The following is a 54,474-nucleotide window of genomic DNA, read 5'->3' on the forward strand; positions in this document are numbered from 1 at the left end:
CGGGGGGGGCCCCCGCGCCCCCCCGGGGCCCCCCCCCCCCCGCGGGGGGGGGGGCGGCGGGCCCGGGGGGGGGGGGGGGGGCTCTTTCGGGTGCGGTGCGGTGCGGTGCGGGTGTGGGTGCGGGTGCGGGTTCGGTGCCGGTGCCGGTGCCGGTGCCGGTGCCGGTGCGTGGGCGGGTGCGGGTGCGTTTCGGGGGCGCCTGGTGGCGGTGGGTGGGTCGGGGTCGTGGCGGTGCGGCGAGCCCGTCGCGTGTTGGGCGTACGGCTGCCTGCTGCCATGGCTGGACTTGGCTGTGACGGGCTAAGCGACGGGCTCCTGCCGCACCGCCACGACCCACTCCCGTGCGATGGCGGCTGCGGGTGCGTCGTGGCTGTGCCGCAGCGGCCACCACTCGCTCACATAGGAGGGCGGCTGCGGGAGCGTCGGGGCTGTGGCGTCCCGGTCACGGCTCACTCTCGCCGGAGGGCGACTGCGGGTGCGTGGGGCTGCGCTGCACCGTCGGCACGTACGGCCTTCAGCCGGTGGGCCTGGCCCCCGTCGCCGCGACCGCCTGATGCCACGGCCCGGTGCTGTGGGGCCGGTGGCGCTGGTGGCCACGACGGTGATTCGGCTGTTCCAGCGTGACGTACGGATGTTCGCGTCATCATGACGGGTATGCCGTGCCCGCAGCCGTACGGGATACCCCGAGCCCGCAAGCCGTACGGGAAACGCCGTGCCGGACACGCCACTACGGACACGCCCTGACGGGGCACGTCCGCCGTCGCCGAGAGACCCCGAGAGGGACACCCCATGACCACCATCGCGGTGACCGGCCACACCGACCTCACCGAGGACAGCGTTCCCCTGATCCGCGCCGCCCTCGACGACCTCCTCGCCCGGTACGTCTCCGACGGCGACCTCGTCGGCGTCTCCTGCCTCGCCGCCGGCGCCGACTGTCTCTTCGCCGAGGCCGTACTCGCCGCCGGCGGCCGTCTCGTCGCCGTCATCCCCTCGCGCGACTACCGCCGTGCCAAGGTCGCACCCGCCCACGCCCCTGTCTTCGACCACCTCGTCGACTCCGCCGCCGAGGTCCTCGTCCTCCCCCGCGACAAGGCCGACCACCAGGCCTACGAGGCCGCCAACGCCGTGCTCGTCGAACGTGCCGACCGCCTTGTCGCCGTCTGGAACGGCGGGCCGCCGAGCGGCCGGGGCGGCGGCACGGCCGACGCCGTGCTGGACGCGCGGGCGGCGGGCGTGCCGGTGGAGGTGGTGTGGCCGACGGGGGCCGGGAGGGTGAGCGGGGCTCGGGGGCTGTGACGTCGTCGCCCCGCCCCGCCGTCACCCGCTCAGGGTGACGACGCGGCGGGCCGCGGGACGAAGGCTGGGAGGACAGTGGCTGTCCCAGGCAGCCCGAGAGGCACGAAGGAACGGAGATCCTCCATGGCCACCACCACACGTCACCAGCGGGCCGAGGGCGCCCGTGCCGCCGCCACCGGCCTGACGCTGTTCGCCGCTGTGATGCTGCTCGTCGCCGGTGTCCTCGACCTCTTCCGGGGCATCATGGCGATCGCCCAGGACGACGTCTTCGTGACCACGCCCAACTACGTCTTCAAGTTCGACCTGACGAGCTGGGGCTGGATCCACCTGTTCCTCGGCCTCGCCGCGATCATCGTGGGCCTCGGTCTGTTCACGGTGGCCACCTGGGCCCGGGTGGCAGGTGTGGGCATCGCGGCGCTGCTGATCATCGCCAACTTCCTGTCCATCCCGTACTACCCGGTGTGGTCGCTCACGCTGATCGCCCTGTACGGGTTCACCATCTGGGCGCTGTGCGTCGTCCAGCGGGACAACCGGATCGGATGACTCCCGCACGCACCGGACGACTCCCCGCTCGGGGCGACTCCCCGCACGGGAGGACTCCCGCACCGGACGACTCCCGCTCGGAATGACTCCCGCACCGGAAGACCCCGTCCCCTCCGTGGACATCGACCGGGCCGTGCGCGGCCCGGTCGTGCCGCACGGGGCCGACGCGTCACGGGGGGCATCGCGATCGTGATCCGCGATCCCCGATCACCCGCCACGGGTGATCCCCTACGCGTCCGACGCGGCGCCGCCCGCGCCGCCGTGGCGGAACGTGTCACCGCCCCGCGGAGCCACCCGCGCCGGGTGATCCCCGGCGCCCCGCCCCGGCGCATCGTGGACCGCGTCAAGGACCACCGCCCGCCACGGAAGTCCGGCGGCGGGCCGGCGACCTGGAGGTCATCGTGTCCGACTATCCGCTGCTCAACGGATTCCTCACCATGCTGTGGTTCTTCCTGTGGATCATGTGGTTGATGCTCCTGTTCCGGGTCATCGCCGACATCTTCCGGGACGACGCCCTCAGCGGCTGGGCCAAGGCGGGCTGGACGCTGTTCGTGTGCGTGCTGCCCTTCCTGGGTGTCTTCGTCTATCTGATCGCCCGGGGCCGGGGCATGGGCGAGCGCGCGGTACAGCAGGCCCAGACCCGGGAGCAGGCCTTCCGCTCCTACGTGCGGGAAGCGGCCGCCGAAACACCGGCAGCCGGGGCCTCCCGGGCGGACGAGCTCACCAAGCTCGCCGGTCTGCACGACCACGGTCACATCACCGACACCGAGTACGAGCAGGCGAAGGCCAAGGTGCTCGCCGCGTGAGGCGTCGCCTGCGAGCCCCCGCCCGACCGCGAGAGAAGTGCGCGCATGCAGTACGAGATCCGCATCGACGGGCTGATGCCGGAGACACTGGCCCAGGCCTTTCCGGAGCTGCGCCGCTTCGTCGTACCGGACCAGACCGTCCTGGTCGGTCAGGTCACCGACGAGGCTCATCTGTACGGTCTGCTGACGCGCTGCCAGTCGCTGGGGCTGCACGTCGTGGAGTTCCGGCGCCTGGCCGAGTGACGGGCGAGTCGCCGCACCTGCCGCAGGGCCCTTACGGCGCAGGGCCCTGCGCCGTAAGGGCCCTGCGGCAGGTGCGGCGCCCTACAGCTCCTACAGCAGGCGCAGTGCGCGGGCCCGGCGGACCGCCTCGCTGCGCCGGGTCGCGGCGAGCTTGCGGTAGATGTTCTTCAGATGGGTCTTGACCGTGTTGACCGACAGATGGAGGTCGGCGGCGATCTCCTCCGTGGACAGCATCTGCGCCAGCCGGCCCAGGACCTCGAGTTCGCGCTCGCTGAGCGGTTCCGTGACGAGAGGTTCGGTGAGGGGGGCGGGGGTCTGATCGTGGCGGGCGGTCACCGCCGTGTGTCCCGTCACCGAGGCCGGGAGCCAGCCGTGTCCCTGGGCCAGGACGGGCCGTCGGCGCAGCAGTCGTCGCAGCCAGGGGCCGGCCTCCGGGAAGGGCCGTCGCAGCCGCTCGGGCCGGGCGAGTGTGAGGGCTCGCGCGGTCAGGCGCTGGGCCGTGGCGTCGTCGCCGAGCGCGTCGGCGGCCTGCGCCCGCACCAGCAGCGCCCGTACGGCGAGCGCGGGTCCCTCGCCCGGTCCGGCGGGCAGCTCGTCGAGGAGCCGTAGCGCCTTCTCGTGCTCACCGACGGCGATCGTGGCCCTGGCCGCTGCCACCACGCTGTGCGGCCCGGCCGAGCCGTCGCCGAAGACCTCCAGCGCGGCCTGCGGGCGGCCCGCGGCCAGATGCGCGGCGGACGTGGTGAGGGCGATCCTGTCGGCCACCCACGGCGAGGGCCGGACCGCGGTGGACGCGTGTGCCAGGCCGTCGAGGGCGTGCAGGGCGGCCTGGGGGTCGCCTTCGGCCAGCCGGAGACGTGACCGCAGCAGCGCCGGCTCCGTGGTCACGACGGGATCGGGCGGGGCGGCGGAGGAGGCGGCGGCCCGGTCGAGGTGGGCGCGGGCGGCGGCGAGGTCGTCCCGGTCGACGGCGACGGCGGCCAGGACGAGCTCGGCGACCCCGGTACGGGCGGCGGGCGGCAGTCCGGCGCGCTCGGCCTCGGCGATCGCCTCCCGGGCGTGCGTCTCGGCGCGGGCCGGCCAGCCGCGCAGGACGTCGATCAGGGCGAGCCGGCTGAGGCACTCGTGCCGGGGGAACGCGGTCGACGGCCCGGCGTCGAGGTGGGCGGCGGCCGACAGCGACGCCCGGGCGGCGTCGAAGCGTCCCGCCCACAGCTGCGCCGAGCCCAGATCCGTCAGCATCAGCGCCCTGAGTTCCGGATGCTGCGCCAGACGCTCCGGGGGGACGTCCCGTTCCGCGGCCTCCACCTCCTGCGCGGCGGCCTCCGCGAGATCGGCCGAGCCGGTCATCCGGGCGGCGAGCACCCGCAGCAGGGCGCAGCTGAGCCGCTGCGCCCCGGAGCCGTCGGCGCCGTCCTCCCCCAGGTGCTCCTGGACGCGGCGCAGACGCTCAAGCCCCTGATCGACGTTGTGGTGGGCCAGCTCAAGGGCGGCGCGCACCAGGTCCGCGGCGGGTCCGGGGGTGTCCGGGGCCATCCGGGAGAACAGCGCGTCGAGCCGCTGGGCGTCCAGTCCGGTCCGCAGCCGCCCGATCGCCAGCTCGTCGACGAACCGGGTCGCGGCCGGCTCCCAGTCACCCGCGTGCGCGGCGTGCGGCAGCGCCTCGGTGAGCAGCCCCGCCCCGCTCAGCCACCGTGCCGCCCGCCGGTGCAGTTCCGGTTCCAGTCCGGGCCGGCGGACGCGGAGGTGGACCCGGAGGATCTCGGCGAACAGCGGGTGGAGCCGGTACCAGGAGTGACCGACGGCCTCGACGAAGGCGTTCGCCCGCTGCAGTCCGGCGAGGATGGGCTCCCCGTCGTCCCTGCCGGTGAGGGCGTCGGCCAGCTCGGGGTGGATGCGTTCGAGGACGCTGCAGCGCAGGAGAAGGTCCTGGGTCTCGGCGGGCTGGGCGTCGAGCACCTCGGCGAGCAGGAAGTCCGCGAGGGTGCTCCGGCCCGCCTCGAAGTTCTTCAGGAAGGACTCGGGGTCGTCGGCCTGTTGCGCCGCCAGGATGCACAGCCGTAGTCCGGCGGCCCAGCCACCGGTCCGCTCGGCGACGGCCCGCACGCCGTCGTCCGACAGGTGCATGCCGTGCCGGCTCAGCAGCGCGGCGGTCTCCTCCGGCAGGAAGGCCAGGTCGGCGTCGCGGATGTCGGTGATCTCGTCGGCGGCGCGGTAGCGGTGCAGCGGCAGCAGCGGCTCCGTACGGCTGATGATCACCAGGCGGAGCCCGCCGGCCGCGTGCCGGAGCACGAACTGCAACGCGTCCGCGACCTGTGCCGAGGAGACGACCCGGTCGAAGTCGTCCAGTACGAGGACCACGGGTTCGGTGCGCCGGCTCAGCCGGGCCGCGAGTCGGGCGAGCAGCGAGTGGTCCACCTCGCCCGGGCGGGCCGGGCCGCTGACACCGTCGACCTCGTCGGGCGGGTCGGGACGCTGGCGGCGCAGTGCCTCCAGCACGTAGGTCCAGAACACGCCGGGGGCGTTGTCCTCGGGCTCCACCGTCAGCCACGCCACCCGGCCGGGCGCGGTCCCGGTACGGGCCCAGTCGGCGACCAGCAGGGTCTTGCCCGCCCCCGCCGGCCCGTTCACCAGCGTCAGCGGCCCCTGCACCCCCCGTGCGAGCCGCTCGGTCAGCCGGGGCCTGCGCAGGAACACCCCGGGCAGCACCGGAACGCTGAACCGGGCGGACAGAAGAGGATCACCGGTCGGTGTCACGGGCTCGGCCGAGGGGCCCTCGCGCCCATCGGACGCCGACCCGGCGAGGCCGCTCACCGCGGCGCCTCAGCGCTCGCGCCGAAACAATCACCCACACCTCGATCCTCACCCGAAGCCCGGGCACCCGCCAACGGAGAACGCCCGCCCCGCCCCGACCTGCGGGTCAATACACCTAGCGGCGGGTGAGGCGGGTGAGGGTGACGCCGTTGGGGAAGGCGGTGCGTTCGGCGACGTCGAAGACGGTGGGGTCGAAGGCGCCGTCGAAGGCGGGGATGCCCGCGCCGGCGACCACCGGGTAGCTCTTGACGACCAGCTCGTCGATCTCGGGCAGGAGGGCGCCCGCGAGCCTGCCGCCGCCGCAGAGCCAGATGTCCAGGCCGGAGTCCTCCTCCCGCTTGAGCTCGCGGACGAGGGCGAGCGGGTCGCCCGGGACGACGGTGACGGCCGGGTCGATGTCGGGCTTGAGGGTGCTGGAGACCACGTACTGGCGCAGATGCGCGTACGGGCTGGTGACGCCGGCGTCGAGGGCGGGGCGGAAGGCGCCGAGGCCCATCACGATGGTGTCGAAGCGCCGGTTGGGCGCGTCGGTGAGGCCCACGGCGGCGCGGAAGGCGGTCGGGACGGTCTCGGGGTACAGCGTGTTGGTCCAGGCGGAGTAGGCCGCGGCCTGCTTCTCGTCGCCCTGGGGGAAGAAGTCGAACTCGCCGCCGGGGCCGGCGATGCGGCCGTCGAGCGTCACGGCGATGTAGTACACGAGCTTTCGCATCCATGACTCCGAACTTCGAACGTAGTACTCTGACTGAAGTGGTTCGAACGTAGTACTACACATGGAGTGGTGTCAATGGTGAGACGGAACGACCAGCGGCGCGCGGCGCTCGTCGACGCCGCGATCGAGGTGCTGGCCAGGGAAGGCGCGCGCGGACTGACGTTCCGCGCGGTGGACGGTGAGGCCGCCGTGCCCAACGGCACCGCGTCCAACTACTTCGCCAGCCGCGACGATCTGCTCACCCAGGCCGGCGCCCGCGTCTACGAGCGGCTCCAGCCCGACGAGGCGACCATCGCCCGCCAGCGGTCGGCGGACCGGGACCGGGAGACGTACACGGAGCTGATGCGCGAACTCGTCGGCCGGGTCGCGTCCTTCCGCACCGGCTACCTGGCGCTGCTCGAACTCCGCCTGGAGGCCACCCGCCGCCCCGAACTGCGCAAGGTCCTCACCGAACGCGTCCGCGCCGACGTCGACGCGAACGTCGCCTACCACGAGGCGTCCGGCCTGCCCGGCGACGCGACGGCCGTCAAGCTGCTGATGCTGACGCTGAACTGGCTGATCGTCGAACAGCTCACCCTGCCGGACGTCTTCACGGAGGCGGAGCGGGACGCGCTGGTGACGGCCGCGGTGCGGCGCATCGTGCGGGCGGAGTAGGAGGGCGGGCCGGGGGTGCGAAACCACCCCCGGCCCGCCGGTGCGTCGGCCGCGTCCGAGCGCGGCGGGTGTCAGTGATGGGCGTGGACGACGGCGTGACCCTTGCCGCGGCCGATCATCCACTTGTTCACGGGCGTGGTGATCAGGAAGGCGACGGCGAAGCCGCCCAGGAGGGCCGACCAGAACAGACCGTCCGACAGCCCGGCCTCCATGGCGCCCGGGGTGAGCGCGACGATGGCGTTGTCGACCAGTTCCATCACGGCGATCGAGACGGTGTCGGCGGCCAGGGCCACCTTGACGGCGGCCCTGAGGTCCAGGCCGGCCCGGCGTACCGCGAACAGGGTGAAGGAGTAGCCGAACAGGAACGCCAGGACGATCGCGACGACCATGGTCGGCACGTTGCCCCAGCCGAGGGCGGTACCGATGACCATGCCGAGGATCTCGCCGATGGCGCACCCGGTGAGGCAGTGCAGCGTCGCCTTCCCCGCCATCGCCCAGGAGGCACCTCCGTGCCCCGCGTGGGAGGCATGACCGTGGTGGTGGCCACGGTGGGCGTCGTGGGCGCCCTGGCCACCATGGGCTCCTTGCGCGCCCTGGGCGTCCTGGGCGTGTGGGATGCCGGTGGGGTGATCGCTGTGGTTCATGACGTCATCTCCGTTCCCGCGGTCGACGGGTGTCGGGTTGTCTCGAGGGTGACTCATCGGGCGGCCTTGAAACCGCGCAGGCGCAGGGAGTTGGCGACGACGAAGACCGACGAGAAGGCCATGGCCGCCCCGGCGATCATCGGGTTGAGCAGGCCGGCCGCGGCGAGCGGCAGCGCGGCCACGTTGTAGGCGAAGGCCCAGAAGAGGTTGGAGCGGATGGTGCCGAGGGTGCGGCGGGCGAGACGGATCGCGTCGGCCGCCGCGCGCAGGTCGCCTCGTACGAGGGTCAGGTCGCCGGCCTCGATGGCGGCGTCCGTGCCCGTGCCCATGGCCAGCCCCAGGTCGGCCTGGGCGAGGGCGGCGGCGTCGTTGACACCGTCGCCGACCATCGCGACCGAGCGTCCCTCGTCCTGGAGCCGCCTGACGACGTCGGCCTTGTCCTGCGGCAGCACCTCGGCGACGACGTCCCCGGGGGCGATGCCGACCTCACGGGCGACGGACTCGGCCACGGTCCTGTTGTCGCCGGTCAGCAGCATCGGCCGCAGGCCCAGGGCGCGCAGCCGGGTGATCGCCTCGGCGCTGGTCTCCTTCACCGCGTCGGCGATCTCCAGGACCGCCCGGGCCTCTCCGTCCCAGGCCACGGTGATCGCGGTGCGCCCCGCGGCCTCGGCCTCGGTCCTCGCCCGCACCAGCTCCTCGGGCGGTTCGATGGCCCAGTCGGCGATCAGCCGCTCCCGGCCGACCAGGACCGCGTGGCCGTCGACGACGCCCTGCACGCCGAGCCCGGGAACGTTCGCGAAGTCCTCGGGGGTGGGCAGCGGGCCCAGCTTCTCCCGTGCCCCGTCGGCGACGGCGCGGGCGATCGGGTGCTCGGAGGAGTGTTCCAGCGCGCCGGCCAGCCGCAGGACCTCGCCCTCGTCGGCGCCGTCGGCGGTGTGCACGGCGAGCAGGGTCATCCGGCCCGTGGTGACGGTGCCGGTCTTGTCGAGGACGACGGTGTCGACCGCGCGCGTGGACTCCAGGACCTCCGGACCCTTGATGAGGATGCCGAGCTGTGCGCCGCGTCCCGTACCGACCAGCAGGGCGGTCGGCGTGGCCAGGCCGAGGGCGCACGGGCAGGCGATGATCAGCACGGCGACGGCGGCGGTGAAGGCGGCCGTCAGCCCCGCGCCGTTGCCCAGCCAGAAACCCAGGGTGCCGAGCGCCAGGGCGATCACGATCGGCACGAAGACGGCGGAGATCCGGTCCGCGAGCCGCTGTGCCGCGGCCTTGCCGTTCTGCGCGTCCTCCACCAGCTTGGCCATCCGGGCCAGTTGGGTGTCGGCGCCGACGCGGGTGGCCTCGACGACGAGGCGGCCGCCCGCGTTGACCGTGGCACCCGTGACCGAGTCGCCGACGCCCACCTCCACCGGTACGGACTCGCCGGTGAGCATGGACGCGTCCACGGCGGAGGAACCCTCGACGACCGTCCCGTCGGTGGCGATCTTCTCGCCCGGGCGGACGAGGAAACGGTCGCCGACCTTCAACTCCCCGGCCGGCACGGTCTGTTCGCCGCCGTCCGGACGCAGCACGGTGACGTCCTTCGCGCCCAGTTCCAGCAGCGCCTTCAGGGCGGCCCCCGCCTTGCGCTTGGACCGCGCCTCGAAGTACCGGCCCGCCAGGATGAAGGCGGTCACGCCGGCGGCGGCCTCCAGGTAGATGTTCCCGGCGCCGTCGCCGCGGGCGATGGTCAGCTCGAAGGGGTGGGTCATGCCGGGCGTGCCCGCGCTCCCGAGGAACAGCGCCCACAGCGACCACAGGAACGCGGCCGACGTGCCGACCGAGATCAGCGTGTCCATGGTGGCCGCGCCGTGCCGCGCGTTGGTGAGCGCCGCCTTGTGGAAGGGCCAGCCGGCGTAGGTCACCACGGGGGCCGCAAGCGTCAGGGACAGCCACTGCCAGTACTCGAACTGCAGCGCCGGGATCATCGCCATCGCGACGACCGGGATCGCCAGCACCACCGCGGTGACCAACCGCTCCCGCAGCGGCCGCAGTTCGTCGTCCGTCTCCTCCGTCTCCTCGCCGCCCCCGGCCCGGGTGCGCACGGGAACGGTCTCCCGCGCGGTGTACCCGGTCGCCTCGACGGTGGCGATCAGGTCCCGGACGGAGACGTCACCGCCGTAGCTGACCTTCGCCTTCTCGGTGGCGTAGTTGACGGTGGCGGTGACGCCGTCCATCCGGTTGAGCTTCTTCTCGATCCGGGCGGCGCACGAGGCGCAGGTCATGCCCCCGATGACGAGCTCTGCCTCGGCGCCGGTCGTGGTGGTGGTCATGGAGTGCTCCTCGTGCGGGTGGGCGGCCGGGGCACGGTCCCGGCCGTTCGGGGAGTGCGGGTCAGGCCCGGCCGGTCAGCTCGTAGCCGGCCTCGTCGACGACCTCGGCGATCACCGCGTCGTCCGGCTCGGCGGCGCTGCTGACGGTGACCCGGCCGGTCGCGAGGTCGACGTCGACACCGGTCACGCCGTCCAGCTCGCCGATGACCTTGGTCAGCGTGGCCTCGCAGTGGCCGCAGGTCATGCCGGAGACGGCGTACGTCGTGGTGACACCGTCCGTGGCCGCGGCCCGGTCGACGGTGCCGGTCGAGCAGGTGCCGTCGGTGGAGCAGCAGGTCGAGGGCATTGGGTTTCCTCCTGGTCGGTCTGATCACAGTGTGGCTCGGATACGGGGGAGGGGTATTGCTCGCCTCGGAATCCTGTATACCCCCATGGGGTACCGAGAGCAAGCGGTGCAGCGCTTGACTTTATACCCCCTGGGGGTACCTTGAAGTGCATCGAGGCCCCCACTCACGTCCCGAGGGCCTCCTCGTCTCCGGGAGGCATCCATGAAGGCCGGACTGAAGATCACCGCGTTCGCCGCCGCGCTCGCCGCGACCTTCGGCACCGCCTACGGCGTGGGCAGGGGCGTCGACCCCGTCGTCGCCGACGAGGCGCCCGCACGTCATGACGGCCACAGCGAGGAATCACCGACGCCGGAGGGAGGCGGCGGCCACGCCGGGCACGCGTCGACTCCGGCGGCCGGCGGACTGCAGATCTCCGAGGGCGGCTACACCCTCGACCTCAGGACCCCGAGGCTCGCGGCAGGACAGCCCACCGATCTGCGCTTCACCATCCGGGACGGGGACGGCCGAGCCGTCACCGCCTACCGGCGCGAGCACGACAAGGAACTGCACCTCATCCTGGCCTCACGCGACCTGGTCACCTACCGCCACCTGCACCCCACCCGCGCCGCCGACGGAACCTGGAGCATCCCCGTCAACCTGCCCCGGGCGGGCGGCTACCGGGTCTTCGCCGACTTCACGCCGGAGGCCGAGGGCGCCGAGAACCTCACCCTCGGCGCGGATCTCGCGGCTTCGGGCCCGTACGAGCCGAAGGACCTGCCCGCGCCCGGCGCCACGGCCCGGACCGACGGCTACGAGGTCGAACTGGACGGAACGCTGCGCCCGGGCACGGCCGGCGAACTGAAGCTGACGGTCTCCCGCGACGGCAGGCCGGTCACCGACCTCCAGCCCTACCTCGGTGCCTACGGCCACCTCGTCGCCCTGCGCTCCGGCGACCTCGCCTACCTCCACGTCCACCCGGGCGGGGAACCCGGCGACGGCGTGACCAGGCCCGGCCCGGGCATCTCGTTCACGGCCACGGCACCCAGCAGCGGCACCTACCGCCTCTTCCTCGACTTCAAGCACGAGGGAAGCGTCCACACGGCGGCGTTCACGGTCCGCTCCGGTGGGCCGGCGGGCACGGAGGAGTCCGCCGACGGACATCGGCACTGAGGCCGCGACGCGAGCGGGGGGAGGGACCGGTGTCCGCACCGGTCCCTCCCCTTCGGGCTGCTCCGGCTTGTCAGCTCTTGCCGAGGAGCTTGTTCATCTCGGTGATCTCGGCGGTCTGCGCGGTGACGATGTCGCCGGCCATGGCCGTGGCGGGACCGTACTCGCCCTTGTCCTTCTCGGTGGTGGCCATGTCCACGGCGCCCTGGTGGTGCTCGATCATCATCGTCAGGAACATGGTGTCGAAGTCCGTGCCGGACGCCTTCTCCAGCTTGGCCATGTCCGAGCCGTCCATCATCCCGGGCATCCCGGGCATCCCGGACCCACCCGAGTGGTCCATGCCGGGCATGGACTCCGCGGCGCTGCCGGACGGCGCCGGGACGTCCTCGCCCCAGGCCGTCAGCCAGCCGCTCATGGTCTTGATCTCCGGGTCCTGAGCCTTCTCGATGCGCGCGGCGAGGTCCTTGACCTGGGGAGAGGAGGCCCGGTCGGCGGCCAACTCCGCCATCTCCAGGGCCTGCCGGTGGTGGGGGATCATGCCCTGCGCGAAGGACACGTCCTGGGTGTTGTGCGCCCCGGCCGTGGCGTCGGCGCTCGCCGACGACGACGCGGAGCTGTGACCGCCCGCGTGTCCGGTGCCGCTGTCGTCGCTGTCGTTGCCGCAGGCGGCGAGGACGAGCGCGGCGGTGACGGACGCGGCCACCACGGCGGCGCGGCGGGTCAGGGTACGGGTGTTGCGCATGCTGGAACTCCTGCTGTGCTGGGTGAAAGGGATCCGGACGTGCCGAGGCGCACCACGTGGCCGTGCTGAGGACGTGGTGCCGCGTGGTGTCTAGATCCGCAGGAGCTGGAGTTCCGCCAGTGAGGGTGGCGCCCGAGCGCTGTCGGGGGCTTCGGCCGCGGAGGAGCAGGCGGCGTCGGCGCGTACGGGCGCGGCCACCGGATCGGGGACGAGGGCGGGCAGAACCGGTGCACCGCTCACCGCGGCCGCCGCGCAGGTGGCGTCGGCGTGATGCAGGTGCCTTCCGCCGCAGTCCCCGCCGTCTCCGGCGCAGTCGTCATGAGCGCTGACCTCGGCGGCCGCCATGTGCCGCGGTGCGGCGTGCTCATGGACGCTGCCCCCGGGGGCCAGGGCGTGCATGCCCAGCAACCCGGCCAGCAGCCCGAGCACGAGCAGCACCCGCCACCGCCGCACGGGCGGTGCCTCGGGGTCCTGCTCGCGGTTCTTCATCGGGATGATCCTAGGTGAAGCCCGTGCAGCGGGCTCCTCGACGGTGTCCCTTCGGGGTACGGCTGCGCCGGCCCCCGTGTTCACCGTGCCCGGCCGACGACCGGGGCGCCGCAGACGTCGGCGCCGCCTCCCGTCAGCCGCCCCGCGGAGGGTCCCCCAGGTCGGTTGCTCCGTATCGGCCCCCCGTCGGCTCCGGGAGGCCGCTGGTCACCGCGTCCGGCGCAGTCCCGCGACGAGGAGGCCGACCAGCCGGCGCGCGTCGTAGCGGGGATCGCTGTCCGCGCCGATGCAGAGGTTCCCGACGCCGCGCATGAGCTCGTAGGCCTCCAGGTCGGACCGGATCTCGCCGGAAGCGGCCGCGGCCTCGAGCAGCTGGGTGCACACGGGCACGAGCCGGTCGAGGAAGTAGGCGTGCAGGGTGTCGGAGCCGGCGTCGTCGGAGTGCAGCGCGGTGGCGAGTCCGTGCTTGGTGACCAGGAAATCGACGAAGTGGTTGATCCACTGCGCCAGTGCGGCGTGCGGAGTCGCGCTGCTCGCCAGCAGGGCGGGCCCGGCCTCGGCGCAGGCGTCGACCTGATGCCGGTAGACGGCGATGATGAGATCCGCTCGCGTCGGGAAGTGGCGGTAGATCGTGCCCAGCCCGACACCGGCCTCGGCCGCGATGGCGCGCACCGGCGCGTCCACGCCCGACCTGACGAACACCGCGGCGGCCGCGTCGAGCAGCGTCTCCTTGTTGCGCCGGGCGTCCGCCCGCTTGGACCGGGCCGCCGCGCGCCCCGCGCCGCCCTCGTCGCCGTCGTTCACCGCGCAGCTCCCTGCCAAAAACCGACCTTGCAAAGCGGAACAGTGTTCCGTATCGTTCCGGAACGTGGTTCCGCTTTGCTCATGATGCCAGAGCGGAGGCCGCCGACCAAGCCATGCCTCACCACCCATCGCCACCACGCTTCATCCGCAACGGAGGAACACGCTCATGCAGTACCGCACCTTGGGCCGCACCGGTGTGCAGGTCAGCTCCCTCGCGCTCGGCGCGATGAACTTCGGCGCCATCGGGCGCACCAGCCAGGACGAGGCCACCGCCATCGTCGACGCCGCACTCGAGGGCGGGATCAACCTCATCGACACCGCCGACATGTACAGCGGCGGCGAGTCGGAGGAGATGGTCGGCAAGGCCATCGCAGGCCGCCGAGACGACATCGTGCTGGCCACGAAGGCGAACATGCCGATGAGTGACGAGCGCAACCACCAGGGCAGTTCGCGCCGTTGGCTGATCACCGCGCTGGACGACAGCCTGCGCCGTCTCGGTGTCGACCACGTCGACCTCTACCAGATCCACCGATGGGACCCGCGCACCAGCGACGAGGAGACCCTGTCGGCGCTCACCGACCTGCAACGCGCGGGGAAGATCCGCTACTTCGGCTCCTCGACCTTCCCGGCCTACCGCGTCGTGCAGGCCCAGTGGGCCGCCCGCGAGCACCACCTGAGCCGCTACGTCACCGAACAGCCCAGCTACTCGGTCCTGCAGCGCGGCATCGAGACCGACGTACTGCCCGTGGCCGAGGAGTACGGGCTCGGCGTCCTGGTGTGGAGCCCGCTGGCCTCGGGCTGGCTGTCGGGCGCGATCCGTGCGGGCCGGGACGTCACCACCAGCCGCTCGACGTTCATGCCGGAACGCTTCGACACCGCCCTCCCCGCCAACCGGGCCCGGCTCGACGCCGTCGAACAGCTGGCCGAGGTCGCCGACCAGGCCGGCCTGACCATGATCCAGCTGGCGCTCGGATTCGTGACCGCGCATCCCGCCGTGACCAGCGCGCTCATCGGCCCCCGCACCCTGGACCACCTGCACGCGCAACTCGCCGCCGCCGACACCGTGCTCTCCGCCGACGTCCTCGACGCGATCGACGCCGTCGTCGCCCCCGGCACCGACCTGGCGCCGCACGAGAAATACGACACTCCGCCCGCGCTGCTCGACCCGTCACTGCGGCGCCGCTGACCGCCGAAGGGAACTACGCCTGGCGCCGGACCCCCAGGACGTCGAGCATCGCGCGGGTGGCCGGGCTCGGGTTGAACACATGCTCGTCGTGATCGAGTACGACGGTTTCCACACCGGAGGGCCGTTCGCCCTCCGGCAGACCGAGGAAGGCGATGTCCAGCGCACCGTCCCGGATCGCCGCCGCCATCTCGTCGCTGCGTCCGGACCGCAGAGCGACCCGGACGTCCGGGCGCCGGGCCCGGTACCGCTGCAGCAACTCGGGTACGTCAACGGCTGCCGCGGTCACGATCACGCCGACGGCGCCCAGATCCCCGCCGCACACCGATGCGCACCCCGGCCGCTCAGCCCCGTCAGCGGGAGCACATGACCGTGACGAGGGTGAACGACGCATAGAAAGGGCCCTCGGAGAGGCTGGTGAACCAGCGGCGGCCACGGTCCTGGTCGATGCGGCCCTCGTCGATGGCCAGCTGCATGGTGCGGCCGAGTCCCAGCGTGTGGTCCGCGTCCTCGAAGTCCCGAAACACCGGCGTCGTCGCCGCCACCGTCTCGACGCGGAAGCCCGCCTTGTCAGCCAGCCGAGCGAGGCTACGCCCGATGGTGGCGTGCCGGACCACCTCTTCGCTGGTGTATCGGGTGAAGGCACGGCTGGTCCGAAGGTCTTCCGCATCGACCACCAGGGTGTCCCAGTCCGGCTCGACGAGACCGACCACTGCACCGGGCCGCGTGACACGACGCAGTTGCGCGAGCTGCTGCTTGTACGCGCGCCCAGGTGCGCTCGCCGCAGCCCGCAGCATTTAGGCAGCCTGATCCGGTCGAGAGACGCCGAGAATCGTCGACATGACGCAAGTCAAGCACGCCGGCCGACGGCGGCGGCGCGAACGGCCTTTCCCTTCAGCAGAGTTGAGACGCCGACCACCGAGCTGTGAACGAACCTCCCGCTCTCTGGCACCGTGTGACCCATGGGTGAACTTGTCGAACGGGTTGACGAGCGTGATGAGGTCCTGGCCGTCGTCAGCAGGAGCGATGCGATACGCCAGGGATGGCTGCACCGCATCGCGACGATCGTCTGCCGCGACCCCACCGGGCGGACTCTCGTGCACCGCCGCCCCGACGGCGCCTCACGTTTCCCGGGCCGGTTCAACTGGATGCTCGGAGGCGCGGTAGAGGTCGCCGAGTCCTACGAGGAGGCCGCCGCGCGGGAGTTGGCGGAGGAACTGGGCGTCCAGGGCCGTCCGACGTTCGTGTTCAAGTTCAGGTGCGCGGGTGCGATCAGCCCGTACTGGCTCGGCCTGCACGAGGTCGTCGTGACCGAGCCCATCGAGCCTGACCCCGAGGAGATCGCCTGGCATGACTGGTTGACGGAGCCCGAGCTCACCGAGCTGGTGCGCCACGAGGCGTTCGTCCCCGATGCCCGCGAGGCGTTCGACCGATACCTCGCGTTGCGTCCGCGGCCTCAGGCCCTGTGAACCCGGACGAACGGCCTGCGGCTTTCAGCGGGCCGCACGGCCGGTCGCCGGACTGGTTCTGGCACCCGTCCTCCTCTGGCACCCGTCCTCAGAGGCGATCAACGAAAGCCCCCGGTGGCGCCCCTGGGCCGGTCCGGTCCCGGAACCCCCAGGACCGGACCGGAGGAGCCCCGTTGGCTATCGTCCCCGGCGGCCGGCGCCGACGCCGACGGGGGCGGTCAGCAGGACCAGGCCCACCGCGAGGACGGCCAGCCCGCACCAGGAGGCGGCGGGAAGGCGTTCGCCGAGGACGGTGACCCCCAGAACCGCCGCGACGGCGGGCTCGGCCAGGGTCAGTGTCGTCGCCGTCGACGCGGAGGTGTGGCGCAGCCCGTGCCCGAAGAGACGGTAGGCCAGGCAGACGGTGAACAGCGCGAGATAGACCGCCACCGCCGCGCCGCGGCTGGTGGCGAGCCAGTGCATGTCGACGAACAGGAAGAGCGGCAGCACCAGCAGCCCGGCCGCACCGAACAGCACGCCCATCACCGCGTCGGAACGGTGCCCGTCGGTGATCAGCCTGCCGCCGATCAGCGAGTAGACGGCGTACGACAGCCCCGCGCCCGCGGCGAGCACGACACCGGTCAGGTCCATCGGCGTGGCGTGTCCGCTGAGCTCGGGGCCCAGCACCAGAAGGGCGCAGCCCAGCACGGCGGCCGCGGTGGCACCGGTCCAGCGGGCGGTCGGCCGGGCCTGCCCGGTGAGCCAGGACAGCAGCCCGGCGAAGACCGGCGCGCTGCCCAACGCGATCACGGTGGCCACCGCCACGCCGGTCCGGGCCACCGCCGGGTAGAAGGTGACCGGATACCCGGCCACCGCCGGCGCCCCCAGGACGAGCAGCCACCGCTCGGCGCGCGTGCAGGCGGCGGGCAGCGCGCGGGCGCCGCGGGAGGTGAGGAACAGCAGGATGCCGCCGAGGGTGAGACCGGCACAGCCGATGGCCGCCGCCGGCGCGCCGGCGGGTGCCAGCGAACTGGCGGTCCCGGTCGTACCCCACAGCACGGCCGAGATGAGGATGGGCACGGGCCCGCTGAGAAGACCGGTACGAGCAGGGCGCGGGCCGGCGGCCGCCGGACGCGTGGGGGTCAGAGGGGTGGTGCGGTTCGGCACAGTCGTGATCTTCCGTCGTCGAATGCGTCTGGGACTCGATCCGGAACGGGCGCACAACTGGAATCCCTGACCGCCCTGCGGGTCGGTCGGGGCCGGAGATCAAACCGTCAGTGTCTGCGCCCGGTCAGGCGCCGAGGGGCGGCAGAACGACGTGCCAGTAGGTGTTCACCCTGCGATGGTACCCGGCGGGGCCGACGGCCTCCGCGACATGACGAGGGCGGAGCCCGAAAGCCCCGCCCGAATCCCACGAAGCCCCGGATCAGGGCCAGACGAGGCAATACGGCTGATGCCCCGCCTCATGCAACCGCTTCGAGAAGTCCTGCCACTCGTGCAGCAACTGGTAGACGTTGAACGCGTCCCGGGGCCCGCCCCGGTCCGGCACCGTCGACCAGATGAACGCCGCCGCGCCCACCGCCTCCTCGCCGATGTCCCGCAACGGGTCCACGACCGTCATGGGGAGCTTGACCACCGCGTAGTCGGGGTGCAGGACCACGAGCTCCAGGGGCGGGACCTTGTGCAGCGGAACGCCCTCGATGCCGGTGAGGACCATCGCTGCCATCGTCTCCGGCTTGATCTTGGTGAACATGCCGTTCATACCGAGCTCGTCGCCGCCGAGTTCCTCGGGGCGCATCGAGATCGGGACGCGGGCCGCGGTCGCGCCGTCCGGCGCGCCGAAGTACTTGTACGTCACCCCCACCCGACCACCATTCCTGCTCCCCGCCCGGAGAGGATCCATCCGGTTCTCGATCTGGTGATCGATTCCCCGGTCGAACCGCTCGGGCTCACTCGGTACACCTTGTGCCTGACGTGCTTCGGTGCTCTCTGCCGCTGCCTCCGCGTCGCGCCGGTGCCTTCCCCGCCGGGCACGTCGAGGACCCAGGTCATCAGTCCCCTCGCCCAGTCCGCCACCGCGATGCATATCTCCACCCGACTGCTTTTCTAGGACGCGCGACCCCCGTCGCGCAACCCGATCATCGTGTCAGTGACCTCCCCCACGGCCGCCCGCCGAAACGTGCGGTGAAACACCTGTCCGCAGGATCTTCGCAGCCCTTCCACTCATCGTGGTTGTGAGCTGCGTCAACAGGGGCCAGTTTCGCAGATGGCGTACGGGCGGCGACTGGTCGTTCGGTCAGCAAAGCTCCGGGAGAGTCCCCTTCGCGGCCCGGGATACGCCCGGCATGTGCCGAGGTGTGCGTCTCGACATGTGCGGCGGTGTGCGTCTCGGTATGTGCATCGGTACGCGCAGGGGTCTGCGTCTCGGTATGTGCCTCGGTATGTGCGGCGCTGTGCGTCTCGGCATGCGCCGCGCTGTGCCTCCCGGCGTGCTCCTCGGCGTGTGTCTCCGGTCGCGCCCGCCACGTCATCCGGCCCGCACCTCCGCTGTGCCTCCGCATCACCCCGATACGCGCCCCCGTTGCGGCCCGGCCGGGTCCCCGACGGCCCCGCTGTCGTCCGCCCGCCCTGGCCTACCCTGAGTGATGTCACTGGCAACCGGAGCCCCAGAAGTCGGAGAAGGTCGGAGTAGTCGCAGGTCATGAGCGAATTGCCCTATTCATACGATGCGCCTGTCTCGCAGGCCCTGTTCGACCGTGCGGCCGCCGTCACGCCGGGCGGGGTGAACTCCCCGGTGCGTGCCTTCCGTGCCGTGGGCGGCACGCCCCGGTTCATGGTGTCCGGCAGCGGTCCGTACCTGACCGACGCCGATGGGCGGGAGTACGTCGATCTGGTCTGTTCCTGGGGGCCCATGATCCTCGGGCACTCCCACCCCGAGGTGATCGCCGCCGTGCAGGAGGCCGTCGCCCGCGGCACCTCCTTCGGTACGCCCGGTGAGGGCGAGGTCGCGCTCGCCGAGGAGATCGTCGCGCGGGTCGAGCCCGTCGAGCAGGTGCGGCTCGTCTCCAGCGGCACCGAGGCGACGATGTCGGCGATCCGGCTCGCCCGCGGGTTCACCCAGCGGTCCAAGGTGATCAAGTTCGCCGGGTGCTACCACGGGCACGTGGACTCGCTGCTCGCCGCGGCCGGCAGCGGCGTCGCCACCTTCGCCCTGCCCGACACCCCCGGCGTCACCGGCGCCCAGGCCGGCGACACCATCGTCCTGCCGTACAACGACCTGGAGGCCGTGCAGGAGGCCTTCCACCGGCACCCCGGTGAGATCGCGTGCGTGATCACCGAGGCCTCGCCCGGCAACATGGGCGTCGTGCCGCCGCTGCCCGGGTTCAACCAGGGACTCAAGGACGCCTGCGCGACCAACGGCGCCCTCTACATCTCCGACGAGGTCATGACCGGCTTCCGGACCAGCCGCGCCGGGTGGTACGGCATCGACGGGGTCAAGCCCGACCTGATGACCTTCGGGAAGGTGATGGGCGGCGGCTTCCCGGCCGCGGCCTTCGGCGGTCGCGCCGACGTCATGGCGCATCTCGCGCCCGCCGGGCCCGTCTACCAGGCCGGCACCCTCTCCGGGAACCCGATCGCCACCGCCGCCGGACTCGCCCAGCTCCGTCTCCTCGACGACGCCGCCTACGCCAGGGTCAACGCCGTGTCCGAGCAGATCCAGGCGCTCGTGTCGGAGGCACTGAGCAAGGAGGGCGTCGCGCACACGCTGCAGAGCGCCTCCAACATGTTCTCCGTCTTCTTCACGGACCGGCCGGTGCGCGACTACGCGGACGCCCGGGCGCAGGAGTCCTTCCGGTTCACGGCGTTCTTCCACTCGCTGCTGGCGAACGGCGTCTACCTGCCGCCGTCGTCCTTCGAGTCCTGGTTCGTCTCCACGGCCCACGACGAGCGGGCCGTCCAGCGGATCGCCGACGCCCTCCCGGCGGCGGCCCGAGCGGCAGCGGAGGCCACGGCAGCATGAGCACCGACAAGGACATCACCGTCGTCCACCTCATGCGGCACGGCGAGGTGGCCAACCCGGACGGCATCCTCTACGGCCGTCTCGCCGGCTACCACCTCTCCGAGCTGGGCCGGCGGATGGCCGACCGGGTCGCCGAGCACCTCGCCTCCCGTGACGTCACCCATGTGTGCGCCTCCCCGCTGGAGCGGGCGCAGGAGACGGCGACGCCGATCGCCAAGGCGCACGGGCTGGACCTCGCCACCGACGAGCGGCTCATCGAGGCCGACAACGTCTTCCAGGGCAAGACCTTCGGTGTCGGGGACGGGGCGCTGCGGCGGCCCGGGAACTGGCGGCACGTCTACAACCCGTTCAAGCCATCCTGGGGCGAGCCGTACGTCGACCAGGTCGTGCGGATGATGGGCGCGCTGAACGCCGCCAAGGACCAGGCGCGGGGGCACGAGGCCGTGCTCGTGAGCCATCAGCTGCCGATCTGGATCGTGCGGTCGTACGTCGAGCGGCGGCGGCTGTGGCACGACCCGCGCAAGCGGCAGTGCACGCTCGCCTCCCTGACGACCTTCACCTACCAGGGCGACACGATCGTCTCCGTCGGCTACACCGAGCCCGCCCGTGACCTCGTCCCCGCCCATCTCCTCGCCGGCGCCAAGCCGGTGAAGGGGAAGGACAAGGCCTTCGGGGCATAGCGCCTTCGGGCACGGCTTCCTCGGGGCGTGGCCCCGAGGAAGGCCCGGGCGGTAAGTGACCTAATCAGTTTGTCTGTTACGGAATCCGGAAGTATTGGCGGAACCTCCCCGTTCGGCGCGTCCTCTGACTGGGTGACCAGCAGAGCACGTGACGAACGGGGATGCCATGCGCACTCTCACCCGAAGGGGAGCACTCGGACTCGGGGCCGGAGCCATGGCCGCCGGACTCACCGGATGCGCCGACCTCACCACCCCTTCAGAGGGGCCGGACCGGTCCTCGGGTTCCGGGAAGAACGGTTCCGCTTCTCCCAAGGCCTCCCCGACGGCCACCGCCCGCCCCATCGGTGACGGTTCCACCTCGTTCACCGGCAAGCAGCCCCACCAGCCCGCCAAGCCGGTGCCGCTGGAGCCCGGGCAGGAGCCGCCGCAGTTCGTCGTCTTCTCCTGGGACGGGGCCGGCGAGGTCGGCAACGGCCTCTTCCCGCGCTTCCTGGACCTCGCCAAGGAGCACGGCGCGTCCATGACCTTCTTCCTCTCCGGGCTCTACCTCCTGCCCGAGTCGAAGAAGCGCCTCTACGACCCGCCCAACAACCCTCGCGGCGCCTCCGACATCGGCTACCTCAGCGACCCGCACATCAAGGACACGCTGAAGAACCTCCGCCGTGCCTGGCTCGAGGGCCACGAGATAGGCACCCACTTCAACGGGCACTTCTGCGGGGACGGCCACGGCTCGGTCGGCAAGTGGACGCCCAAGCAGTGGCGCAGCGAGATCGACCAGGCCAAGTCCTTCGTGAAGCAGTGGCGCACCAACACCGGGTGGACCGATCTGCCCGCGCTGCCCTTCGACTACGACAAGGAGCTCGTCGGCGCCCGCACGCCCTGTCTGCTCGGCCAGGACAACCTGCTGCCCACCGCCCGCTCCCTGGGCTGGCGTTACGACGCCTCCTCGTCGGGCGGCCGCCAGGTCTGGCCGGACAAGAAGCAGGGCATATGGGACCTGCCGTTGCAGCAGATACCTTTCCCCGGGCGCAGCTTCGAGGTCCTCTCGATGGACTACAACATGCTCGCCAACCAGTCGATCAACTCCACCAAGGCCCCCAGCCACAACTACCCGCGCTGGCGGCAGCAGTCCGCCCAGGCGTACATACAGGGATTCAGGCGGGCATACGAGACGAACCGGGCGCCCTTCTTCGTCGGCAACCACTTCGAGCAGTGGAACGGCGGCATCTACATGGACGCCGTCGAGGAGGCCTTCAAGCACATGGCGCGCGAGAAGGAGAAGGGCGCGGACGTGCGGCTGGTCTCCTTCCGGCAGTTCGTCGACTGGATCGACGTGCAGAAGCCGGAGGTGCTGGCCAAGCTGCGCACGCTCGAGGTGGGGCAGGAACCGGCCGGTGGCTGGAAGGAGTTCCTGAAGGGCGCCTCCGCCACCTCCTCCGGCGCCCCCTCCGGAGCCTCGTCCTGAGCCTCCGGATCATCGGCCTGAAATGCGGGTTTCCACCCACAAGGGGGGTGCGCAAGATCCCCAGAACGGGCATGCGAAACTTTTCACATGAGTGCCGCCAGCCGCGCCCCCCTGCGCTCGACCACCTGGATCCGCTCGCGCCGCGCCGCGTGGACGACCGCCGGTGCCGCCGTCGCGGCGCTGCTCGTCTCCGCATGCACCTCCGGAGGGATCTCCGGCGGGGGCGGTGACACCAACTTCGTCATGGGCAAGGACGGCATCTCCACCGTCGAGAAGGGCAAGCGCGACGCGGCCCCCGACCTGTCCGGCAAGACCGTCGACGGCAAGCAGCTCGACGTCGCCTCCTACAAGGGCAAGATCGTCGTCCTGAACGTGTGGGGCTCCTGGTGCGCCCCCTGCCGCGCCGAGGCCCCCAACTTCGAGAAGGTCTACAAGGACCTCCAGAGCAAGGGCGTGCAGTTCGTCGGCATCAACACCCGCGACACCAAGGCCGCCAACGCCCTCGCCTTCGAGAAGCAGCAGGGTGTCACCTACCCCAGCCTGTACGACCCGACCGGCAGGCTGATGCTCCGCTTCAAGAAGGGCACGCTCAACCTGCAGGCCATCCCCTCCACGCTCGTCCTCGACCGGGAGGGGAAGGTCGCCGCCCGCTCGCTGGCCGCGCTCAGCGAGGACAAACTGCGCAAGATGATCGCCCCGGTCCTCGCGGAGAAGTGACGTGACCTCAGTCACCACGCTCGCCGCCACGGGCTACAACGACACGGTGCTCAACGGAGCGCTGCTGCTCGCCCTGCCCATCGCGCTGCTCGGCGGTCTCGTCTCCTTCTTCTCCCCCTGCGTCCTGCCCCTCGTCCCCGGCTACCTGTCGTACGTCACCGGAGTCGCCGGCACCGACCTGGCCGAGGCCCGGCGCGGACGGATGGTCGCCGGCGCCTCCCTCTTCGTCCTCGGCTTCACCGCCGTGTTCGTCTCCAGCGGGGCCCTGTTCGGCTACTTCGGCGAGACGCTCCTGGAGAACCAGGGCGCCCTGTCCAAGGTGCTGGGCGTGCTCATGATCCTCATGGGCGTCTTCTTCATGGGGCTGATGCCCTGGATGACCCAGCGGGAGTTCCGCTTCCACAGGAAGCCCGCCACCGGGCTGGTCGGCGCCCCGCTGCTCGGCGCGCTGTTCGGCATCGGCTGGACCCCGTGCATCGGCCCGACCCTCGCCTCCGTGATCGCCCTGTCCTCCCAGCAGGGCAGCGCGGGCCGCGGTGCCATACTGACCGTCGCCTACTGCCTCGGCCTCGGCGTGCCGTTCGTGCTCGCCGCGGTCGCCTTCCGCAAGGCGCTCGGCGCCTTCGGCTGGGTCAAGCGCCACTACGTCTGGGTCCTGCGGATCGGCGGCACGATGATGATCGTGACCGGTCTGCTGCTGCTGACGGGCGCGTGGGACCGCATCGTGCAGGACATGCAGTCCTGGTCCACCGGCTTCACTGTGGGGATCTGATTCCATGAGCAATACGCCGACCGGTGTGACCGGCGCACCCGGCGCCGCGTCCGGCGAGACCCCGGCCGCCGCCCCCGACGACCAGGACCTCGGCGCCGCCGGCTCCCAGCTGTCCACCGCGCCCGTGGAGACCCTCACCGGCGTCCCGGCCCTCGGCGTCATCGGCTGGGCCCGCTGGTTCTGGCGCCAGCTCACCTCGATGCGGGTCGCCCTGCTGCTGCTTCTGCTGCTGGCGCTCGGCGCGATCCCCGGCTCGCTGATCCCGCAGACCGGCACCGACGCCACGAAGGTCGCCGCCTTCGAGAAGGACCACCCCGCCCTCGCGCCGATCTACGACAGGCTCGGCCTCTTCCACGTCTACAGCTCGGTGTGGTTCTCCGCGATCTACATCCTGCTGTTCGTCTCCCTCATCGGCTGCATCGTGCCGCGCACCTGGCAGTTCGTCGGCCAGCTGCGCAGCCGCCCGCCCGGCGCCCCCAGGCGGCTGACCCGGCTGCCCGCGTACACGACGTGGCGCACCGAGGCCGAGCCGGAGCAGGTGCGCGAGGCCGCCCTCGCCCTCCTGAAGAAGCGCCGCTTCCGCGCGCACGTCGCCGGTGACGCCGTCGCCGCCGAGAAGGGCTATCTGCGGGAGGTCGGCAACCTCGCCTTCCACATCGCCCTCATCGTGATGCTGGTCGCCTTCGCCTGGGGCCAGCTGTTCAAGATGGAGGGCAACAAGCTGGTCGTCGAGGGCGACGGTTTCTCCAACACCCTCACCCAGTACGACGACATCAAGTCCGGCACCCTCTTCAGCACCGACGACCTGGCGCCGTTCAGCTTCACCCTGAACGACTTCCAGGGCACCTACGAGGTCTCCGGCCCCAACAAGGGCACCCCGCGCACCTACCAGGCCGCCCTCACCTACTCCGAGGGCGCCTACGGCAAGGACCGCAAGACCGTCGTCAAGGTCAACCACCCGCTGGAGATCGGCGACTCCAAGGTCTACCTCACAGCGCACGGCTACGCCCCCGTCGTCACCGTCCGGGACGGCAAGGGCGACGTCGTCTACAGCGACGCCGTCCCGCTGCTGCCGCTGGACTCCAACGTCACCTCCTCCGGTGTGATCAAGGTCTACGACGGCTACCGGAACGCCAAGGGCGTCAGCGAGCAGCTCGCCTTCCAGGCCTTCCTCCTGCCGACGTACGCGAAGGGCAACGAGGTCTCCTCCGTCTTCCCGGCGCTGATCAACCCGGTGCTGAACCTGGAGCCGTACCACGGCGACCTCGGTGTCAACTCGGGCATCCCGCAGAGCGTGTACCAGCTCGACAAGGCCCATATGAAGGGGTTCAAGGACGCCAAGGGACTGCAGATGCGGGAGAACCTCGAGCCGGGCGAGACCATGACGCTGCCGGGCGGCGCCGGTTCGATCACCTACGAGGGCACCAAGGAGTGGGCGAACTTCCAGATCACCCAGCAGCCCGGCAGCGGCTGGGCGCTCGGCGGCGCGATCACCGCGATCTTCGGTCTGGCCGCCTCCCTGTTCATCCAACGCCGCCGCGTGTGGGTGCGTGCGGTCAAGGGCGCCGACGGGGTGACGGTCGTCGAGATGGCCGGCCTCGGCCGCAGCGAGTCCGCCAAGGTGCCCGAGGAACTCGGCGACCTCGCCGGGATCCTGTACGACCAGGCCCCCGGGGCCCCCGACCCGGACGACGACTCCGCCGACTCCTCGAAATCCCCCGACCCCCAAGTCGTACCTGCCGAAGGGGCTGAGAAGAAGTGACTCTCGCCGCCGCAACCGATCTCGCCGCCGCCACCAACGAGAACCTCGCGAACATCAGCAACACGCTGATCTACTCCGCGATGGCCGTCTACACCCTCGCCTTCTTCGCCTACATCGCCGAATGGCTCTTCGGCAGCCGCAGCAAGGTCGGCCGCACCGCCGCCGCGCTCACCGCACAGGCCGCGGCGAAGAAGGCCCCGGCCGTCACGGTGACGAAGGCCGGAGGGACCGCCGTACTGGAGCGGCCCAAGGTCGTGGTGCGGGCCGCGGCCGGTGCGCGGGACGTGCCGGACGGGCCCGGGGCGCACGGCGGGGACGAGCAGGGCGACCTCTACGGGCGTATCGCCATCTCGCTCACCGTGCTCGCGTTCCTGATCGAGTTCGGCGGGGTGCTGGCCCGCGCTCTCTCGGTGCAGCGGGCGCCGTGGGGCAACATGTACGAGTTCAACATCACCTTCTCCACGGTGGCCGTCGGCGTGTACCTCACGCTGCTGGCGCTGAAGAAGAACGTGCGCTGGCTCGGGCTGTTCCTGACCACCACGGTCCTCCTCGATCTCGGTCTCGCCGTCACTGTCTTGTACACCGCCAGTGACCAGTTGGTTCCCGCCCTGCACTCGTACTGGCTGTACATCCACGTCTCCACCGCGATCTTCTGCGGCGCGGTGTTCTACGTCGGCGCGGTCGCCACGATCCTGTACCTGTTCAAGGACTCCTACGAGAGCAAGCTGGCGAGCGGCGGCCGACCCGGCAGGTTCGCCAACTCGGTCCTGGACCGGCTGCCCGCGGCGGCCTCCCTCGACAAGTTCTCCTACCGGGTCAACGCGGCCGTCTTCCCGCTGTGGACGTTCACGATCATCGCGGGCGCGATCTGGGCGGGCGACGCATGGGGCCGCTACTGGGGCTGGGACCCCAAGGAGACCTGGTCCTTCATCACCTGGGTCGCCTACGCCTGCTACCTGCACGCCCGCGCCACGGCCGGCTGGAAGGGCCGCAAGGCCGCCTACCTGGCCCTGATCGCCTTCGGCTGCTGGCTGTTCAACTACTACGGCGTCAACATCTTCGTCTCCGGCAAGCACTCGTACGCCGGCGTGTGAGCCCCTTACGACGAAGGCCGGTTCCCGTGACCCAGGTCACAGGAACCGGCCTCCGTCGTGCGGACAGGTAGAGGGGCGTGGATACGACCAGTTGCTCGGCCAGCGGTACACCCTCACCCGGGACTACGGGAAGCTGAAGAAGGGGACGGTGCGCTACGACGCCGCCATCGAGCGCCGTGCCTTCGTCGACGAGGTCGGCCGACGCCCGTAACGCGTGCACGAGCCCTCCGCAGGAGTCACGCTGGTGTCATGACCGGTTCCATCGAACAGGGCACCAGCCAGACCCACGGGAACACACGCGTCCTGCACTTCCTGGTGCGGCTGCCGCGGCCCATGGAGGCGGTCTGGCCGGCGGTCGCCACCGCGGAGGGGCTCGCGGGGTGGTTCGGTCCCGTCGACGTCCTCGAGCCCCGGCTCGGCGGTCTGATCGGCCTGTCCGGCCTGGGCGGCGGGCAGGTCACCGCCTGGGACGTGGACCGGGTCGCCGAGTACACGGTGGAGGGCGCCGGCCGGATGCGGTTCCATCTGGAGCGGGCCGGGGACGACGCCAGCGTCCTGCGCTTCACCCACGAGTTCCCGGGGGAGTCGGGGGCCGAGCCGCTCTGGCGGGCTCGATTCGAACGAATGATTGAATATCTGGGGCGCCTGGAGCGGGATCACGCCTAGGACGGCGGCAGACACTCCCGCTCCGGCGGCTTCCCCTCCGGCCACGCGATCCGTACGAAGCGCGAGCCGCCGTCGGCGTGCAGCTCCACGATCGGTACGGCCTTGTCGTACGGGTTGCCGTGCACGTCCAGACAGATCCAGCCGCTCGCCCCGCTCACCCGCAGCGAGCCCTTGACCTGCGGCCACTGCAGGCCGACGTCGGCCAGCGGCGGGACGCTCCCGCCGTCCGGGGTCGCCTCGCGGATGCCGTGGACGGCCAGCCGCAGCGCGTCGTAGCCGATGATCAACTGGCCGTCCTCCAGGGCCGTCTCCCCGATCGGGCCGACGGGCGCGCGGGCGCTGCGGGCCAGCAGGTCGGTCAGTACCCGCGCGTCCGCCGCCGAGCCGCCGTTCGTCCCGGCGGGGGCCTTCGCCCAGGCGTCCGGGTGGGCGAGGGCGGTGTAGCGGACGGAGAGGTTGTGGGCGAGCGCCGTGCGGTCCAGCTTCTTGTCGCCGGTCAGGTACGAGCCCTCGTCGCCCGTCAGCAGCGTGAACTTCCGGTCCTGGCAGCCACGGGTGCCGAGCGCGTTGATGAACTGCCGCAGCTGCGTGTGGCGGCCGGCGAACAGGATGGTGTCCGTCTCCGGCGAGGTGTCGCACACCAGGTGCGTGATCTGCCGGAACGTGTTCGCCGTCGTGCCCTCCCGGGTACGGTCGGCGGGCGGCGTGAACGGCTGCGGCTCGTACGGCGAGCCCTCGATCAGCGCGGAGAACGACGCCTGCAGCGTCCGTGTGTACGGGTCGCCCGGCTTGTCGTACACCAGCAGCGCCCGCCCGGCGCTGACCTTCGCGAACGAGGCCAGGGCGCGCGCCTCGTCGGTGTTGGTGGGGGAGACCCGGGCCAGCCCCGGGAACGGGTCCTTGCCGTTCTGCCCGTTGGCGAGATCGTCGGCGGTGATGGACGCGCCGACCACCGGGATGCCCCTCCGGGTCAGCTCCGCCACGGCCTTCTTGTTGTTGTCGGTGCTCATCCCGACGCCGGCGACCGCCCGCAGCCGGTCGGCGCCCTTCGTCATCCGCTCCAACCGGTCGACCAGCAGCTCCCAGTGGTCACTGGTCGCACCCGGGTTGGCGAGCACCAGCCGGATCGCCGGAGCCTGCCCGTTGGAGGTGTGGTTGGCCTGCCACTGCGCCAGATAGGCGCCCTGCACCTCGTGCAGGATGTCACTGAGCGTCGACGGCGTGGTGGCGGTGTACGGCAGCATCAGCGCCACCGTCACATAACTCCCCGCCTTCAGCCGGTCGTTCTCCCGGTCGATCGCCCGCACCACGTCCCGCAGCATCGGCCGCCCGAAGTCGTACGCCGTCGTCGCCACGCCCACGCACTCGTCGCTGCCCTGCGGACGGGCCACCCCCGGCGCGCACGAGCGGTCCTCCTGGGTGAACGCCCGCACCGCGAAGACCAGGCCGGTCACCAGGGCGGCCGTGACCAGCACGGCGAGATAGCGGTAGAGGCGGATCTCCCAGACCTCCCGCAGCCACCGCACCAGCGGGCCTCCGACCCCCGCGCCGCCGTCACCCCTCGCCATCACGCCTCCCCGTCCCCGTCGTCGGATCCCTCGTCGGCCGGTGTGCGCAGGGGGCGGCCGGCACGCGCGTCCCGGGGCCAGGCCTGGGACGTCGCGAACAGCAGCGCGCCCCCGGCGGGCCGCAGGTCGGACAGTTGCAGCAGCTCGAACTCCAGCCGTCCGCACACCCTCGGGTCGGGCAGCACGAGCGGGTCGGTGACCTGCCACACCGCGTGCAGCAGCCGCCGGATCCGCAGATGCAGCAGGGCGTCCACACCCTGTGGCGGCCGGTGCGAGGCGTCGGTGCGGCCCAGCGCGATCGCCGCCCGCCGGTCCTCGTGACCGGCCGCGTCCCGGCCCTCGTCGTCGTGCGCGTGGAAGTAGGGCGCCGACGCCAGGAAGCAGAGGGTGTCCAGCCAGGTGCGGGTGTCCAGCGTGTGGAAGGCGTCGCGCAGATGCGCGACAGCGTTCGCGGCGTTGCCCAGGGCCAACTCGTGCGAGAGCCGGTAGCGGGCCCGCGCCGGGTCGGGGGCGGCCTCGCCGCCCGGCTCCGCGTAGTGCCGGATCAGCGTCTCGTGCACCTCGCGCCAGCCACGGTGGTCGGGGTCCCGGTGGTGCAGGCGGAGCAGCAGCAGCGTGCGCACGAACGGGTCGCCCACGAAGTGGCCCGGCGCGGCCGGCAGCCCCTCCTCGGCGAGCCGCACCCGCAGCGACCGTACGCCCGAGGAGCCGAAGTCGTCCGGGAGGTGGGCGGCGGCGAGGGCGACCGCGGAGTCGTGGTCGTGGGCGGCGGCGAGGACGGTCAGCTCGTCGAGCCGGTCGGCCGGGACCAGACGGCGCAGCAGCTCGCCGTAGGCCGGCGGGCCGTCGCCCTGACCCTCCTCCCGTCGTGTCCCGGCGGTGAGCAGCCGCCCCAAGGAGGCCGCCTGGTCGGGGTGGCGACGGGCGGCGGTGGCGAGCAGGACGATGCCGAGCGGGTTCCCGCCGGTCAACCGGTGGACGGCGTGCGGGAGTTGGGGCGGGATCTCGATGTCGTCGCAGACCGCGCCCACCATGTGGAGGGTCTCGTCCGGGGACAGCGGCGACAGCGGCACCAGCAGCGCCCGCGAGGACGGCGAACTCCCCGGCTCCCACTCCGTGGCCCGCGCCACCTCCGGCAGCTCCCGCCGTACGGCGTCCCCCAGCGCCATGGGGGTCCCCCCGGCGCGAGCGGAGCCGAGGGAGAGGGGCAGGTCGGTCCCGCGGACGGTGGCCACGCACACCACCTGGTCGGCGGCGCCCTCGGCCCGGTCCCGCAGCACGGCGTCCAGCAGCCCCGGCCCCGGCCCGCCGTGCGCGTTGTCCAGCAGCACGATCGGCCGCCCGAGCCGCCGCAGATGCGACCCCAGACCCGAGTACGCCTCCGCCAGATCGGCGAGCAGCGCGCGCACCAGCCAGCGCTCGGCGTGCTCGCGGGAGGTGCCGCCGGCCCGGAAGTTGCCCGCGAGCAGCAGCAACCCGCGCCTGGCGTTGCCGCCCGCGTTCGGATACGTGCGGTACCACTGCGACGGCTTCTGCTCCCGGTGGTGCGTGAAGCCCTCCGACAGCGCCTCCAGCAGGGTCTCGATGGCCGCCGCCACGAACGGTCCCTGCCCGTTCGCCGCCCCGGCCCCGACGACCCGCGCCGCCACCCGGGCCGCCCACCGTCCCGCCATGCTGAACCGTGACGCCCGCTCGTTCAGCAGCAGGATCCGCACCAGCTCCCGCCGGATCCGCTCCGAGTCCGTCCGCCCGCTCCAGTCGCTGGCCCGCACCGCCACCAGCCCCGCCGTCAGCCGCGGGAAGGTGAGCTGCCCGGCCGCCTTCACCGGCTCGGTCAACTGCTCGGCGAGCACCAGCAGCGCCTGCCAGACCGGGGACCAGGACTCCGGGTTCTCCTCGTGCGGCGGCCGTGCGAACTGCTCGTCCTCGCAGTCGGCCAACGCGACCGGTGTGCGTCTGCGGGCCTCACCCCTCCGGGTCCGCTCGGTGTAGGCCTCCCAGATCTCCGCCAGCACCGCGCTCTTGCCCAGCCCACGCCCGCCGGCCAGCACCAGCACCGGTACCTCGTCGGGATGTTCGACCTTCACCGCGAGGTGCTGGTACGGACGAAGCCCGACGAGCCGGGGTACGAGACCGGCCGGCTCGACGTCGAACAGCGCACCTCGCCCGTACAACCGTCTGTGCACCGCACCCCCCGTGGCCGGTCCTCACGCCAGGGTAAAGAGAGGGAGTTGATGTGTGCCAGATGGCGTGATGTCCGGAGGGGCACGAAAGCTCCGCCGGGGTTCACCCCACGGTGATCGAATCCAGCTTCTCCCTCAGGTACACATGCGAGTCGACCGGCTCGTACATCACCCGCCCCACCGGCGCCGGGACGGACGCCACGCGCGTCCCCGGAGTGCACTCGCCGAAATAGACGAGCGACATCAGCTCCTCGGCGGGCAGATCGGCGGGCGGCGGCAGCACCCGGTGCCGCCCGGACCGCCACCGGTCGCCGGTCCAACGGGCCATCAGATCACCGATGTTGATGGTGAACGCCTCCGGGTCGTAGGGCGCGTCCTCCCAGCCGCCCTCGTCCGTCCAGACCTGCAACCCGCCCTTCCCGGCCTGCCGGTCCAGGATCGTCACCGTCCCGAAGTCGGTGTGCGGCCCGATCCGGAACTGCCCCGGCTGCGGCTCCCCGACGACGTCCCTCCCCGGATACCAGTTGATGTTGAAGCCGTAGGTCGGGTGGTCCATGTGCCGGGAGAAGAAGTCGGGTTCAAGACCGAGCGCCTCGCCGAGCAGCGAGAGCAGCCGCTTCTCCAGCTCGGCCATCTCGCCCAGGTACTCCTCGCACAGCGCCCGCAGCTCGGGCACCTCCGCGGGCCACACGTTCGGCGCGTACCACTCCGCGTTGACGACCGGGTCGTCGAAAGGCTCGTGCGTCGCGAAGGTCAGCGACTCCTTGAGATCCGGCGGCGTCTCGGTCCCCTCCGCGTAACCGTTGGCCTCGGCCCCCGGCCCGAGCCAGCCGCGCCCGCCGACCTGCGCGGCGTAGGGCTGCTTGACGTCGACGGGGAGCGTGAAGAAGGAGCGGGCGGCCGCGCGGATCCGGGCGCGGAGGGACGCCTCCACGCCGTGGCCGGTGACCAGCAGGAACCCGGCGGTCTGGAGGGCCTCGTCGACGGTGCGGGCGATGGCGGCGCGGGCTTGCGGCCCGCCGGAGAGCCAGGGCTCCAGGTCGATGGTCGGGATACGCGGCGTACGCGGGTCAGTCATCGATGTCCTCATTCCACAGAGCCGGGTTCTTCGCGACGAAGTCGCGCCTCATCGGCACGCACTCGGGATCGTCCAGCAGCACGATCTCCACCCCGTGCTCGGCCAGCCAGTCGTGCCCGCCGTGGAAGGTGGTCGCCTCGCCGACGATCACCCGGGAGATGCCGAACTGCCGGACCAGACCGGAGCAGTACCAGCACGGCGAGAGCGTGGTCACCATCGTCGTGCCGCGGTACGTCCGCTGTCGTCCCGCCGCGCGGAAGGCGGCCGTCTCCGCGTGCGTCGAGGGGTCGCCGTCCTGCACGCGGCGGTTGTGGCCGCGGCCGAGCAGGGTGCCGTCGGGGCCGTGGAGCGCGGCGCCGATCGGGATGCCGCCCTCGGCGAGGCCGGCGCGGGCCTCTTCGACGGCGGTGGCGAGCCAGGTGTGCGCCGTCGCCCGGTCCACGGGAATCACCTGGTCCTTGGGGTCCATGACCTCACTCTGCTGTGGGCGCCGCGCGAGGGCAACGTGTGATGCCGACGGGGGTGACGTCGCTCGGGCCGTCGCCCCGGAAACGTCCAGGAGCCGGGCAGGTAGCCTGTGCCGATCACCGCCGCGCGTGCGGCAGTTGACCCCCGGGTGCGTGGAGGAAACGGAAATGGTTGCTGCTCCGGTACTGGAGGAGCTGCGCGAGGTCTGCCAGCCGCAGGCCAAGCTGGCGAGCCGCAACGGGGAACACTGGGCGGGCCGCCTGTACATGCGGAGGATCTCGCTGCGGTTCACCCGGCAGCTCGTGCGCACCCCGGTCACCCCCGACCAGCTGACCTGGACGATGGTGGTCTGCGGGGTCCTGTCGGGCGCGGCGCTGCTCATACCGGGCCTGACGGGCGCGGTCCTCGCCGCCCTGCTCATGCAGCTCTTCCTGCTCTTCGACTGCGTCGACGGCGAGGTCGCCCGCTGGAAGGGCCAGAACAGCGCGACCGGCATCTACGTCGACCGTCTCGGCGCCTACCTGGCGGACGCGGCGCTCATGATCGGCTTCGGCTTCCGGGCCGCCGAGTCCGGCCTCGGCGGCTGGGCGGGCTTCAACGGCTGGGTCTCCCTCGGCCTCGCGACCGCCCTCGGTGTCGTCCTGCTGAAGGCCTCCACCGACCTGGTGGACGTGGCCCGCGCCCGCCGCGGCCTCGCCGTCGCCGACGACGAGGCCACCCGGCCCCGCTCCCAGGGCGTCGCCTCCGTCCGCCGCCTCGCCGCCGCCTTCAAGATCCACCGGGTCACCAACGGCATCGAGGCCTCCCTGGTCCTCCTCGTCGTGGCGTTCGCGGACGCGGCCACCGGCGGCGTCGAACCGACCCGCTGGGCCCTGGCCGCCATCGCCGCGATCACCTGGGTGATGGTCCCGGCCCACCTGCTGTCGATCCTGTCGTCGTCGCGACTGCGCTGAGCGCTCCGCCGGCAGCGGCGGCCGCGCCGGCCCGCCCTACTGCCCGCCGAGCAGTCCCAGGATCCGGTTGACCAGGTCGAGGACCGGCTGGCCCACCGCCCCGACCGTCGCCGCGATGCCGGCGACCGCCATCAGCGCGCGGTGCCGCTCCTGCGGCGCGGTGGTGGCGTCGGCGGTGATGGCCGGCAGGGAGTCGTCGATGGCCTGCGCGCTCGCGGGCGGGACCTGCTCGCGCAGCGCCTCGACCAGCCGGCGCAGCTCCTCGACCGCCTCCAGCAGGGCGGGGGACACCGTCGCCGCGCCGTCGGCCGCCCCCTGGTTCTTGACGATGCCGGTGTTGCCGACCCCGCCGTTCATCGTCACGCTGTCGCCGAAGTAGTAGTTGTCGCCGCTCATGCGTTCGCCACCCCCACGTTGCCCGTACCGCCGTACATGTTGACGTTGTCACCGAAGTAGTAGTGCTTGGGGTTGACCATGAGGCGCTCCACCCTGACCGTGAACTCCGTCTCGGGGTTCTCGATCGCGTGCACGACGGAGTCGACGAGCCGGTCCAGCTGCCCCGGGTCGGCGCTCGTCACCATGGCGATGGACGGCCCGGACGTCTCGACGGCCAGGACGTACTGCGTGGGCGCCGACAGGACCGCCACCAGCTCCACGATGCTGAAGACCAGCGCGGCCACCGCGCCCAGCCACACGAACGTGACGATCGTGCCGGCCGCGCTCTGGCTCGCGATGCCCGTGATCCCGCCGAGGATCGTCAGCGCGAACGCCACCGACAGGATGATCGCCGCGCGCTTCAGGAAGAGCACGGTGGCTTCCTTGCGCTTGGGCGTGAGCATGAAGGTGTACACCCGTGTGACGTTCTCCAGCGGATACGCGGCCCTGCCGACCCACAGAAGCCGTCTGCCGACCCGCAGGTCGACGCCGCGCACGGTCTGCGGCGGTACGGCGGGCGGCGGCGGGACGTCATGGTGTCCCGGCGGCTCGGTTCTCTCCATCTGTCCCCCTGAGGTATGGGCGCTGACGGCCCATCACTACTGACTGATGGTCATTAACTACTCGAGGTGGCCGCGACGCAAGTCCATATCGGAGGCCAACCGTGAGGCTGTCGTGGAGAGTCGGGTGGCTCGCGGACGGAGGACCTGCACGCATCGGCGGGGCCGATGACCCCATCGGCGGGACGCCCCACCAGCGCGTGGACCGGCCCCGCCACCCGCTCCTACCTTCGTGGTCATGACCTCACAGAACAGGGGCACGGCCCAGCTCACGGCGGCGATGGTGCTCTCCGGCACCCTCGGCGTCTTCGTCGTCGAGTCGGGCGCCTCGCCCTTCAACGTCGTGTTCTTCCGCGTCCTGTTCGGCGCCCTCGCCCTCGGCGCCTACGTCACCGCCCGCGGCTGGCTGCGCGACCACGGCTTCACCCCGCGCACCCTCGCCCTCGCCGTCCTCGGCGGCGTGTTCATCGTCTTCAACTGGGTCTTCCTCTTCCAGTCGTACGAGAACACCTCGATCTCCGTCGCCACGGTGGTCTACCACACCCAGCCGTTCTACGTCGTCCTGCTCGGCGCCCTCCTCTTCCGCGAGCGGCTGACCGCCGCCAAGGCCGGCTGGATCACGCTGGCCTTCGCCGGGCTGATCCTCGTCTCGGGGGTCACCCCCGGCGACCTCACGGGCGACGGCGCGTACGTCGTGGGCATCGGCCAGGCCCTCCTCGCCGCGCTCCTGTACGGCCTGTCCACCGTGGTGACCAAGCGGATCACCGGCGTACGCCCGCACCTGATCGCCCTCGTCCAGGTCCTCGTCGGCATCCCCCTGCTGCTGCCCTTCGCCGACTTCGCCGCCATGCGCGGCACCGGCGCCGACTGGGGCTGGCTGATCGGCCTCGGCTTCCTGCACACCGGCGTGATGTACGTCCTCATGTACGCCGCCTACGCTCAGCTCCCCACCGCGAAGATCGCCGTCCTCGCGTTCGTCTACCCGGCGGTCGCGATGTTGGTCGACTGGGCGGTGTACGGCCACCACATCGGCCTGGTCCAGGCGCTGGGCGTACCGCTGATCGTGCTGGCGAGCCTGCGGGTCACGCTTCCTCGGCCACGAGCCGCCGCGCCTGCTCCAGGAACAGCCGGGCGTGCGCCGGAAGCCGCTTCCCGGACCGCCACGCCAGCTGCGTGCGAAGCGTGAACGGCGGCTGCCAGTCCAGCCGTACGAGAGAGCCCTCCGCGAGTTCGGCGGCGACCGTCACCTCGGGCAGCAGCGCGCTGCCCAGGCCGGCCGCCGCCGCGCGTTTGGTGGCCTCGATCGTGCCGAACTCCATGAACTGCACGGACGCGTCGAGCGCCGTGAGCTCCCGCTCGAACAGGTCCCGGTAGGCGCAGCCGGGTTCGGTGGCCAGGAGAGGCCGCCCCACCAGGTCGGCGGTGGTGATCTGCGCCTTGCCCGCGAGGGCGTGCCGGGGCGCCGCCACCAGCGCCAGCGGCTCCACCGCCAGCACCTCCGTCTCCAGCCCCGCGTGCCGGGTCTCCTCCTCCATCAGGAACCCGAGGTCGTACGTCCCCTGGCGCAGCGCCTGCCGGGTCTCGTCGCCGAGGGTCGGCCTCAGGGACAGGCGGACCTTCGGGTAGCGGTGGTGGAAGAGTTCCAGCAGCGGCGGCAGCCGGTAGGAGGTCAGCGACTCCATGGTGCCGACGGCGAGCGTCCCGGAGGGCTCCTCCGCGTCGGCGACCGCCGCCCGCGCCTCCTCGGCCAGCTCCCGCATCCGCCGGGCGTACGGCAGCAGCCGCTCGCCCGGCTCGGTCAGCCGGATGCGGCTGCCGAGACGGTCGAAGAGCTCGACGCCGAGGGAGTCCTCCAGGGCGCGGATCTGGCCGGTCACGCTGGACTGGGCGTAGTTCAGCTCCGCCGCGGCCCGGGTGAAGCTGAGCACGGTCGCGACCTTCTCGAAGGTGGCGAGGAGGCGGAGCTCCACGTCAGCTCCCGTCCTGCTTGTCGTCCCCCTTGTTCCCGTTGTTCCCGTTGTTCCCGTCCCTGCCGTCCTCGTCGAGGGACTTGAGGAACTCGGGGTTGTCGTCCGGCGCGACCCACTGCCGCTGCTGCGTCCGGCCGCCGCGGACCCCGGACCAGCCGTCGGCCGCCGGGCTGCGCTTCTTGCCCGCGATCAGCCAGGAGATCGAGCCGACGAGCGGGAACAGCAGGACGAGGATCGCCCACAGCGGCTTGGGCATGTGGCGGATGTCGTCGTCCTTGGTGCTGATGCAGTCGATGAACGCGTACACGCTCAGCGCCAGCGGTACGAGGAACATCAGTACCCGGAGCATGGGGCCTCTCCAGCGAAGTGGTCGTCGGGGCCACGAGCACAGGCCCCAGGTACTGGGTCAGGGTAGCCCCTCGGGGATACTTGACCGCATGGCTTACGACGATCTTCGTTCCCTGCTCAGGGCACTGGAGCGCGAAGGCGACCTCAAGCGCGTCAAGGCAGAGGTCGATCCGTATCTGGAGGTCGGGGAGATCGTCGACCGGGTCCAGAAGTCCGGCGGTCCCGCACTGCTCTTCGAGAACGTGAAGGGCTCCGCGATGCCCCTCGCGATGAACGTCTTCGGCACCGACCGCCGCCTGCTGAAGGCGCTCGGGCTGAAGTCGTACGCGGAGATCACCGAGAAGATCGGCGGGCTGCTGCGGCCCGAGCTGCCGCACGGCTTCGTCGGCGTCCGGGAGGCCTTCGGCAAGCTCGGCGCGATGGCGCACGTCCCGCCGAAGAAGGTGAAGGACGCTCCCGTGCAGGAGGTCGTCCTGCACGGCGACGAGGTGGACCTGGAGCAGCTGCCGGCCCTCTTCACCTGGCCCCAGGACGGCGGCTCCTTCTTCAACCTGGGCCTGACCCACACCAAGGACCCGGAGAGCGGGATCCGCAACCTGGGGCTGTACCGCCTCCAGCGGCACGACCGGCGCACCATCGGTATGCACTGGCAGATCCACAAGGACAGCCGCAACCACTACCAGGTGGCGGCGCGCAGGGGCGAGCGGCTGCCGGTCGCCATCGCCTTCGGCTGCCCGCCCGCCGTGACGTACGCCTCCACGGCGCCGCTGCCCGGCGACATCGACGAGTACCTCTTCGCGGGCTTCCTCGCGGGCAAGCGGATCGAGATGGTCGACTGCAAGACGGTTCCGCTCCAGGTGCCGGCGCATGCGGAGGTAGTCCTGGAGGGCTGGCTGGAGCCGGGGGAGATGCTCCCGGAGGGCCCCTTCGGCGATCACACCGGCTTCTACACCCCGCAGGAGCCCTTCCCTGCCCTCAGGATCGACTGCGTCACCATGCGCCGTCGCCCCCTGCTGCAGTCGATCGTCGTGGGCCGCCCCCCGACGGAGGACGGGCCCCTCGGCCGCGCCACGGAGCGCTTCTTTCTCCCGCTGCTGAAGATCATCGTCCCGGACATCGTGGACTACCACCTGCCGGAGGCCGGCGGCTTCCACAACTGCGCGATCGTCTCGATCGACAAGAAGTACCCCAAGCACGCGCAGAAGGTGATGCACGCGATCTGGGGGGCCCACATGATGTCCCTGACCAAGCTGATCGTGGTCGTCGACTCCGACTGCGACGTCCACGACCTCCACGAGGTCGCCTGGCGCGCCCTCGGCAACACCGACTACGCCCGCGACCTCAGCGTCGTCGAAGGCCCCGTCGACCACCTCGACCACGCCTCCTACCAGCAGTTCTGGGGCGGCAAGGCGGGCATCGACGCGACGAAGAAGTGGCCCGAGGAGGGCTACACCCGTGACGGCGGCTGGCCGGACATGGTCCTGTCGGACCCGGAGACGGCCGAACGGGTGACACGACGTTGGAAGGAGTACGGGCTGTGAGGGTCGAGGCGACGAGGGGAAGCGGCATCGCGGCGGCGAGGCTTCTCCGCCGACGCGGAGGTGGCCCGGTCGATCGCCGCTGGACGGAGTACGGCCTGTGAGCGCCTCCGCCGCCGCGATGCCCCAGCCCGGCAGGGCACGCGCCTTTCTGCGCCTGGTGATGATCGAGCACTCGGTCTTCGCCCTCCCCTTCGCCTACATCGCCTCCCTCACCGCGATGTTCCAGCTGGACAGGAACATCCACTGGGGCCGGCTCCTGCTGGTCACCGTCTGCATGGTCGGCCTGCGCACCTTCGCGATGGCCGTCAACCGGATCATCGACCGCGAGATCGACGCACGGAACCCGCGCACGGCCCACCGCGAACTCGTCACCGGCGCGATGTCGGTGAAGCACGCCTGGACCGGCGCCCTGATCGCTCTGGTGATCTTCCTGGGCGCGGCGGCCCTGCTGAACCCGCTCTGCCTGGCGCTCGCCCCCGTCGCCGTGATCCCGATGGTCGTCTACCCCTACGGCAAACGCTTCACGAACTTCCCCCAGGCCATCCTGGGCCTGGCCCAGGCGATGGGTCCGGTCGGCGGCTGGCTGGCCGTCACCGGCGAGTGGTCCTGGGACGCGGTGATCCTGGGCCTGGCCGTCGGCATCTGGATCGGCGGCTTCGACCTCATCTACGCCTGCCAGGACGTGGAGACCGACCGCGAGATCGGCGTCATGTCGGTCCCGGCCCGCTTCGGCGTCCCGGCCGCGATCTGGGGCGCGCGGGTCTGCCACGCCGTGACCACGGGGCTGTTCGTCTGGTACGCCCTGGCCACCGACGCCGGCGCGTTCTTCTGGTGCGGCCTGCTCATCGTCGCCGGCGCCTTCGTGTACGAGCACACGATCGTCCGCCCGCACGACCTGTCCCGCGTGAACAGGGCGTTCTTCAGCGTCAACGGGTTCATCGGCATAGCCCTGTTCGTGTGCGCGCTGCTGGACCTGTTGGTGCGCGGGCTCACCGTCTGACCGGGCTCACGGTATGAGTGGTGCGGCCGGGGCCGGGCGGCGGCGGAACAGGAACGCCGCCGCCACCCCCGCCACCAGTCCCACCAGATGCCCCTGCCAGCTGACACCGGTCTGCGTCGGGGCGAGGCCCGCCAGTATCGAGCCGCCCCACACCGCGCCGACCAGCAGGCCGACCGCCATGCCGAGCGGGCGGCGCTCGACGAAGCCCGTGACCAGCAGGTAGCCGAACAGGCCGAAGATCAGGCCGGAGGCGCCGGCCGTGTTGGTGGCGGAAGGGGAGACCAGCCAGACACCCAGGCCGTCGGCGACGACTGTCAGCGCGCAGACGGCGGCGAAACGCCGGATGCCGCCCAGGGCCGCGAGGAAGCCGAGGACCAGCAGCGGAACGGTGTTGGCCGCGACATGGGCGAAGCCGAAGTGGATGAAGGCGGCCGGGACGACGTCGACCAGCTCGGAGGGGTCGCGCGGGGTGATGCCGAAGCCGTCCAGGGCGTGGCCGGTCACCGCGTCGACGCCTTCCAGCAGCCACAACAGCGCCACCCAGCCGAGCATCAACTTGGCCGCGGCCTTCGCCCGGTCGCTCCTCGACCACCCCACCCGCGCATCCGACATGGCCATCCCCCACCACTCACTCGTCTTCTCTGGGAACGCCCGGACATCCCGGCCGGTTCCCACCCCGCCGAGCCGGATAGGCTCGGTGTCGTGAACCCAGTCAAGCCAGGAGAGACGCCCCGTACGCCTTGGATCGTAGGGGTGTCCGGCGCTTCCGGCACCCCATACGCCGCTGCCGTGCTGCGCGCGCTCCTGGACGCCGGCGAAAGCGTCGACCTGGTCGTCAGCCGGGCCTCGCGGCTCACGTTGCTCGACGAGACCGGGATCTCGTTCCGGGACGCGCACTGGCGGGACGACCTGCGGGAATGGCTCGCCCGGGGGGCCGACGGGAAGCCCGGCGCCTTCGACGCGGACCTGGACGGCGACCGCGTGCGGTACTGGGCCGCCGGGGACCTGGCCGCCGGGCCGTCCTCGGGGTCGTACCCCGCGAAGGGGATGCTGATCGTCCCCGCCTCCACGGCCTGTGTCGCCGGAGTCGCGCTCGGGCTGTCCAAGGACCTCCTCCAGCGGGCGGCGAGCGTCACGCTCAAGGAGCGCCGGCCGCTCGTCGTCGCCGTACGGGAGACGCCGTTGAACGGGCAGACCCTGCGGCACCTGGTCGCCCTGGACGACGCGGGCGCGAGCGTCGTGCCCGCCTCGCCGGCCTTCTACGCGGGCGCCACCCACATCCAGGACCTGGTCGACTTCGTCGCCGGGAGGGTCCTCGACGCGGCGGGGGTCGCGCACGGGCTCTACCGCCGGTGGGACGGCGAACTCGGCGGCGGCGCACGGCCCGCCTGAGCGGCGTCGGGCGAGCACCGAGCAGCGGTACCAGCACCACCTTCAGGAACTTTCGGACTCTCAGACCTCTTCATCGGAAGGCTCGATCGCATGGACGCGGTGGACAGGCAGCTCATCCAGGCCCTGAGGGAGAACGGCCGGGCCTCCTACGCGGAGCTGGGGCGCCTCGTCGGTCTGTCGGGGCCCAGCGTCACCGACCGCATCAACCGGCTGGAGGCGGCCGGCGTCATCACCGGCTACCGCGCCACGGTGAACGCGGCCTCCCTCGGCCTCGGCGTCACCGCCCTCATCGGCATCTCCCTCTCCGACGCCGCCGACCACGAGGACGTGGCCGCCCGGCTGAAGGACTTCAGCGAGATCGAGGACTGCTGGTTCATCGCCGGCGACGACTCCTTCATGCTCAAGGTCCGGGCGAACGACGTCGACGGCCTGGAGAGGATCATCCGGCGGCTGTCCGGCACCAAGGGCGTCTCCCGGACCCGTACGACCATCGTGCTCTCCACGAAGTGGGAGAACCGGGTCGGGGACCTTCCGGAAGAGGTGTAGGCGCGTTTCAGCGCCGTTCGGGGGCACCACCCGCCCCAAGGGCGGGGGAGTACGGTTACGGAGTCTGTCTACGAGAGGGATGATCATGGACGTCGGGCTCAAGCGCGAGCTGGAGGAGAAGGTCCGCTCCGGTGAGCGGCTGACCCGCGAGGACGGCATCGCGCTGTACGAGTCGGACGACCTGGCCTGGCTCGGCGGGCTCGCCCACGAGGTGCGGACGCGGAAGAACGGCGACGTCGTGCACTTCAACGTCAACCGGCACCTCAACATGACCAACGTCTGTACGGCCTCCTGCGCGTACTGCTCCTTCCAGCGCAAGCCGGGCGAGAAGGACGCGTACACGATGCGCATCGAGGAGGCCGTCAAGCTCGCCAAGGCGATGGAGTCGGAGAACCTCACCGAGCTGCACATCGTCAACGGCCTGCACCCGAACCTTCCCTGGCGGTACTACCCGCGCTCCCTGCGCGAGCTGAAGGCCGCCCTGCCGGACGTCTCGCTGAAGGCCTTCACCGCCACCGAGATCCACCACTTCGAGACCATCTCCGGGCTCTCCGCCTCCGAGATCCTCGACGAGCTGATCGACGCCGGTCTGGAGTCGTTGACCGGCGGCGGCGCGGAGATCTTCGACTGGGAGGTCCGGCAGCACATCGTCGACCACCGCACTCACTGGGAGGACTGGTCGCGGATCCACCGGCTGGCGCACGAGAAGGGGCTCAAGACTCCCTGCACCATGCTCTACGGCCACATCGAGGAGCCGCGTCACCGCGTCGACCACGTCCTGCGCCTGCGCGAGCTGCAGGACGAGACGAACGGCTTCCAGGTCTTCATCCCGCTGCGCTACCAGCACGACTTCGTGGACATGAAGGACGGGAAGGTGCGCAACCGCCTCCAGGCGCGCACCCAGATGGCGACCGGCGCCGAGGCCCTCAAGACCTTCGCCGTCTCCCGCCTGCTCTTCGACAACGTCCCGCACGTCAAGGTCTTCTGGGTGATGCACGGCGTCCAGACCGCCCAGCTCGCGCTCCAGCACGGCGCGGACGACATGGACGGCTCGGTCGTCGAGTACAAGATCACGCATGACGCCGACAACTTCGGCACCCCGAACAAGCTGACCCGCGAGGACCTGCTGGACCTGATCCGCGACGCCGGTTTCCGCCCGGTGGAGCGCAATACCCGGTACGAGATCATCCGGGAGTACGACGGTCCCGACCCGGCGCGCAGGGAGTCGCCGCAGCCGATGCGGGTGTGACCCGAAGGGGCTCCGCCCCTTCGCCTCCGCCAGGGGCTCCGCCCCTGGACCCCGGCTGTGCCCCCCCACCGACTCGGTCGGTGGGAAGCGGGGTACTCGGTGGCCGTGAGCCCCCAGACAACCGCCCCCGAGGACCAGTACACCGCCGCACCCTTCGTCCCCGAGCGGCTCGGCCTCGCCGCCCTGCGCCGTGCGGCGGCGGGCTGTCGCGGTTGCCCCCTCCACCGCGACGCCACCCAGACCGTCTTCGGCGCGGGGGCGGCCGACGCCCGGGTCATGCTCGTCGGTGAGCAACCCGGCGACCAGGAGGACCGCCAGGGCAGGCCCTTCGTGGGCCCTGCGGGGAAACTGCTGGACCGGGCGCTCGCCGAGGCCGGCATCGACCCCGGCGAGGCGTACGTCACCAACGCCGTGAAGCATTTCAAGTTCACGCAGGCCGAACCCCGCAAGCGCCGTATCCACAAGGCGCCGACCCTGCGCGAGATGGCGGCGTGCGGGCCGTGGCTCGCCGCCGAGCTGGCGGTCGTCGAGCCCGAGCTGATCGTGGTGCTGGGGGCGACGGCCGGCAAGGCGCTGCTGGGGTCGTCGTTCCGGGTCACCGAGGCGCGCGGGACGGTGCTGGAGCGGGAGATCCACGGCCGCCCCGAGCGGCTGGTGCCGACCGTGCACCCGTCCTCGGTCCTGCGCTCCGACGACCGAGAGGCCGCCTACCAGGGGCTGGTCGCGGACCTGAAGGTGGCGGCACGCGTCCTGGCCCAGCCCGCGTAATGACTACGATGCTCGGGTGCCGCTTACCTTCACTCTCGACCCCGCCGTCACTCCCGCCCTGCGCGACGGCATCCTCGACCTGTGGACGGACGTCACCAACGCGGGCGGCGCCGTCGGCTTCGTGGCCCCGGTGACGCCGGAGGAGGTCCGGCCCGAGGTGGTCAGACATTTCGCACAGATGGTGGAGGGCCGTACCCGCCTCCTCGTCGGCCACGACGAGGCCGGACAGGTCGCCGCGACCGCCTTCCTCACCCTCAACACGCACCGGCTGATGACCCACTGGCTGTGGCTCTACACGGTGATGGTGCATCCCAAGCACCAGGGCAGGGGCTACGGCCGCGACCTGCTGACCGCCGCCGCCGACGCGGCCCGCACCTTCGACGGGATCGAGGCCATACGCCTCTCCTGCCGGGGCGGCCTCGGCCTGGAGCGCTTCTACACCTCCTGCGGCTACCAGGAGGTCGGCCGGATCCCCGGCGCGATCCGCGTGGCCCCGGGCGACGACCGGGACGACATCCACCTGCTGCTGCCCCTGAGGTGACCGCTCGCACCCCCCTGCAAGATCGGCTCTCTGTCGTGCTTCACTGGACGACGGCCCCTTTTGGAATCGGAAGAGTGGATTGAGATGCTCCGCTACACGTTGATGCGCCTCGGTGTCTTCGCAGGCTGCCTCGTGGCCGTCTGGGGGCTCGTCTACTTCGGTGTGGTCCCGCGTGGCCTCGGCTCCTCCAACGGCATGTGGATCGTCCTGCTCGCGCTGGTGATCTCCGCCCCGATCAGCTTCGTGGCGCTGCGCAAGGAGCGCGACCGCGCCTCGGAGACGGTCGTGCGCCGGGTGGACCGGATGAAGGCCAACCTGGAGGCCAACCGTTCCCAGGAGGACGAGGAGACCGACTCCGCCCCGGCCCAGGGCCAGGCGCCGCAGAGCCAGGCCTCGTAGCTCCGTAGCCTCCACCGACTGCGCGGCCCTCGTCGGTCTCGTGGCCTCCTTGGCCTGATCGACTCCGTGGGCTTCTCGTCGAAGTCGCCCGCCACCGGCCCCCAACTACTCTTGCCCCCATGGGTGCCGTGAAGACCAAGCGGATGCCGCGTGCGGTCCGTGAGCAGCAGATGCTGGACGCAGCCGTGGAGATCTTCGGGCGGCGGGGGTACATGGCCGCGTCGATGGACGAGATCGCCGAACTGGCGGGCGTCTCCAAGCCGTTGGTCTACCTCTACCTGAACTCCAAGGAAGACCTCTTCACCGCCTGCATCCGCCGCGAGGCCAAGGCGCTGGTTCAGGCGGTGCGCGCGGGCGTGCGCGCCGACCTGCCCGCCGACCGCCAGCTCTGGGACGGCCTGCTGGCCTTCTTCGCCCACACCGGGCGGCACCCGCACGCCTGGTCCGTGCTGCACCTCCAGGCCCGTACGCACGGCGAGCCCTTCGCCGCCGAGGTCGCCGCGATGCGCGCGGAGATCGTCGCGTTCGTCACCCAGCTGATCGCCGTCGCCGCCCGCGCCGCCCACCGCGACCCCGACCTCCCCGAGCGCGAGGTGGCCGGTCTGGCCGAGGCCCTGGTCGGCGCCGCCGAGTCCCTCGCCGCCTGGGCCAACACCACCGAGGGCGTCACCGCCCGGCAGGCGGCGACGACCCTGATGAACTTCTCCTGGGCGGGACTGGGCAACCTCATGGGCGGCCGGCCCTGGGCGCCACCGGAGGCATCACCCCTGGGGGCATCACCCCTGGAGGCATCGCCTGCGGAACCATCGTCCGTGGAGGTGGCAGCGCCGCAGGCATGAGCCTCACCCGAGGGGATGCACCCGCCCGCTCACATGCACCCGGGAAGCCTCCCCGGCCCCCCGCAGCTCGAACCGGCTGCCGTCCGCCGCGAAGACCACCGTCCCCGGCAGCAGCACCGGCGCCCGGAACTCCACCCGTACCCGGACCGCCTGCGGGGTGCCGTGGGCGGCGAGGCAGCGGGCCGCGGTCCACATGCCGTGGGCTATGGCGCGGGGGAAGCCGAAGAGACGGGCGGTGAGCGGGTACAGGTGGATCGGGTTGCGGTCGCCGGAGGCGGCACCGTAGCGGCGGCCCACGTCGGCGGCGAGCCGCCACTCGTCGAGGACGGGCAGGGGATCCGGCGCGTGCTGCGCGGGAGGTTCGGCCGGGGGCGTCCGCGCTGTGCGGTGCCGTGCCAGGTAGGTGCTGCTCGACTCCCACACCACCTCGCCCCCCTCCCGCAGCTCCGTGACGACGGACGCCTCGGTGCCGCGTCGGTGCGGGGCCAACCGGTCGACGTACACGGTGAGTTCGTAGCTGCCGGTGGCCGGGAGCGGGCGGTGGCGGGCGATGTCGATCGACGTGTGGACGAGGCCGAGGAGGGGCAGCGGGAAGGCCCGGTCGCTCATCAGGCGCATGGCCAGCGGGAAGCCGAGGACGTGCGGATGGGTCAGGGGCAGGCAGTCCTCGCCGGTCGGGAAGCCGCAGATCCGCTCGTACGCGGCCAGCCGGGCCAGGTCGACGCGCACGCCGGGCAGGAGCAGCCGGACGCGCGGGAAGTCGGCGTCCGGGTGCGGGCGTTTGAACGGGGACCACAGGGCGCCCCGGGCGAGGAGCGGGCCAAGAGCGGGTGGGCTCGTCAAGGTCGGCATCACGCCCCCGGCGGGTTCAGGACGGTCATGGACATCACGCCCCCAGCAGGCTCTGACCGCAGACCCGTACGACCTGCCCGTTGACCGCCCCGGAGGCCGGATGGGCGAGCCAGGCCGTGGTCTCGGCCACGTCGACGGGCAGCCCGCCCTGGGCGAGGGAGTTCATACGGCGCCCCGCCTCCCGGATGAACAGGGGCACCGCGGCCGTCATCCTCGTCTCGATGAAGCCCGGCGCGACCGCGTTCACCGTCACCCCGTGCTCGGCGAGGGCGCGCGGCGCGAGGGCGCGGACCAGCCCGGCGACGCCCGCCTTGCTCGCGCCGTAGTTCGTCTGTCCCGCGTTGCCCGCCAGCCCGGCGATGGAGGCGGTCGCCACGATCCGCCCGCCCGGCCGCAGGGTGCCCTTGGCGAGCAGCGCGTCGGTGGTGCGCAGCACGCTCGCGAGATTGACGTCGAGGACGGAACTCCAGCGCTCGGCGGGCATGTTGACCAGTCGGCGGTCCCGGGTGACGCCGGCGTTGTGGACCAGCACGTCCAGTCCGTTCGGGAGTTCGGCGGCGATGCGTTCGCCCGCGTCGGCGGCCGTGATGTCGAGGGCGAGGGGCGTGCCGCCGAGCCGTTCGGCGACCCTGCGGGCGTCGTCCTCGGCCTGCGGTACGTCGAGGACGACGACCCGGGCGCCGTCCCGGGCCAGCGTTTCGGCGACCGCCTCGCCGATGCCCCGGGCGGCGCCGGTGACGAGGGCGGTGCGGCCGGCGAGGGGACGGTCGCGGTCGGCGGGTTCCCCGGCGCGTCCCGCGCCCACCCCGATCACCTGTCCGCTGACGTAGGCCGACTTGGGCGAGAGCAGGAAGCGCAGGGTGGACTCGGCGGCGGCCGCGTCGGTCAGCCGGACCAGGTTCACCGTCCTGCCCCGGCCGATCTCCTTGCCCAGGGAGCGCGTGAAGCCTTCCAGTGCCTGCTGTACGGCGGCCTGGTGGTGGTCCTCGGGATCGAGCGGCGCGCCCAGCACCACGATCCGCCCGGACGCCGCGATCGACCGCACGACCGGGTGCAGGGCCGCGTGCACCTCGGCGAGTGTGTCGACGTCGCGGACACCGGTGGCGTCGAGGACGACGGCGGCGGGACGGCCGGTGCCCAGGGGGAGTCCCGTTCGGGTCAGGACGGGCGCGAGGTCGAGGGCGGAGGAGCCGGCCGTGAGGTGCAGCAGGTCGCCGTCGAGGGAGGGGTGTGCGGGGGACCAGCGCCTGAGTGCCGCCGGTTGCGGGAGGCCCAGCCGCCGGGTGAGGAAGCGGCCGGGTGCGGTGGCGGTGAAGCTCAGATAGCGGTCGGCCACGTCCAACTCCTAGCGGTTCCGGTAGCTGTGCCACGTTCTTACTCTGGAGTAAGGTTACCGGCGGTAAGCCTACGTCAAAGGTGAGGAGCAGGTCGAGATGAGCCCCGTGAAACGGCCGGAGGTCCGGCGCGTCGCGATCATCGGCGGCAGCCGCGTGCCGTTCGCCCGCTCCGACGGCCCGTACGCCACCGCCTCCAACCAGGAGATGCTCACGGCGGCCGTGGACGGCCTCGCGGTCCGCTACGGGCTCGACGTCCCCGGCGTCGTGGGCGAACTGGTCGCCGGCGCCGTCCTCAAGCACAGCCGCGACTTCAACCTCGCCCGCGAGACCGTCCTCGGCTCGAAACTGGACGCACGCACCCCGGCGTACGACATCCAGCAGGCCTGCGGGACCGGGCTGCAGGCCGTCGTCGCCGCCGCCAACAAGATCGCCCTCGGCCAGACCGAGTCGGCGGTCGCGGGCGGCGCCGACACCGCCAGCGACGCCCCGCTGGGCGTGAACGACCGCCTGCGCCGCATCCTCCTCGAAGCCCGCCGCGCCGGGTCGACGGGCGCCCGCCTCAAGGCCCTGGCGAAGATCAGACCCACCCATCTCGTCCCCGACATCCCGCGCAACGCCGAGCCGCGCACCGGCCTGTCGATGGGCGAGCACGCGGCGGTCACCGCCCGTGTGTGGGGCATCGGCCGCGAGGCCCAGGACGAACTGGCGGCGGCCAGCCACCAGCGGCTGGCGGCCGCCTACGAGCGCGGCTTCTTCCAGGACCTGGTCGTCCCCTTCCGCGGCCTCGACCGCGACCAGAACCTGCGCCCCGACTCGACGGCGGACAAACTCGCGCGGCTCAAGCCGGTGTTCGGCCTCGACGCCCCCGACCCTACGATGACCGCGGGCAACTCGACCCCGCTGACGGACGGCGCGGCCGTGGTGCTCCTGGCCTCGGAGGAGTGGGCCGACGCGCGCGGCCTGGAGCCGCTCGCCTACCTGACCGCGTACGAGACGGCCGCCGTGGACTTCGTGCGCGGTGACGTCGCCGGTGGCGAGGACGGACTGCTGATGGCGCCCGCGTACGCCGTGCCGCGCATGCTGGAGCGCGCCGGTCTCCTCGTCGACGACTTCGACCTGGTCGAGATCCACGAGGCGTTCGCCTCCCAGGTGCTGGCCACACTGGCGGCCTGGGAGAAGCGCGGCTTGGCGCCGGTCGACCGGGACCGCCTGAACGTGGCGGGTTCCTCCCTCGCGACCGGCCACCCCTTCGCGGCGACCGGCGCCCGCATCGTGGCCACCCTCGCCAAGCTGCTCGCCGAACGCGAGGGCCCCGCGCGCGGCCTGATCTCGATCTGCGCGGCGGGCGGCCAGGGAGTGACAGCGGTTCTCGAACGGGCCTGAGCCCACCCGGGTCCGGCGCCGGCGAAGGTCAGCGCCGGCCGGGACGCCTGCTGAGGAACAACGCCACCAGACCGACGAACATCAGCAGCGGGACCGCGGCGACGGCGACGGAGCCGGCGTCCACCACCCGCTGCTGGAGAGCCGGCAGGTGCGCCATGGAGAAGACGCCCGTGCACACGCACCACACCCCGAACAGCCGGGGCCGGCCGACGTACGTGAACCGGGACGGTGCCCGACCGGTGAGGACCGACACGCACCCCGCCAGAACGAGCACGCACCCCAGCGCGAAGGCGGTGTAATCCACGATCTTGTGCACGCCCGTACCCCTCTTCCTCACCCTGCCGTGAAGGGAGTGTGCGACCCGAACCCGTCAAGACAGGGCAACGCCCGATCAAAATCGGCACGCCGCTGACCTGGGAACGGGCGCGCGGCAACGAACTTGAACGCCCCTCACATAACCCCCGAGGTTGCACAGCCCCGACCCCAGACCATCCCCGAAAACGCACATACCCCCCACGACAACGCCGTACGATCTCCCACCTAACCGGTGGTAACCCCTTTCTTCGGGGTCAACCGGTGAACGCCTCGACATGCGAGGCACGTACCTCTATGCAGCAAGCAGTTCCTCCAGCTGCACGCCCAGGGAGCCGCCCGTGTCCACGTACTCCACCTCCGCAGACTTCGACGCTCCCCCCGCCCTCGTGGAACCCGAGACGCGCCGGCTGGACGGCGCCGTACGGGAGGCGTCCGTACCGGCGTTCGCCCGACCGGTGACGTACGGGTCGCTCGCCGACCTGCCCTTCGAGAACGCGGACACGGCACCGGACGCGGTCGTGCTCAGCCGCAAGGGTCAGGACGGCACCTGGACGGACGTGACGGCGGAACGATTCGCCGCCCAAGTGCACGCCGTGGCCAAGGGGTTGGTAGCCGAGGGCCTGATGCCGGGCGACCGGATCGCCATCATGGCCCGGACGACCTACGAGTGGACGCTGCTCGACTTCGCCGCCTGGGCGGCCGGCCTGGTCACCGTCCCCGTCTACCCCACCTCCTCCGTCTTCCAGACCCGCTGGATCCTCCAGGACTCCGGCGCGGTCGCCCTGGTCACCGAGACGGTCGGACAGGCGGCGGCCATCGGCCCCGAGCGCGACCGGCTGCCCGACCTGCGGCACATGTGGGTGATGGAGAAGGGCCACGTGGAGCGCCTCGCCGAACTGGGCGAGCACACCCCCGACGCCGAAGTCGACATCCGCCGGGGAATGCTGGTCCCCGACACCCTCGCCACACTCATCTACACCTCCGGCACCACCGGCCGCCCCAAGGGCTGCGCCCTCACCCACGGCAACTTCTTCGCCGAGGTCGACAACGCGATCGAACTCCTCTACCCGATCTTCAAGTCGACCACCGAGGACCTCTCCGTCCTCCTCTTCCTCCCCATGTCCCACGTCTTCGGCCGGATGGTCGCCATCGCCTGCGTCCGCGCCCGCGTCCGCCTGGGCCACGCCCCGAGCCTCAAGGCCGACGAGCTCCTCCCGGACCTGGCCGCGTTCAGACCCACCTGCCTCCTGGCGATCCCCTACATGCTCGAAAAGATCTTCAACACGGCCCGGGCGAAGGCGGAGGCGGGCGGCAGGCTCAGCTCCTTCGACCGCGCCGTGAACACGGCCATCCGCTACGGCGAGGCCGTCGAGGCCCAGAAGACCGGCAGCGGCCACGGCCCCGGCGCCACCCTCCGCGCCGCCCGCACCTTCTACGACCCGCTGGTCTACCGCCGTATCCGCAACGCCATGGGCGGCCGCGTCCGCCACGCGATCTGCGGCGGCTCCCCCCTGGGCCGCCGCCTCGCCGCCTTCTACCTCGGCGCCGGCATCGAGATCTACGAGGGCTACGGCCTGACGGAGACGACGGGCGCGTCGACGGTGACACCACCGCTCAAGCCCCGTCTGGGCACGGTGGGCTGGCCCCTCCCCGGCACGAAGATCCGCATAGCGGCCGACGGCGAGATCCTCGTCGCCGGCGACCACGTCCTGCGCGGCTACTGGGACCCGGCGGCCGGAGGAGTGGTCCCGGCGGCCCCCGACGGCTGGCTGGCCACCGGCGACATCGGCGAACTGGACGACGAGGGCTACCTGACCATCACCGGCCGCAAGAAGGAAATGATCATCACGGCGGGCGGCAAGAGCGTGGCCCCCGCCCCCCTGGAGAACTGGCTGCGCTCCCACCCCCTGATCTCCCAGTGCCTGGTCCTCGGCGACGGCCGCCCCTACGTCTCCGCCCTCATCACCCTCGACCCCGACGGCCTGACCCACTGGCGCCAGATGAACGGCAAGCACCCGGTACCGCCGAAGCTGCTGATCGACGACGAGGAACTCAACGCCGTCCTCCAACGAGCGGTCGACGAGGCCAACAAACTGGTCTCCCGCCCCGAGTCCATCCGCCGCTTCGCCGTCCTCCCCCGGGACTTCTCCGAAACGGAGGGCCACCTCACCCCGTCCATGAAGCTGCGCCGCGAGGCGATCATGCGGGACTTCGCGGACGCGGTGGAGAGCCTGTATCCGCGGTAATGCGTTCGCGCACCGCCCGCCCGGCCGGGGAGGATGCCGTCCGTGAACGGCATCGACTTCTTCCACTACCCGTGGGCCGAGAACCCGTCGTCACCGCTCTGGGGCATCCGGGTCGACGGCACGGACCTGCGCGAGTACGCGGCGGAGGCGACGCGTGACTTGTGGCGGGCTCAGCTGGAGGGGGAGTTCGAGGAGCCCGAGATCGAGGAGCACGTCCGGAACCAGCACGACGGCCTCGGCGTACCGGACTTCGCCGACCGTCCCGACCACTTCCTCACCGCGGCCGACAGCGCCCCGCTCCTCGGCTGTCCCTGCGGCATCTGGGGCTGCTGGCCCCTCATGGCCCGGATCACGGCATCCCCCACGACGGTCACCTGGTCGTCCTTCCGCCAACCCCACCGCAAGCAGTGGGGCGAGCTGCGGATCGGCCCGTTCACCTTCGAACGGGGGGCGTTCGAGGTGGCGCTGACGGCACCGGCGGTGCTGGGGGAGGACCCGTGGAGGGGGGCCTGACCCGGTTTGGGCTTCAGCGGTTGGCGGAGTCCGAGAACGGGCCTGCCTTAAATCGTTGGTGTGGGACCTGGTGGCCCTTGTAACTTGGCATCGCGACCGCGCCTGACGATGCGCCCGGCTGCGGCTACTTCCCTCTGACAACCAAGTGACGCCGCCGCCCCTTTTGATCTCGGCAGGCGCGGGCGTCTTCGCCCCGTCGGACCTGTTGCCCGGGGCCGCCCAAGTTTTCTTTGAATCCGGGGGGATTCGCTGCCTCGTCACACCCCACGCGTCTCCAAGATCTGGCCCGAGATGCTCGTGGCCCCGCACGTCTCGGCGGCCGCCCGCTCCCTGCCCTCACCACGGCCCCATCACGGGCCTGCCACGCCGGACTTCCGCACCTACGAGGGCGGCCCGGCTTTCGTCAGGGAGCCCCGCGAAGAGCTCTTCCTCCTGGCGGTCGGCAACTTCGTCTCCCAGCGGACCTTCTACGAGAGCGGTGAGGAGCGGGACGACCGGTACGCCCGTCTCGTCGGTGAACTCGCCGTCCAGGACCCCGTGTGGACGGCCGGCCTGCTGCGCTGGCTGCGCGGCGAGGGCAACATGCGCACGGCGTCCCTGGTGGGCGCCGCCGCGTACGTGCGGGCCCGGCTCGAGGCCGGAGCGTCCGAAGGCCCGTCCAACCGGTCCGTGATCGACTCGGTGCTCCAGCGCGCCGACGAGCCCGGCGAGCTGCTCGCCCACTGGATCTCGGCGTACGGGCGGACCGTGCCGCAACCCGTGAAGCGGGGCATCGCCGACGGCGTACGGCGGCTGTACACGTCCCGGTCCCTGCTCAAGTACGACACCGCGTCCAAGGGCTTCCGCTTCGGCGACGTGCTCAACCTGGTGCACGCCTCCCCCGACCCGGACAAGCCCTGGCAGGGCGCGCTCTTCCGGTACGCCCTGGACCGCCGCCACCACCCGGAGCAGGCGGTACCGCCGGCCTCCGACCATCTGCTGACCGCCCATCGGGCGCTGATGGAGTCGGCTGCGGACGAGCGGCGGGCGGTGGTGACCGGGCCGGGCGGCCCCGAGCGGCTGGCCGAGGCCGGCATGACGTGGGAGGCCCTGGCGGGCTGGCTGCACGGACCGATGGACGCCGCCGTCTGGGAAGCCGTGATCCCCACGATGGGGCCGATGGCGCTCCTGCGGAACCTGCGGAACTTCGACGAGGCGGGGGTCTCGGACGAAGTCGCGGCCCGGGTCGCCGCACGGCTCTCCGACGCCTCCGAGGTGGCCCGGTCCCGGCAGTTCCCCTTCCGCTACCTGGCCGCCCACCAGCACGCGCCGTCGCAGCGCTGGGCGGCCGCGCTCGAACGGGCACTGGGCCACTCCCTGGCCAATGTTCCGCCCCTGCCCGGCCGGACTCTGATCCTGGTGGACCGGTCCGACTCCATGTTCTGGGACACCGTCTCCGAGCGGTCCAAGCTGACGCGGGCGGACGCGGCGGCCGTGTTCGGCACCGCGCTGGCCATGCGTGCCGCGCAGGCGGATCTCGTGGAGTTCGGCTGGAACAGCGCACAGGTGCCGTTCGAGCCGGGCGAGCCGGTGCTCGAGGTGCTGAAACGGTTCCACAGTCTCGGAGGCACCCAGACCACGAAGGCGGTGCGGACCCATTACCGGGCGCACGACCGGGTCCTGATCGTCACCGACGAGCAGGCGGCCCCCTACGGCCCCGACGGCCCCGGCAGGCCGACCGAACCGGTCCCGGCCGACGTCCCGGTCTACACGTGGAACCTGGCGGGGTACCGGCCCGCCCACGGTCCCACCGGCCCCCACCGGCACACCTTCGGCGGCCTCACGGACGCCTCGTTCCGCATGGTCGGCCTCATCGAGGCCGGCCGCGAGGCCACTTGGCCATGGACCGCTGAGTCGGCCTGATCCGAAGGACACGGCCTAAGTGGTCGCACTGGTAAGTCCTTCAGGGGTGCTCATGCTGCCAGCGCAACGGAGGCTTCTTCTTGGTGATCGGCGGTGTACCGGTCGAGCCTGGCGAGCAGATCGTCCAGGTCGGAGGTGGTGAACTTCCACTGGAACGGCTGTGCCGTGGCGTTGTAGCGGTCTTCGAACGCTCGGAGCCGGTCCTCGACTTCGGTCAGGTCGGTGAAGTCGTTGGGTGAGACGACCTTGCGCTGCACGACGGAGAAGTAGATCTCTACCTGGTTCAGCCAGGAGGCGTGCACTGGGGTGTGGACCAGCACCGCGTTCGGGAACGCGGCGGTCTGCCGGTCGGCGGCCTTCTTCCCACGGTGGGAGGAGCCGTTGTCCACGATCCAGAACACGCGCTTGGCACTGGCATAGGGCTCCTGGTTCATGACCCGGGTGACCAGGGCCATGAACGGGTCGATGCCGGTCCTGGGCTCAGTGCGGCCGAACACTGTCGCGTGGTGAACGTCGTAGGCGACCAGGTAGGACAGTGCGCCGCCGCGGCCATAGGTGTGGTTGACGCGCATCGCGCGGGCCTGGCCGGGGGCGAGGGTGGGGTGGCAGCGGCAGCGGGCCTGGATGGAGGTCTTCTCGTCGGCGCTGATGACGAACTCGTCCGCGCCGAGGGGTTCGCCGTTCCAGGTGCGGGCGTACAGGTCCAGAACGCGCTCGGCCTTGGGACGGAA

At 71.7% G+C, this 54,474-nt stretch carries 55 protein-coding genes and 1 pseudogene (1 of these 56 running past the window's edge); 31 read left to right on the plus strand and 25 right to left on the minus strand.

Going from position 1 to position 54,474, the window contains the following annotated elements:
• The first annotated feature begins 789 nt into the window (after positions 1–789).
• The 4 genes from ACPT94_RS34760 (at position 790) to ACPT94_RS34775 (ending at position 2,888) form a co-directional block, all read left to right on the plus strand.
• A complete protein-coding gene (locus ACPT94_RS34760; protein ID WP_425247681.1) occupies positions 790–1,296 on the plus strand; it encodes a hypothetical protein in 507 nt (168 codons plus the stop codon).
• 123 nt (positions 1,297–1,419) lie between these two features.
• Entirely contained in the window at positions 1,420–1,839 is a 420-nt protein-coding gene (locus tag ACPT94_RS34765) for a DUF7144 family membrane protein (RefSeq protein WP_360338305.1), read from the plus strand.
• A 401-nt stretch (positions 1,840–2,240) separates the two neighbouring features.
• Positions 2,241–2,645: an SHOCT domain-containing protein gene (locus ACPT94_RS34770; RefSeq protein WP_360338308.1), complete on the plus strand. Its 405-nt coding sequence runs from the start codon at positions 2,241–2,243 to the stop codon at positions 2,643–2,645.
• Between the two features lie 45 nt (positions 2,646–2,690).
• Positions 2,691–2,888: a DUF8691 family protein gene (locus ACPT94_RS34775; protein WP_425247682.1), complete on the plus strand. Its 198-nt coding sequence runs from the start codon at positions 2,691–2,693 to the stop codon at positions 2,886–2,888.
• Between the two features lie 90 nt (positions 2,889–2,978).
• Here the strand turns inward: ACPT94_RS34775 and ACPT94_RS34780 are convergent, their stop codons facing one another.
• Positions 2,979–5,702: a winged helix-turn-helix domain-containing protein gene (locus ACPT94_RS34780; RefSeq protein ID WP_425247683.1), complete on the minus strand. Its 2,724-nt coding sequence runs from the start codon at positions 5,700–5,702 to the stop codon at positions 2,979–2,981.
• A gap of 115 nt (positions 5,703–5,817) precedes the next feature.
• Positions 5,818–6,411, minus strand: a complete 594-nt coding sequence (locus tag ACPT94_RS34785; protein ID WP_360338317.1) for a dihydrofolate reductase family protein — start codon at positions 6,409–6,411, stop codon at positions 5,818–5,820.
• 75 nt (positions 6,412–6,486) lie between these two features.
• Between ACPT94_RS34785 and ACPT94_RS34790 the strand changes: the two genes are divergently transcribed.
• Entirely contained in the window at positions 6,487–7,065 is a 579-nt protein-coding gene (locus tag ACPT94_RS34790) for a TetR/AcrR family transcriptional regulator (RefSeq protein WP_360338320.1), read from the plus strand.
• A 71-nt stretch (positions 7,066–7,136) separates the two neighbouring features.
• On the opposite strand, the gene ACPT94_RS34795 is transcribed toward ACPT94_RS34790, so the two are convergent.
• The 3 genes from ACPT94_RS34795 to ACPT94_RS34805 form a co-directional block, all read right to left on the minus strand.
• Positions 7,137–7,709 carry a DUF4396 domain-containing protein gene (locus ACPT94_RS34795; protein ID WP_360338323.1) on the minus strand — a complete coding sequence of 191 codons (573 nt, stop codon included), beginning with the start codon at positions 7,707–7,709 and terminating at the stop codon, positions 7,137–7,139.
• Between the two features lie 53 nt (positions 7,710–7,762).
• A complete protein-coding gene (locus ACPT94_RS34800) occupies positions 7,763–10,021 on the minus strand; it encodes a heavy metal translocating P-type ATPase (protein ID WP_360338326.1) in 2,259 nt (752 codons plus the stop codon).
• A gap of 61 nt (positions 10,022–10,082) precedes the next feature.
• Positions 10,083–10,367, minus strand: a complete 285-nt coding sequence (locus tag ACPT94_RS34805) for a heavy-metal-associated domain-containing protein (protein WP_425247684.1) — start codon at positions 10,365–10,367, stop codon at positions 10,083–10,085.
• A 202-nt stretch (positions 10,368–10,569) separates the two neighbouring features.
• On the opposite strand from ACPT94_RS34805, the gene ACPT94_RS34810 reads away from it, so the two are divergent.
• Positions 10,570–11,517: a DUF8832 domain-containing protein gene (locus ACPT94_RS34810; RefSeq protein WP_425247685.1), complete on the plus strand. Its 948-nt coding sequence runs from the start codon at positions 10,570–10,572 to the stop codon at positions 11,515–11,517.
• Positions 11,518–11,587: 70 nt separating this feature from the next.
• Here ACPT94_RS34810 and ACPT94_RS34815 read toward each other — a convergent pair whose 3' ends face one another.
• The 3 genes from ACPT94_RS34815 to ACPT94_RS34825 form a co-directional block, all read right to left on the minus strand.
• Complete coding sequence (locus ACPT94_RS34815; protein WP_425247686.1) at positions 11,588–12,256, minus strand: DUF305 domain-containing protein; 669 nt, start codon at positions 12,254–12,256, stop codon at positions 11,588–11,590.
• 90 nt (positions 12,257–12,346) lie between these two features.
• Positions 12,347–12,745 (minus strand): DUF6153 family protein, encoded by a 399-nt coding sequence (locus ACPT94_RS34820; RefSeq protein ID WP_425247687.1) that lies wholly within the window; start codon positions 12,743–12,745, stop codon positions 12,347–12,349.
• A gap of 207 nt (positions 12,746–12,952) precedes the next feature.
• A complete protein-coding gene (locus tag ACPT94_RS34825; RefSeq protein ID WP_360338341.1) occupies positions 12,953–13,549 on the minus strand; it encodes a TetR/AcrR family transcriptional regulator in 597 nt (198 codons plus the stop codon).
• A 166-nt stretch (positions 13,550–13,715) separates the two neighbouring features.
• Between ACPT94_RS34825 and ACPT94_RS34830 the strand changes: the two genes are divergently transcribed.
• On the plus strand, positions 13,716–14,735 hold the full coding sequence (locus ACPT94_RS34830) for an aldo/keto reductase (protein WP_425247688.1): 1,020 nt from the start codon (positions 13,716–13,718) through the stop codon (positions 14,733–14,735).
• Between the two features lie 76 nt (positions 14,736–14,811).
• On the opposite strand, the pseudogene ACPT94_RS34835 reads toward ACPT94_RS34830, so the two are convergent.
• Both ACPT94_RS34835 and ACPT94_RS34840 read right to left on the minus strand, forming a co-directional pair.
• Positions 14,812–15,108, minus strand: a pseudogene (locus ACPT94_RS34835) (LysR substrate-binding domain-containing protein); the annotation flags it as partial.
• Positions 15,086–15,529, minus strand: coding sequence for a methyltransferase domain-containing protein (locus ACPT94_RS34840; RefSeq protein WP_425247689.1), 444 nt, complete (start codon positions 15,527–15,529; stop codon positions 15,086–15,088). The pseudogene ACPT94_RS34835 and the gene ACPT94_RS34840, both read right to left, overlap by 23 nt.
• Before the next feature lie 165 nt (positions 15,530–15,694).
• Between ACPT94_RS34840 and ACPT94_RS34845 the strand changes: the two genes are divergently transcribed.
• Entirely contained in the window at positions 15,695–16,201 is a 507-nt protein-coding gene (locus ACPT94_RS34845) for an NUDIX hydrolase (RefSeq protein WP_425247690.1), read from the plus strand.
• Positions 16,202–16,378: 177 nt separating this feature from the next.
• Here ACPT94_RS34845 and ACPT94_RS34850 read toward each other — a convergent pair whose 3' ends face one another.
• Positions 16,379–17,260: a DMT family transporter gene (locus ACPT94_RS34850; RefSeq protein ID WP_360338353.1), complete on the minus strand. Its 882-nt coding sequence runs from the start codon at positions 17,258–17,260 to the stop codon at positions 16,379–16,381.
• A 346-nt stretch (positions 17,261–17,606) separates the two neighbouring features.
• On the minus strand, positions 17,607–18,266 hold the full coding sequence (locus ACPT94_RS34855) for a hypothetical protein (RefSeq protein ID WP_360338356.1): 660 nt from the start codon (positions 18,264–18,266) through the stop codon (positions 17,607–17,609).
• Between the two features lie 615 nt (positions 18,267–18,881).
• Here ACPT94_RS34855 and hemL point away from each other — a divergent pair.
• The 8 genes from hemL (at position 18,882) to ACPT94_RS34895 (ending at position 27,357) form a co-directional block, all read left to right on the plus strand.
• On the plus strand, positions 18,882–20,201 hold the full coding sequence (hemL, locus tag ACPT94_RS34860; RefSeq protein WP_360338359.1) for a glutamate-1-semialdehyde 2,1-aminomutase: 1,320 nt from the start codon (positions 18,882–18,884) through the stop codon (positions 20,199–20,201).
• A complete protein-coding gene (locus ACPT94_RS34865; RefSeq protein WP_360338362.1) occupies positions 20,198–20,881 on the plus strand; it encodes a histidine phosphatase family protein in 684 nt (227 codons plus the stop codon). Before hemL ends, ACPT94_RS34865 begins: the two co-directional genes overlap by 4 nt.
• Before the next feature lie 166 nt (positions 20,882–21,047).
• The gene (locus ACPT94_RS34870; RefSeq protein WP_360338365.1) at positions 21,048–22,346 is read left to right on the plus strand and encodes a polysaccharide deacetylase family protein; all 1,299 of its coding nucleotides are present in this window, start codon (positions 21,048–21,050) and stop codon (positions 22,344–22,346) included.
• A gap of 87 nt (positions 22,347–22,433) precedes the next feature.
• A complete protein-coding gene (locus ACPT94_RS34875; protein WP_360338368.1) occupies positions 22,434–23,063 on the plus strand; it encodes a TlpA family protein disulfide reductase in 630 nt (209 codons plus the stop codon).
• A gap of 1 nt (position 23,064) precedes the next feature.
• Positions 23,065–23,835 carry a cytochrome c biogenesis CcdA family protein gene (locus ACPT94_RS34880; protein ID WP_360338371.1) on the plus strand — a complete coding sequence of 257 codons (771 nt, stop codon included), beginning with the start codon at positions 23,065–23,067 and terminating at the stop codon, positions 23,833–23,835.
• 4 nt (positions 23,836–23,839) lie between these two features.
• Entirely contained in the window at positions 23,840–25,597 is a 1,758-nt protein-coding gene (resB, locus tag ACPT94_RS34885) for a cytochrome c biogenesis protein ResB (protein ID WP_425247691.1), read from the plus strand.
• Entirely contained in the window at positions 25,594–26,691 is a 1,098-nt protein-coding gene (ccsB, locus tag ACPT94_RS34890; protein ID WP_425247692.1) for a c-type cytochrome biogenesis protein CcsB, read from the plus strand. The genes resB and ccsB overlap by 4 nt, the downstream gene beginning before the upstream one ends.
• A 249-nt stretch (positions 26,692–26,940) precedes the next feature.
• Positions 26,941–27,357 (plus strand): SRPBCC family protein, encoded by a 417-nt coding sequence (locus ACPT94_RS34895; protein ID WP_360338380.1) that lies wholly within the window; start codon positions 26,941–26,943, stop codon positions 27,355–27,357.
• Here ACPT94_RS34895 and ACPT94_RS34900 read toward each other — a convergent pair.
• The 4 genes from ACPT94_RS34900 to ACPT94_RS34915 form a co-directional block, all read right to left on the minus strand.
• On the minus strand, positions 27,354–28,925 hold the full coding sequence (locus tag ACPT94_RS34900; RefSeq protein WP_425247693.1) for a type 1 periplasmic-binding domain-containing protein: 1,572 nt from the start codon (positions 28,923–28,925) through the stop codon (positions 27,354–27,356). The two genes, ACPT94_RS34895 and ACPT94_RS34900, sit on opposite strands and share 4 nt — an antisense overlap.
• Positions 28,925–31,111, minus strand: coding sequence for a hypothetical protein (locus tag ACPT94_RS34905; protein ID WP_360338386.1), 2,187 nt, complete (start codon positions 31,109–31,111; stop codon positions 28,925–28,927). Before ACPT94_RS34905 ends, ACPT94_RS34900 begins: the two co-directional genes overlap by 1 nt.
• Positions 31,112–31,211: 100 nt before the next feature.
• Entirely contained in the window at positions 31,212–32,186 is a 975-nt protein-coding gene (locus tag ACPT94_RS34910; protein WP_425247694.1) for an isopenicillin N synthase family dioxygenase, read from the minus strand.
• Positions 32,179–32,655, minus strand: coding sequence for a nucleoside deaminase (locus tag ACPT94_RS34915; protein ID WP_425247695.1), 477 nt, complete (start codon positions 32,653–32,655; stop codon positions 32,179–32,181). Before ACPT94_RS34915 ends, ACPT94_RS34910 begins: the two co-directional genes overlap by 8 nt.
• Positions 32,656–32,821: 166 nt before the next feature.
• On the opposite strand from ACPT94_RS34915, the gene ACPT94_RS34920 reads away from it, so the two are divergent.
• The gene (locus ACPT94_RS34920) at positions 32,822–33,607 is read left to right on the plus strand and encodes a CDP-alcohol phosphatidyltransferase family protein (RefSeq protein ID WP_425247696.1); all 786 of its coding nucleotides are present in this window, start codon (positions 32,822–32,824) and stop codon (positions 33,605–33,607) included.
• Between the two features lie 36 nt (positions 33,608–33,643).
• On the opposite strand, the gene ACPT94_RS34925 is transcribed toward ACPT94_RS34920, so the two are convergent.
• Together ACPT94_RS34925 and ACPT94_RS34930 are read right to left on the minus strand one after the other, a co-directional pair.
• Positions 33,644–34,003: a hypothetical protein gene (locus ACPT94_RS34925; protein ID WP_360338398.1), complete on the minus strand. Its 360-nt coding sequence runs from the start codon at positions 34,001–34,003 to the stop codon at positions 33,644–33,646.
• Positions 34,000–34,605, minus strand: coding sequence for a DUF6232 family protein (locus ACPT94_RS34930; RefSeq protein ID WP_360338401.1), 606 nt, complete (start codon positions 34,603–34,605; stop codon positions 34,000–34,002). Before ACPT94_RS34930 ends, ACPT94_RS34925 begins: the two co-directional genes overlap by 4 nt.
• Before the next feature lie 235 nt (positions 34,606–34,840).
• On the opposite strand from ACPT94_RS34930, the gene ACPT94_RS34935 reads away from it, so the two are divergent.
• Complete coding sequence (locus ACPT94_RS34935) at positions 34,841–35,788, plus strand: DMT family transporter (protein WP_360338404.1); 948 nt, start codon at positions 34,841–34,843, stop codon at positions 35,786–35,788.
• Here ACPT94_RS34935 and ACPT94_RS34940 read toward each other — a convergent pair.
• Together ACPT94_RS34940 and ACPT94_RS34945 are read right to left on the minus strand one after the other, a co-directional pair.
• Complete coding sequence (locus ACPT94_RS34940) at positions 35,685–36,572, minus strand: LysR family transcriptional regulator (protein WP_425247697.1); 888 nt, start codon at positions 36,570–36,572, stop codon at positions 35,685–35,687. The genes ACPT94_RS34935 and ACPT94_RS34940 overlap by 104 nt on opposite strands.
• A gap of 1 nt (position 36,573) precedes the next feature.
• Positions 36,574–36,921, minus strand: coding sequence for a PLD nuclease N-terminal domain-containing protein (locus ACPT94_RS34945; protein WP_360338410.1), 348 nt, complete (start codon positions 36,919–36,921; stop codon positions 36,574–36,576).
• 88 nt (positions 36,922–37,009) lie between these two features.
• On the opposite strand from ACPT94_RS34945, the gene ACPT94_RS34950 reads away from it, so the two are divergent.
• Positions 37,010–38,461 carry a menaquinone biosynthesis decarboxylase gene (locus tag ACPT94_RS34950; protein ID WP_425247698.1) on the plus strand — a complete coding sequence of 484 codons (1,452 nt, stop codon included), beginning with the start codon at positions 37,010–37,012 and terminating at the stop codon, positions 38,459–38,461.
• 97 nt (positions 38,462–38,558) lie between these two features.
• The gene (gene mqnP, locus ACPT94_RS34955) at positions 38,559–39,461 is read left to right on the plus strand and encodes a menaquinone biosynthesis prenyltransferase MqnP (RefSeq protein ID WP_360338416.1); all 903 of its coding nucleotides are present in this window, start codon (positions 38,559–38,561) and stop codon (positions 39,459–39,461) included.
• A 6-nt stretch (positions 39,462–39,467) separates the two neighbouring features.
• On the opposite strand, the gene ACPT94_RS34960 is transcribed toward mqnP, so the two are convergent.
• On the minus strand, positions 39,468–40,073 hold the full coding sequence (locus ACPT94_RS34960) for a rhomboid family intramembrane serine protease (RefSeq protein ID WP_360338652.1): 606 nt from the start codon (positions 40,071–40,073) through the stop codon (positions 39,468–39,470).
• 90 nt (positions 40,074–40,163) lie between these two features.
• On the opposite strand from ACPT94_RS34960, the gene ACPT94_RS34965 reads away from it, so the two are divergent.
• The 7 genes from ACPT94_RS34965 to ACPT94_RS34995 all read left to right on the plus strand — a co-directional run bounded on the left by ACPT94_RS34965 (position 40,164) and on the right by ACPT94_RS34995 (position 45,195).
• Positions 40,164–40,853 carry a UbiX family flavin prenyltransferase gene (locus tag ACPT94_RS34965; protein WP_360338419.1) on the plus strand — a complete coding sequence of 230 codons (690 nt, stop codon included), beginning with the start codon at positions 40,164–40,166 and terminating at the stop codon, positions 40,851–40,853.
• A gap of 90 nt (positions 40,854–40,943) precedes the next feature.
• Positions 40,944–41,399, plus strand: a complete 456-nt coding sequence (locus ACPT94_RS34970; protein WP_360338422.1) for an Lrp/AsnC family transcriptional regulator — start codon at positions 40,944–40,946, stop codon at positions 41,397–41,399.
• 85 nt (positions 41,400–41,484) lie between these two features.
• A complete protein-coding gene (mqnE, locus tag ACPT94_RS34975) occupies positions 41,485–42,648 on the plus strand; it encodes an aminofutalosine synthase MqnE (RefSeq protein ID WP_360338425.1) in 1,164 nt (387 codons plus the stop codon).
• A 105-nt stretch (positions 42,649–42,753) separates the two neighbouring features.
• Positions 42,754–43,416, plus strand: a complete 663-nt coding sequence (locus ACPT94_RS34980; RefSeq protein WP_360338428.1) for a UdgX family uracil-DNA binding protein — start codon at positions 42,754–42,756, stop codon at positions 43,414–43,416.
• A 16-nt stretch (positions 43,417–43,432) separates the two neighbouring features.
• Positions 43,433–43,957 carry a GNAT family N-acetyltransferase gene (locus ACPT94_RS34985; RefSeq protein ID WP_425247699.1) on the plus strand — a complete coding sequence of 175 codons (525 nt, stop codon included), beginning with the start codon at positions 43,433–43,435 and terminating at the stop codon, positions 43,955–43,957.
• Positions 43,958–44,041: 84 nt separating this feature from the next.
• Positions 44,042–44,356, plus strand: coding sequence for a DUF4229 domain-containing protein (locus ACPT94_RS34990; RefSeq protein ID WP_360338434.1), 315 nt, complete (start codon positions 44,042–44,044; stop codon positions 44,354–44,356).
• A 119-nt stretch (positions 44,357–44,475) separates the two neighbouring features.
• Positions 44,476–45,195: a TetR/AcrR family transcriptional regulator gene (locus tag ACPT94_RS34995; RefSeq protein WP_360338437.1), complete on the plus strand. Its 720-nt coding sequence runs from the start codon at positions 44,476–44,478 to the stop codon at positions 45,193–45,195.
• 3 nt (positions 45,196–45,198) lie between these two features.
• Here ACPT94_RS34995 and ACPT94_RS35000 read toward each other — a convergent pair whose 3' ends face one another.
• Complete coding sequence (locus tag ACPT94_RS35000) at positions 45,199–46,047, minus strand: MaoC family dehydratase (RefSeq protein ID WP_360338440.1); 849 nt, start codon at positions 46,045–46,047, stop codon at positions 45,199–45,201.
• A 34-nt stretch (positions 46,048–46,081) separates the two neighbouring features.
• The gene (locus ACPT94_RS35005) at positions 46,082–47,383 is read right to left on the minus strand and encodes a 3-oxoacyl-ACP reductase (protein ID WP_360338443.1); all 1,302 of its coding nucleotides are present in this window, start codon (positions 47,381–47,383) and stop codon (positions 46,082–46,084) included.
• A 97-nt stretch (positions 47,384–47,480) separates the two neighbouring features.
• On the opposite strand from ACPT94_RS35005, the gene ACPT94_RS35010 reads away from it, so the two are divergent.
• Positions 47,481–48,767: an acetyl-CoA C-acetyltransferase gene (locus ACPT94_RS35010; RefSeq protein ID WP_360338446.1), complete on the plus strand. Its 1,287-nt coding sequence runs from the start codon at positions 47,481–47,483 to the stop codon at positions 48,765–48,767.
• Positions 48,768–48,795: 28 nt separating this feature from the next.
• Here ACPT94_RS35010 and ACPT94_RS35015 read toward each other — a convergent pair whose 3' ends face one another.
• Positions 48,796–49,083: a hypothetical protein gene (locus tag ACPT94_RS35015; RefSeq protein ID WP_360338449.1), complete on the minus strand. Its 288-nt coding sequence runs from the start codon at positions 49,081–49,083 to the stop codon at positions 48,796–48,798.
• A gap of 337 nt (positions 49,084–49,420) precedes the next feature.
• On the opposite strand from ACPT94_RS35015, the gene ACPT94_RS35020 reads away from it, so the two are divergent.
• From ACPT94_RS35020 to ACPT94_RS35030, 3 genes are all read left to right on the plus strand, one after another.
• Positions 49,421–51,328: an AMP-dependent synthetase/ligase gene (locus ACPT94_RS35020; RefSeq protein WP_425247700.1), complete on the plus strand. Its 1,908-nt coding sequence runs from the start codon at positions 49,421–49,423 to the stop codon at positions 51,326–51,328.
• 42 nt (positions 51,329–51,370) lie between these two features.
• Positions 51,371–51,841 carry a hypothetical protein gene (locus ACPT94_RS35025; RefSeq protein ID WP_425247701.1) on the plus strand — a complete coding sequence of 157 codons (471 nt, stop codon included), beginning with the start codon at positions 51,371–51,373 and terminating at the stop codon, positions 51,839–51,841.
• A gap of 291 nt (positions 51,842–52,132) precedes the next feature.
• A complete protein-coding gene (locus ACPT94_RS35030) occupies positions 52,133–53,743 on the plus strand; it encodes a TROVE domain-containing protein (protein WP_425247702.1) in 1,611 nt (536 codons plus the stop codon).
• A gap of 50 nt (positions 53,744–53,793) precedes the next feature.
• Here the strand turns inward: ACPT94_RS35030 and ACPT94_RS35035 are convergent, their stop codons facing one another.
• Positions 53,794–54,474: the 3' portion of an IS630 family transposase gene (locus ACPT94_RS35035; protein ID WP_425247161.1), read on the minus strand. Its footprint extends 486 nt past the window's final position; 681 of the gene's 1,167 nt are visible here — the last part of the coding sequence; its start codon lies off the right edge, out of view — the gene reads right to left on this strand; its stop codon occupies positions 53,794–53,796.

The organism is Streptomyces aurantiaciflavus (assembly GCF_049808595.1).
Classification (GTDB): domain Bacteria; phylum Actinomycetota; class Actinomycetes; order Streptomycetales; family Streptomycetaceae; genus Streptomyces.

What these genes read in the sequence shown, in the direction of transcription:
- ACPT94_RS34800 (WP_360338326.1), bottom strand. Translation starts at nt 10,021, where the DNA reads ATGACCACCACCACGACCGGCGCCGAGGCAGAGCTCGTCATCGGGGGC.
- ACPT94_RS34930 (WP_360338401.1), bottom strand. Translation starts at nt 34,605, where the DNA reads ATGGAGAGAACCGAGCCGCCGGGACACCATGACGTCCCGCCGCCGCCC.
- ACPT94_RS34760 (WP_425247681.1), top strand. Translation starts at nt 790, where the DNA reads ATGACCACCATCGCGGTGACCGGCCACACCGACCTCACCGAGGACAGC.
- ACPT94_RS34910 (WP_425247694.1), bottom strand. Translation starts at nt 32,186, where the DNA reads ATGACTGACCCGCGTACGCCGCGTATCCCGACCATCGACCTGGAGCCC.
- ACPT94_RS35030 (WP_425247702.1), top strand. Translation starts at nt 52,133, where the DNA reads ATGCTCGTGGCCCCGCACGTCTCGGCGGCCGCCCGCTCCCTGCCCTCA.
- ACPT94_RS34865 (WP_360338362.1), top strand. Translation starts at nt 20,198, where the DNA reads ATGAGCACCGACAAGGACATCACCGTCGTCCACCTCATGCGGCACGGC.
- ACPT94_RS35010 (WP_360338446.1), top strand. Translation starts at nt 47,481, where the DNA reads ATGAGCCCCGTGAAACGGCCGGAGGTCCGGCGCGTCGCGATCATCGGC.
- ACPT94_RS34845 (WP_425247690.1), top strand. Translation starts at nt 15,695, where the DNA reads ATGGGTGAACTTGTCGAACGGGTTGACGAGCGTGATGAGGTCCTGGCC.
- ACPT94_RS34790 (WP_360338320.1), top strand. Translation starts at nt 6,487, where the DNA reads ATGGTGAGACGGAACGACCAGCGGCGCGCGGCGCTCGTCGACGCCGCG.
- ACPT94_RS34970 (WP_360338422.1), top strand. Translation starts at nt 40,944, where the DNA reads ATGGACGCGGTGGACAGGCAGCTCATCCAGGCCCTGAGGGAGAACGGC.
- hemL (WP_360338359.1), top strand. Translation starts at nt 18,882, where the DNA reads ATGAGCGAATTGCCCTATTCATACGATGCGCCTGTCTCGCAGGCCCTG.
- ACPT94_RS34925 (WP_360338398.1), bottom strand. Translation starts at nt 34,003, where the DNA reads ATGAGCGGCGACAACTACTACTTCGGCGACAGCGTGACGATGAACGGC.
- ACPT94_RS35000 (WP_360338440.1), bottom strand. Translation starts at nt 46,047, where the DNA reads ATGCCGACCTTGACGAGCCCACCCGCTCTTGGCCCGCTCCTCGCCCGG.
- ACPT94_RS34920 (WP_425247696.1), top strand. Translation starts at nt 32,822, where the DNA reads ATGGTTGCTGCTCCGGTACTGGAGGAGCTGCGCGAGGTCTGCCAGCCG.
- ACPT94_RS34805 (WP_425247684.1), bottom strand. Translation starts at nt 10,367, where the DNA reads ATGCCCTCGACCTGCTGCTCCACCGACGGCACCTGCTCGACCGGCACC.
- ACPT94_RS34935 (WP_360338404.1), top strand. Translation starts at nt 34,841, where the DNA reads ATGACCTCACAGAACAGGGGCACGGCCCAGCTCACGGCGGCGATGGTG.
- ACPT94_RS34875 (WP_360338368.1), top strand. Translation starts at nt 22,434, where the DNA reads ATGAGTGCCGCCAGCCGCGCCCCCCTGCGCTCGACCACCTGGATCCGC.
- ACPT94_RS34995 (WP_360338437.1), top strand. Translation starts at nt 44,476, where the DNA reads ATGGGTGCCGTGAAGACCAAGCGGATGCCGCGTGCGGTCCGTGAGCAG.
- ACPT94_RS34765 (WP_360338305.1), top strand. Translation starts at nt 1,420, where the DNA reads ATGGCCACCACCACACGTCACCAGCGGGCCGAGGGCGCCCGTGCCGCC.
- ACPT94_RS34840 (WP_425247689.1), bottom strand. Translation starts at nt 15,529, where the DNA reads ATGCTGCGGGCTGCGGCGAGCGCACCTGGGCGCGCGTACAAGCAGCAG.
- ACPT94_RS34950 (WP_425247698.1), top strand. Translation starts at nt 37,010, where the DNA reads ATGGCTTACGACGATCTTCGTTCCCTGCTCAGGGCACTGGAGCGCGAA.
- resB (WP_425247691.1), top strand. Translation starts at nt 23,840, where the DNA reads ATGAGCAATACGCCGACCGGTGTGACCGGCGCACCCGGCGCCGCGTCC.
- ACPT94_RS34810 (WP_425247685.1), top strand. Translation starts at nt 10,570, where the DNA reads ATGAAGGCCGGACTGAAGATCACCGCGTTCGCCGCCGCGCTCGCCGCG.
- ACPT94_RS34785 (WP_360338317.1), bottom strand. Translation starts at nt 6,411, where the DNA reads ATGCGAAAGCTCGTGTACTACATCGCCGTGACGCTCGACGGCCGCATC.
- ACPT94_RS34830 (WP_425247688.1), top strand. Translation starts at nt 13,716, where the DNA reads ATGCAGTACCGCACCTTGGGCCGCACCGGTGTGCAGGTCAGCTCCCTC.
- ACPT94_RS34775 (WP_425247682.1), top strand. Translation starts at nt 2,691, where the DNA reads ATGCAGTACGAGATCCGCATCGACGGGCTGATGCCGGAGACACTGGCC.
- ACPT94_RS34855 (WP_360338356.1), bottom strand. Translation starts at nt 18,266, where the DNA reads ATGCATCGCGGTGGCGGACTGGGCGAGGGGACTGATGACCTGGGTCCT.
- ACPT94_RS34945 (WP_360338410.1), bottom strand. Translation starts at nt 36,921, where the DNA reads ATGCTCCGGGTACTGATGTTCCTCGTACCGCTGGCGCTGAGCGTGTAC.
- ACPT94_RS34870 (WP_360338365.1), top strand. Translation starts at nt 21,048, where the DNA reads ATGCGCACTCTCACCCGAAGGGGAGCACTCGGACTCGGGGCCGGAGCC.
- ACPT94_RS34960 (WP_360338652.1), bottom strand. Translation starts at nt 40,073, where the DNA reads ATGTCGGATGCGCGGGTGGGGTGGTCGAGGAGCGACCGGGCGAAGGCC.
- ACPT94_RS34915 (WP_425247695.1), bottom strand. Translation starts at nt 32,655, where the DNA reads ATGGACCCCAAGGACCAGGTGATTCCCGTGGACCGGGCGACGGCGCAC.
- ACPT94_RS34990 (WP_360338434.1), top strand. Translation starts at nt 44,042, where the DNA reads ATGCTCCGCTACACGTTGATGCGCCTCGGTGTCTTCGCAGGCTGCCTC.
- ACPT94_RS34895 (WP_360338380.1), top strand. Translation starts at nt 26,941, where the DNA reads ATGACCGGTTCCATCGAACAGGGCACCAGCCAGACCCACGGGAACACA.
- ACPT94_RS34815 (WP_425247686.1), bottom strand. Translation starts at nt 12,256, where the DNA reads ATGCGCAACACCCGTACCCTGACCCGCCGCGCCGCCGTGGTGGCCGCG.
- ACPT94_RS34820 (WP_425247687.1), bottom strand. Translation starts at nt 12,745, where the DNA reads ATGAAGAACCGCGAGCAGGACCCCGAGGCACCGCCCGTGCGGCGGTGG.
- ACPT94_RS34795 (WP_360338323.1), bottom strand. Translation starts at nt 7,709, where the DNA reads ATGAACCACAGCGATCACCCCACCGGCATCCCACACGCCCAGGACGCC.
- mqnE (WP_360338425.1), top strand. Translation starts at nt 41,485, where the DNA reads ATGGACGTCGGGCTCAAGCGCGAGCTGGAGGAGAAGGTCCGCTCCGGT.
- ACPT94_RS34900 (WP_425247693.1), bottom strand. Translation starts at nt 28,925, where the DNA reads ATGGCGAGGGGTGACGGCGGCGCGGGGGTCGGAGGCCCGCTGGTGCGG.